This window comes from Nonomuraea sp. NPDC050310 (assembly GCF_040655795.1).
In the GTDB taxonomy this organism is placed as follows: Bacteria; Actinomycetota; Actinomycetes; order Streptosporangiales; family Streptosporangiaceae; genus Nonomuraea.
On the sequence record NZ_JBFAKP010000005.1, the window covers coordinates 1 to 56,284 of the forward strand.

48 protein-coding genes and 1 pseudogene (1 of these 49 cut by a window edge) are annotated in these 56,284 nt (G+C 73.0%); 28 read left to right on the forward strand and 21 right to left on the reverse strand.

The window, feature by feature from the left end; genetic code table 11:
- The 3 genes and pseudogenes from AB0I67_RS15140 to AB0I67_RS15150 all read left to right on the forward strand — a co-directional run.
- Positions 1-868, forward strand: a pseudogene (locus tag AB0I67_RS15140) (hypothetical protein); the annotation flags it as partial.
- Positions 865-1,914, forward strand: coding sequence for a DUF917 domain-containing protein (locus AB0I67_RS15145; RefSeq protein ID WP_357923334.1), 1,050 nt, complete (start codon positions 865-867; stop codon positions 1,912-1,914). The pseudogene AB0I67_RS15140 and the gene AB0I67_RS15145, both read left to right, overlap by 4 nt.
- A complete protein-coding gene (locus tag AB0I67_RS15150) occupies positions 1,911-3,479 on the forward strand; it encodes a helix-turn-helix domain-containing protein (RefSeq protein ID WP_357923336.1) in 1,569 nt (522 codons plus the stop codon). The genes AB0I67_RS15145 and AB0I67_RS15150 overlap by 4 nt, the downstream gene beginning before the upstream one ends.
- 57 nt (positions 3,480-3,536) lie before the next feature.
- On the opposite strand, the gene AB0I67_RS15155 is transcribed toward AB0I67_RS15150, so the two are convergent.
- From AB0I67_RS15155 to AB0I67_RS15165, 3 genes are all read right to left on the reverse strand, one after another.
- The gene (locus tag AB0I67_RS15155) at positions 3,537-5,114 is read right to left on the reverse strand and encodes a hydantoinase B/oxoprolinase family protein (RefSeq protein ID WP_357923338.1); all 1,578 of its coding nucleotides are present in this window, start codon (positions 5,112-5,114) and stop codon (positions 3,537-3,539) included.
- The gene (locus tag AB0I67_RS15160) at positions 5,111-7,135 is read right to left on the reverse strand and encodes a hydantoinase/oxoprolinase family protein (RefSeq protein WP_357923340.1); all 2,025 of its coding nucleotides are present in this window, start codon (positions 7,133-7,135) and stop codon (positions 5,111-5,113) included. Before AB0I67_RS15160 ends, AB0I67_RS15155 begins: the two co-directional genes overlap by 4 nt.
- A 313-nt stretch (positions 7,136-7,448) precedes the next feature.
- Entirely contained in the window at positions 7,449-8,282 is an 834-nt protein-coding gene (locus AB0I67_RS15165; RefSeq protein ID WP_357923342.1) for an AAA family ATPase, read from the reverse strand.
- Positions 8,283-8,425: 143 nt separating this feature from the next.
- Between AB0I67_RS15165 and AB0I67_RS15170 the strand changes: the two genes are divergently transcribed.
- The 4 genes from AB0I67_RS15170 (at position 8,426) to AB0I67_RS15185 (ending at position 12,580) form a co-directional block, all read left to right on the forward strand.
- On the forward strand, positions 8,426-10,690 hold the full coding sequence (locus AB0I67_RS15170) for a LuxR C-terminal-related transcriptional regulator (RefSeq protein ID WP_357923344.1): 2,265 nt from the start codon (positions 8,426-8,428) through the stop codon (positions 10,688-10,690).
- 75 nt (positions 10,691-10,765) lie between these two features.
- Positions 10,766-11,571, forward strand: a protein-coding gene (locus tag AB0I67_RS15175; RefSeq protein WP_357924063.1) for an IS5 family transposase whose coding sequence is annotated in 2 segments (ribosomal slippage) — positions 10,766-11,111 and positions 11,111-11,571 — 807 coding nt in all. Because the reading frame shifts where the segments join, the coding sequence is not laid out codon by codon here.
- 40 nt (positions 11,572-11,611) lie between these two features.
- Complete coding sequence (locus tag AB0I67_RS15180) at positions 11,612-12,232, forward strand: YigZ family protein (RefSeq protein ID WP_357923345.1); 621 nt, start codon at positions 11,612-11,614, stop codon at positions 12,230-12,232.
- A 144-nt stretch (positions 12,233-12,376) separates the two neighbouring features.
- The gene (locus tag AB0I67_RS15185; RefSeq protein WP_357923347.1) at positions 12,377-12,580 is read left to right on the forward strand and encodes a cold-shock protein; all 204 of its coding nucleotides are present in this window, start codon (positions 12,377-12,379) and stop codon (positions 12,578-12,580) included.
- 566 nt (positions 12,581-13,146) lie between these two features.
- Here AB0I67_RS15185 and AB0I67_RS15190 read toward each other — a convergent pair.
- The gene (locus AB0I67_RS15190; RefSeq protein WP_357923348.1) at positions 13,147-14,391 is read right to left on the reverse strand and encodes an isochorismate synthase; all 1,245 of its coding nucleotides are present in this window, start codon (positions 14,389-14,391) and stop codon (positions 13,147-13,149) included.
- A 163-nt stretch (positions 14,392-14,554) separates the two neighbouring features.
- Between AB0I67_RS15190 and AB0I67_RS15195 the strand changes: the two genes are divergently transcribed.
- Positions 14,555-15,376 carry a GDSL-type esterase/lipase family protein gene (locus AB0I67_RS15195; protein WP_357923350.1) on the forward strand — a complete coding sequence of 274 codons (822 nt, stop codon included), beginning with the start codon at positions 14,555-14,557 and terminating at the stop codon, positions 15,374-15,376.
- Here AB0I67_RS15195 and AB0I67_RS15200 read toward each other — a convergent pair.
- Together AB0I67_RS15200 and AB0I67_RS15205 are read right to left on the reverse strand one after the other, a co-directional pair.
- Complete coding sequence (locus tag AB0I67_RS15200; RefSeq protein WP_357923352.1) at positions 15,350-16,045, reverse strand: HNH endonuclease family protein; 696 nt, start codon at positions 16,043-16,045, stop codon at positions 15,350-15,352. The genes AB0I67_RS15195 and AB0I67_RS15200 overlap by 27 nt on opposite strands.
- Positions 16,042-16,953 carry a TetR/AcrR family transcriptional regulator C-terminal domain-containing protein gene (locus AB0I67_RS15205; RefSeq protein ID WP_357923354.1) on the reverse strand — a complete coding sequence of 304 codons (912 nt, stop codon included), beginning with the start codon at positions 16,951-16,953 and terminating at the stop codon, positions 16,042-16,044. The genes AB0I67_RS15200 and AB0I67_RS15205 overlap by 4 nt, the downstream gene beginning before the upstream one ends.
- A gap of 73 nt (positions 16,954-17,026) precedes the next feature.
- Here AB0I67_RS15205 and AB0I67_RS15210 point away from each other — a divergent pair, with 73 nt between their 5' ends.
- Entirely contained in the window at positions 17,027-18,253 is a 1,227-nt protein-coding gene (locus tag AB0I67_RS15210; protein WP_357923356.1) for an FAD-dependent monooxygenase, read from the forward strand.
- Between the two features lie 264 nt (positions 18,254-18,517).
- Here the strand turns inward: AB0I67_RS15210 and AB0I67_RS15215 are convergent, their stop codons facing one another.
- Both AB0I67_RS15215 and AB0I67_RS15220 read right to left on the reverse strand, forming a co-directional pair.
- Positions 18,518-19,807, reverse strand: coding sequence for a glycosyltransferase family 4 protein (locus AB0I67_RS15215; RefSeq protein ID WP_357923358.1), 1,290 nt, complete (start codon positions 19,805-19,807; stop codon positions 18,518-18,520).
- Positions 19,808-19,958: 151 nt separating this feature from the next.
- Positions 19,959-23,075, reverse strand: a complete 3,117-nt coding sequence (locus AB0I67_RS15220; protein WP_357923360.1) for a S41 family peptidase — start codon at positions 23,073-23,075, stop codon at positions 19,959-19,961.
- 339 nt (positions 23,076-23,414) lie between these two features.
- Here AB0I67_RS15220 and AB0I67_RS15225 point away from each other — a divergent pair, with 339 nt between their 5' ends.
- Entirely contained in the window at positions 23,415-24,587 is a 1,173-nt protein-coding gene (locus AB0I67_RS15225) for an aminotransferase class V-fold PLP-dependent enzyme (protein WP_357923361.1), read from the forward strand.
- Here AB0I67_RS15225 and AB0I67_RS15230 read toward each other — a convergent pair.
- Entirely contained in the window at positions 24,584-25,624 is a 1,041-nt protein-coding gene (locus tag AB0I67_RS15230) for an Rv2578c family radical SAM protein (RefSeq protein ID WP_357923363.1), read from the reverse strand. The two genes, AB0I67_RS15225 and AB0I67_RS15230, sit on opposite strands and share 4 nt — an antisense overlap.
- A 148-nt stretch (positions 25,625-25,772) precedes the next feature.
- On the opposite strand from AB0I67_RS15230, the gene AB0I67_RS15235 reads away from it, so the two are divergent.
- The 3 genes from AB0I67_RS15235 (at position 25,773) to AB0I67_RS15245 (ending at position 27,633) form a co-directional block, all read left to right on the forward strand.
- Complete coding sequence (locus tag AB0I67_RS15235; RefSeq protein WP_357923365.1) at positions 25,773-26,039, forward strand: DUF3040 domain-containing protein; 267 nt, start codon at positions 25,773-25,775, stop codon at positions 26,037-26,039.
- 175 nt (positions 26,040-26,214) lie between these two features.
- On the forward strand, positions 26,215-27,051 hold the full coding sequence (locus AB0I67_RS15240) for an alpha/beta fold hydrolase (RefSeq protein ID WP_357923367.1): 837 nt from the start codon (positions 26,215-26,217) through the stop codon (positions 27,049-27,051).
- A 9-nt stretch (positions 27,052-27,060) separates the two neighbouring features.
- A complete protein-coding gene (locus AB0I67_RS15245) occupies positions 27,061-27,633 on the forward strand; it encodes a TetR/AcrR family transcriptional regulator (protein WP_357923369.1) in 573 nt (190 codons plus the stop codon).
- Positions 27,634-27,652: 19 nt separating this feature from the next.
- Here AB0I67_RS15245 and AB0I67_RS15250 read toward each other — a convergent pair whose 3' ends face one another.
- The 7 genes from AB0I67_RS15250 to AB0I67_RS15280 form a co-directional block, all read right to left on the reverse strand.
- A complete protein-coding gene (locus AB0I67_RS15250; protein WP_357923371.1) occupies positions 27,653-29,251 on the reverse strand; it encodes a penicillin-binding transpeptidase domain-containing protein in 1,599 nt (532 codons plus the stop codon).
- A 151-nt stretch (positions 29,252-29,402) separates the two neighbouring features.
- Positions 29,403-30,059, reverse strand: coding sequence for a lysophospholipid acyltransferase family protein (locus AB0I67_RS15255; protein ID WP_357923373.1), 657 nt, complete (start codon positions 30,057-30,059; stop codon positions 29,403-29,405).
- Between the two features lie 408 nt (positions 30,060-30,467).
- Positions 30,468-32,009 (reverse strand): sigma-70 family RNA polymerase sigma factor, encoded by a 1,542-nt coding sequence (locus tag AB0I67_RS15260; protein ID WP_357923375.1) that lies wholly within the window; start codon positions 32,007-32,009, stop codon positions 30,468-30,470.
- A gap of 18 nt (positions 32,010-32,027) precedes the next feature.
- The gene (locus AB0I67_RS15265) at positions 32,028-32,738 is read right to left on the reverse strand and encodes a YciI family protein (protein ID WP_357923377.1); all 711 of its coding nucleotides are present in this window, start codon (positions 32,736-32,738) and stop codon (positions 32,028-32,030) included.
- On the reverse strand, positions 32,735-33,586 hold the full coding sequence (locus AB0I67_RS15270; protein ID WP_357923379.1) for a hypothetical protein: 852 nt from the start codon (positions 33,584-33,586) through the stop codon (positions 32,735-32,737). The genes AB0I67_RS15265 and AB0I67_RS15270 overlap by 4 nt, the downstream gene beginning before the upstream one ends.
- Before the next feature lie 294 nt (positions 33,587-33,880).
- A complete protein-coding gene (locus AB0I67_RS15275) occupies positions 33,881-34,627 on the reverse strand; it encodes a MerR family transcriptional regulator (protein WP_357923381.1) in 747 nt (248 codons plus the stop codon).
- Between the two features lie 151 nt (positions 34,628-34,778).
- Positions 34,779-35,378, reverse strand: coding sequence for a helix-turn-helix domain-containing protein (locus AB0I67_RS15280; RefSeq protein ID WP_357923383.1), 600 nt, complete (start codon positions 35,376-35,378; stop codon positions 34,779-34,781).
- A gap of 66 nt (positions 35,379-35,444) precedes the next feature.
- On the opposite strand from AB0I67_RS15280, the gene AB0I67_RS15285 reads away from it, so the two are divergent.
- Positions 35,445-36,416 (forward strand): SDR family NAD(P)-dependent oxidoreductase, encoded by a 972-nt coding sequence (locus tag AB0I67_RS15285; RefSeq protein WP_357923385.1) that lies wholly within the window; start codon positions 35,445-35,447, stop codon positions 36,414-36,416.
- Positions 36,417-36,421: 5 nt separating this feature from the next.
- Here AB0I67_RS15285 and AB0I67_RS15290 read toward each other — a convergent pair whose 3' ends face one another.
- Entirely contained in the window at positions 36,422-37,363 is a 942-nt protein-coding gene (locus tag AB0I67_RS15290; RefSeq protein WP_357923387.1) for a tyrosine-type recombinase/integrase, read from the reverse strand.
- 63 nt (positions 37,364-37,426) lie between these two features.
- Here AB0I67_RS15290 and AB0I67_RS15295 point away from each other — a divergent pair, with 63 nt between their 5' ends.
- The 6 genes from AB0I67_RS15295 (at position 37,427) to ligD (ending at position 43,575) form a co-directional block, all read left to right on the forward strand.
- Entirely contained in the window at positions 37,427-38,119 is a 693-nt protein-coding gene (locus tag AB0I67_RS15295; RefSeq protein ID WP_357923389.1) for an alpha/beta hydrolase, read from the forward strand.
- 147 nt (positions 38,120-38,266) lie between these two features.
- On the forward strand, positions 38,267-38,806 hold the full coding sequence (locus AB0I67_RS15300) for a hypothetical protein (RefSeq protein ID WP_357923391.1): 540 nt from the start codon (positions 38,267-38,269) through the stop codon (positions 38,804-38,806).
- Positions 38,807-38,856: 50 nt separating this feature from the next.
- Positions 38,857-40,287, forward strand: a complete 1,431-nt coding sequence (locus AB0I67_RS15305; RefSeq protein ID WP_357923393.1) for a wax ester/triacylglycerol synthase family O-acyltransferase — start codon at positions 38,857-38,859, stop codon at positions 40,285-40,287.
- A gap of 10 nt (positions 40,288-40,297) precedes the next feature.
- Complete coding sequence (locus AB0I67_RS15310) at positions 40,298-41,395, forward strand: winged helix DNA-binding domain-containing protein (RefSeq protein ID WP_357923395.1); 1,098 nt, start codon at positions 40,298-40,300, stop codon at positions 41,393-41,395.
- 50 nt (positions 41,396-41,445) lie between these two features.
- Positions 41,446-42,384: an adenosine deaminase gene (gene add, locus AB0I67_RS15315; RefSeq protein ID WP_357923397.1), complete on the forward strand. Its 939-nt coding sequence runs from the start codon at positions 41,446-41,448 to the stop codon at positions 42,382-42,384.
- 171 nt (positions 42,385-42,555) lie between these two features.
- Positions 42,556-43,575 (forward strand): non-homologous end-joining DNA ligase, encoded by a 1,020-nt coding sequence (gene ligD / locus AB0I67_RS15320; RefSeq protein ID WP_357923399.1) that lies wholly within the window; start codon positions 42,556-42,558, stop codon positions 43,573-43,575.
- 59 nt (positions 43,576-43,634) lie between these two features.
- Here the strand turns inward: ligD and AB0I67_RS15325 are convergent, their stop codons facing one another.
- Entirely contained in the window at positions 43,635-45,029 is a 1,395-nt protein-coding gene (locus tag AB0I67_RS15325; protein WP_357923401.1) for a PLP-dependent aminotransferase family protein, read from the reverse strand.
- Between the two features lie 37 nt (positions 45,030-45,066).
- On the opposite strand from AB0I67_RS15325, the gene AB0I67_RS15330 reads away from it, so the two are divergent.
- The 7 genes from AB0I67_RS15330 (at position 45,067) to AB0I67_RS15360 (ending at position 53,620) form a co-directional block, all read left to right on the forward strand.
- Positions 45,067-46,266, forward strand: a complete 1,200-nt coding sequence (locus AB0I67_RS15330; protein ID WP_357923403.1) for an aminotransferase class V-fold PLP-dependent enzyme — start codon at positions 45,067-45,069, stop codon at positions 46,264-46,266.
- A gap of 5 nt (positions 46,267-46,271) precedes the next feature.
- Complete coding sequence (locus tag AB0I67_RS15335; protein WP_357924065.1) at positions 46,272-46,604, forward strand: YciI family protein; 333 nt, start codon at positions 46,272-46,274, stop codon at positions 46,602-46,604.
- Positions 46,601-47,791 carry a sigma-70 family RNA polymerase sigma factor gene (locus AB0I67_RS15340; protein WP_357923405.1) on the forward strand — a complete coding sequence of 397 codons (1,191 nt, stop codon included), beginning with the start codon at positions 46,601-46,603 and terminating at the stop codon, positions 47,789-47,791. The genes AB0I67_RS15335 and AB0I67_RS15340 overlap by 4 nt, the downstream gene beginning before the upstream one ends.
- 81 nt (positions 47,792-47,872) lie before the next feature.
- Complete coding sequence (locus AB0I67_RS15345) at positions 47,873-48,706, forward strand: universal stress protein (protein WP_357923407.1); 834 nt, start codon at positions 47,873-47,875, stop codon at positions 48,704-48,706.
- Positions 48,707-48,781: 75 nt separating this feature from the next.
- Positions 48,782-49,336 carry a MarR family transcriptional regulator gene (locus tag AB0I67_RS15350; protein WP_357923408.1) on the forward strand — a complete coding sequence of 185 codons (555 nt, stop codon included), beginning with the start codon at positions 48,782-48,784 and terminating at the stop codon, positions 49,334-49,336.
- 126 nt (positions 49,337-49,462) lie between these two features.
- Positions 49,463-52,774 (forward strand): PDZ domain-containing protein, encoded by a 3,312-nt coding sequence (locus AB0I67_RS15355; protein WP_357923410.1) that lies wholly within the window; start codon positions 49,463-49,465, stop codon positions 52,772-52,774.
- Positions 52,775-52,837: 63 nt separating this feature from the next.
- Positions 52,838-53,620 (forward strand): NAD(P)H-binding protein, encoded by a 783-nt coding sequence (locus AB0I67_RS15360; protein ID WP_357923412.1) that lies wholly within the window; start codon positions 52,838-52,840, stop codon positions 53,618-53,620.
- 54 nt (positions 53,621-53,674) lie between these two features.
- Here AB0I67_RS15360 and AB0I67_RS15365 read toward each other — a convergent pair whose 3' ends face one another.
- Both AB0I67_RS15365 and AB0I67_RS15370 read right to left on the reverse strand, forming a co-directional pair.
- A complete protein-coding gene (locus AB0I67_RS15365; protein WP_357923414.1) occupies positions 53,675-53,977 on the reverse strand; it encodes a hypothetical protein in 303 nt (100 codons plus the stop codon).
- Between the two features lie 83 nt (positions 53,978-54,060).
- Positions 54,061-54,891, reverse strand: coding sequence for an NmrA family NAD(P)-binding protein (locus AB0I67_RS15370; protein WP_357923416.1), 831 nt, complete (start codon positions 54,889-54,891; stop codon positions 54,061-54,063).
- 140 nt (positions 54,892-55,031) lie between these two features.
- Between AB0I67_RS15370 and AB0I67_RS15375 the strand changes: the two genes are divergently transcribed.
- Positions 55,032-55,892, forward strand: coding sequence for an AraC family transcriptional regulator (locus AB0I67_RS15375; RefSeq protein ID WP_357924067.1), 861 nt, complete (start codon positions 55,032-55,034; stop codon positions 55,890-55,892).
- Positions 55,893-55,895: 3 nt separating this feature from the next.
- On the opposite strand, the gene AB0I67_RS15380 is transcribed toward AB0I67_RS15375, so the two are convergent.
- On the reverse strand, positions 55,896-56,284 hold the 3' portion of the coding sequence (locus AB0I67_RS15380; RefSeq protein ID WP_357923418.1) for a hypothetical protein. Its footprint extends 145 nt past the window's final position; the window shows 389 of its 534 coding nt (coding positions 146-534); the start codon falls outside the window, past its right edge; its stop codon occupies positions 55,896-55,898.

Below are 56,284 nucleotides of genomic sequence, written 5' to 3' on the forward strand. Positions count from 1 at the left end.
GCCGGTGGCCGCGCTCCGGGTGGCCGGGCCCTGCCCCGACTCCCTGCGGCCCCGGGTCGGGCCGGGCGGCGCGGCGGCCATCGTGCGCGGCGGGCACACGCTCACCGGGCGGGCGCTGGCTCCGCTGGACACCTCCGCCGTCCGGCGCTTCGCCGTCGAGTGCGGGCTGCGCGACTTCGCCATCACCGCGACCGGCTCGCCCGCCCTGGCCGACCACGAGCTGGAGGCCGCCGCGGTGGTGGCCGACGCGGTGCCGGGAGCGCGGATCACGCTGTCGTACGAGTTCGGCCGGCCGGGGTTGCGGGAGCGGGAGGCCGAGACGATCCGGAACGCCGCCCTCGGGCCCGCGGCGGAGGAGCTCGCCGACGAGGTGACCCGGCAGTGGCCCGGCCTGCCGGTGTACTTCGCCCGCAGCGGGGAGGGGCTGGTGTCGGCGCACTACTTCCACCGCTACCCGCTGGCCTGCCGGCTGGGCTGGACCACCAGCCGCGACCGCGGCCTCACCGCCCTCACCCCCGGCCACGAGCAGGGGACGCCCCTCCTCCCAACCGTTGAGCAGGACACGCCGGGCCTCGGGCGGAGCGGGCTCGATGGCGGGCCGGGCGTGCCGGAGCCCGAGGTGGCCGCCGCGTACGGGGCGGTGCTGGCCTGGCCGCGGGCCGGGGTGGAGCGGATCGTGCGCGCCCGCGGCAAGGCCGAGCTCGACCGCGCCCTGCAGGACGCCCGCGACGAGGCCCTCACCCGCGTGGTCAGCGCCGGCGCCGCCCCCGGCTCGGCCCGCGTGGTGGTGACCGGCGTCAACCCGCTGTCCTACCTGCCCGACGGGCTCTACCGGCTGCACGTCGTCGCCGAAGGAGCCACCCCGTGACGCGCGTGGACCGCGCCTCGCTGCCGGCTCTGGCCGCCGGGTCGCGGGTGTTCGCCACCGGAGCGGCCGAGGCGTCGTTCGCGCTGGTCACCGACTGGTGCGCCGACGTGCTCGGCGAGGGCGGGGTGGAGCTGGTCCAGGCCGCCGACCTGCCGGGGGAGACGCTGTGCGTGGTGGTCAGCCTGGTCGGCTCCACGACCGCGCTGGGGGAGCAACTGCCCTCGGGGGATGAGGCGGCGCGGGCCGTACGGGCGCTGGAGCGGTGGCTGGGCACCCGCGCGGGCGCGGTCGTGCCGCTGAACGTGGCGGCCGAGAACGCTTTCCTGCCGGTGATCGCCGCCGCCGGGCTGGGCCTGCCGCTGGTCGACGGGGACGGCAGCGGCCGGGTCTTCCCGCTGGTGGAGCAGACGACCTACACCCTCGGCGGGGTGGCCGCCGCCCCGCTGGCGCTGGCCGGTCCGGCGGGGGAGCTGGTGCTCCTGGGCAGCGCCCCGGACGAGGTGGAGAACCTGGTCCGGCCGGTGGTGCTGGCCGTGGGCGGCTGGGTGGTGGCCGCGTGCTACTCGATGAGCGCGCGCACGCTGGCCGAGGTGGTGGTGCCCGGCACGGTCAGCCGGCTCCTGGAGGCCGGCGTGCCGGGCGCGCCGCGTTCGCTGGCCGCGCCGTACGGCGTGCGGAGGTTGTGCCGGGGGACGATCGCGGCGGTCGAGGGCAGCAGCGGCCACGGCGAGGAGCTGGCCCTGCCCTCGCTGCCCTCCAGCATCGTGGTGCACGAGTCGGAGGGGCTGCGCCGGCTGGTGCGGCTGGAGGCGCACAACGAGATCGTGCTGGCGCTGGCCGACGGCGCGGTGGTGGCGACCGCGCCCGACCAGATCTGCCTGATCGGCGCGGCGGACGGGCTGGTGGTGGACGTGGACAAGGCGGAACCGGGCATGGAGGTCGAGGTCATGGTGGTGCGGGCGGCGCCGGTGTGGCACACCGAGCGGGGCAGGGCCCTCGGCGGGCTGCGCGCCTTCGGCGTGCCCGGCGTGGAGGGCACGCCGTGAAGGCGGCCGGGTGGGAGTCGCCGGTCACGGTGGCCGAGCTGGTCGACGCGGGGCCGCTGGCCGGGGCGACGATGTACGGCACCGGCGAGAACCCGGTGCACCAGGTGCGCATCGTGGACGAGCTGCCGGTGCTGTCCACCGTGGTGCCGCACACGGCGGTGGTGCTCATCGGCTCGGCGGCCAGCGGCGGCTGGGCGGTGGAGATGGCCATGCGGCGGGCTTGGGAGCAGGCGGCGGCCTGCGTGATCGCCCCCGCCAGCGCGGTGAGCGCCGGGTCGGGGGAGCTGCTGGCCGAACGGCTCGGCGTGACGCTGGTCTTCGTCGAGGAGGATCCCCTGGTGACCGCGGTACGGGTGGCTTCGGCGGCGGCCCGGCCCGAAGCGGCGCGCACCCAGCTCGTCGCCCGCTGTGCCACCCGGCTCGCCGAGGCGGGCCTGTCGGCCCGGCGGGTGCTCGGCGTGCTCAACGCCGAACTGCCGGGCACCTCGGTCGCCTTCGTCGACGGGTACGGCAGGCGCCTGGCCGGCCGGGTCGCCCCCGACCGGGCGAACCTCCTGGCCGAAGTACCGGTGCCCGGCCCCGAACTCGCCCGGACGGGGCTGAACCGCCCGGCCGGGCGCGCCGAACTGGACTCGGGGGGACGCGCCGCCATCCTTGGCACGCTGGTCGCGGCCGGGTCGGCCCGTTCGGCGGGCTGGCCGTCGGTGGTGGCCACCGTGCTCGGCCTCGCGGTGGCCCCCCTCACGGCCTGGGCGGCCACCGAACGGCTGGCCGCGGCCCAGGACTTCGACCTCCAGGCCGCCCTGGGCGAACGCCTCCTCGCCGCCCTGGACCCAGCTCCGCCGTCCACCCCCGAATCGGCCGCTTCCCCTGCGGGGGAGGAGCCCTGGGCCCGGGCTGTGGCGCTCGGCTGGCCGGTCCAGGGACCGGTGACCGCCTTCTGGATCCGCCAGGCCGAGCCTGCCACCCCCACCGGCGAGCCGAGCGCCGGACCCGAGCCGGACGCCGGTCCACAGGTCAGGGCCGTCCTCGCCGCCACAGTGGGGGAGGTCCCGGTGCTGCCCAGAGGCAGGAGCTGGGCCGGCTGGTCCGCCCGCCCGCCGGCGGACCTGGCCGCGGCGTTGCAGCGGGCGGTCGGCAGTCTGCCGTGGCCCGCCGCGGCAGGAGCCGGCACCCAGGTGACAGACCCGGCCGCCCTGGCCGAGTCGTTGCCGGGCGCCCGAGCGGCGGCCTTCGTGGCCGGGCCTGGCACGGTGGCCAGGGCCGACCGCATGGGACCGGCCGAGCTGCTGGCGGCCCTGCCCGCCGGGGTGCTGAGCGCGCCGGCGGAGGTGGTGCTCGGCCCGCTGCTCGCGGTCGACAAGGACGGGACGCTGGTCGAGACGGTCCGCGCGGTGCTGGAGGAGGGCGGGGCGCTCAAGGCGGCCGAACGCCTGGGCGTGCACCGCAACACGGTGACCACGCGGCTGGACCGGGTGCGGGCGGCGGGGTTCGACGTGGACGACCCGCCGACCCGGCTGGCGCTGCTGCTGGCCACCCACCTGCACAAGAAATCTACAATGTAAAGGCGGTGGGTTGTGGCGCACCAGCACCTGAGGGAGCCGCCGGTGCGCCACAACCGATCACCGAGGGGGAGCCCCGTAGCCGCCGCCCCCGCCGGACTCGCAGCGGAGCACGTCACCGGCGTGCACGGGCAGGGCGTTGACCTTGAGCATCTCCCGGGCCTGCGGAGTCCCGGGGTTGAGGGTGACCCGCGGCGGCGCGCCGTCGGCCCCGCCGGCCAGGCCCCAGGCCGGGGTGACCGAGCGCTCGAACCACAACGACAACGAGGTGTCGCCGAGGAACTCGTACTCGCGCAGCACCCCGTCACCGCCCTTCCACCGCCCGGCGCCGCCGGTGCCCTCGCGGATCTCGTAGCGGTGCACGCGCACCGGGAAGAGCGTCTCCAGCACCTCGATGGGCATGTCGCGCAGGTTGCCATTGACGCTGTTGACCAGCGCGCTCTCGCCGTCGCCGCCCTCCCAGGCGCCCCAGCCGCCGACGGTGGCCTCCTGGGAGACGTACAGCTTGCCGGTGCGCGGGTCGAGGCCGCTGAACTGCACGATCATCGAGTCGCCGAAGGAGGCGGCGGCGGTGCTGCCGGGCAGGACGGGGGCGAGTGCCTTGATCACCAGGTCGATGAGCAGCCCGAGGTGGGAGTAGTAGTACTGGCAGGCGGCCGGGACCTCGGCGGCGAGCATGGAGCCCGGCCGGGTGGCGACGGCCAGCGGGCGGAAGGAGCCGCCGTTGAGCGGCACCTCGCCGGAGACCAGCAGCTTGTAGGCGACGCGGACGGCGGCCACGGCCTGGGCGGCGCCGCAGTTGACCGGCCCGGTGGCCTGGTCGGCGCAGTCGGTGAGGTCGACCTCGATCCGGTCGCCGGAGACGGTCACGGTGACGTTGACCGGCAGGGGAGTGGCCAGGTCGATGCCGTCGTTGTCGAGCAAGCCGCCGGCGGTGTAGACGCCGTCGGGGATGGCGGCGATGGCCTCGCGTTCCAGGCGCTCGGTCTGGGTGAAGATCTCGTCGCGGGCGGCCATGACGGTGTCCAGGCCCCACCGGGAGACGATCTCGGCCAGCCGGCGCTGGCCGGTCATCGCGCAGGCGACCTGGGCGCGCAGGTCGCCGAGGGTGGCGTGCGGGAAGCGCACGTTGCGGGAGATGACCTCGTGCAGGTCGCGGCAGGGCTCGCCGCCGGCGTAGACCTTGACCGGGCCCAGGCGCAGGCCCTCCTGGAAGATGGAGGTGGAGTCCATGGAGCCGCCGGGGTCCTTGGAGCCGACGTCGAGCCAGTGGGCGCGGGAGGCGGCGAAGCCGGCCAGTTCGCCGCCGACGAAGATGGGGCCGTAGACGGTGACGTCGTTGAGGTGGGTGCCGCCGACGTAGGAGTCGTTCAGCACCCAGACGTCGCCTTCCTGCCAGACCTGCTCGCCGTACAGCTCCTCGGTGTGGCGGGTGCAGACCTCCAGGTTGCCGAGGAAGATCGGCAGGCCGCTGGACTGGCCGAGCACGTTGTGCTCGCGGTCGAGCAGGGCGACCGCGCAGTCCTTGGCCTCGTAGATGACGGGGGTGTAGGAGGAGCGGATGAGGGTGGTGTTCATGTCTTCCGCGGCCTGGAGGAGGGCGCAGCGGATGATCTCTGTGGTCACCGGGTCGATCATGGGGTCACCTTGATGATCAGGAATCCGTTGGCGTCGGTCGAGGCCACGCAGCCCGGGGGCACGACGGTGGTGGCGGTCTCCTCGACGATGATGGCGGGTCCGGTCAGCTCGCCGGTGAGGGCGGAGCGGCGCAGGACGGGGGTGGCGTGGCGGCGGCCGTCGAAGATCACTTCTCGTACGGCAGGCGGCACGGCCTCGGGGGAGGGGGCGGCGGCGGGGGCGCTCTTGGGGAAGGTGCCGAAGCCGGTGGTGCGGAGCATGACGACCTCGATGGGCGCCTCGGGGGTGGCGTGGCCGTAGCGCGCGGTGTGCGCGGCGGCGTAGCGGTCGGCGAGAACGCCGAGGAAGCCGGGTTCGCCGGGCTCGGCGGCGTCGCGCAGGGGGATGGTGAGGGTGTAGTCCTGGCCTTCGTAGCGCAGGTCGGCCGCGTGCTCGACCCGGCGCCGGTCGCCGGGCACGCCCTGGGCGGCCAGGGCGTCGAGCGCGTCGGTCTCCAGGCGGCGCAGCTCGGCGGCCATGGCGGGGCCGTCGAGGTCGTCCTGGGCGCGGAAGTGCGGGTGGGTGAGGTCGCGGCGGACGTCGGCCTCGAGCATGCCCCAGGCGGAGAAGGCGCCGGGGAAGCGGGGGACGACGACCTCGGAGATGCCGAGCTCGCGGGCGATGAAGGCGGCGTGCATGGCGCCGGCGCCGCCGAAGGCGACCAGGGCGAACTCGCGCGGTTCGATGCCGTGCTCGACGGTGATGGTGCGGATGGCCTGGGCCATCTTGGCGTTGGCGACGTCGCAGATGCCTTCGGCGAGCTGGATCGGGTCCATGCCGAGGGTGCTGGCCAGGCCGGCGACGGCGGTGCGGGCGGCTTCGGTGTCGAGGCTCATGAGGCCGCCGGCGAACCAGTCGGGGTCGACGCGGCCGAGGACGAGGTTGGCGTCGGTGACGGTGGGCTGGGTGCCGCCGCGGCCGTAGCAGGCGGGTCCGGGGACGGCGCCGGCCGATTCGGGTCCGACGCGGAGCGCGCCGGCTTCGGCGTAGGCCAGGGAGCCGCCGCCGGCGCCGATGGTGTGCAGGTTGACGATGGGCATCAGGACGGGGAAGCCCTCGATGGCGGCCTCGGCGCTGATGTCGGGCCGGCCGCCGACGACGAGGGAGACGTCGAAGGAGGTGCCGCCCATGTCGACGCAGATGGCGTTGTCGCGGCCGAGCAGGCGGGCCGCGGCGACGCCGCCCATGGTGCCGCCGACCGGGCCGGACAGCAGGGTCTGCAGGGGGCGGCGGCGGGCGTGGGCGGCGTTGACCAGGCCGCCGGAGGACTGCATGACGTGCACGGGGACGGTCAGGCCGCGGGCGGCGAAGCGCTGTTCGATCTCGGTGAGGTAGCGGCGGGTGACGGGGCCGGTGTAGGCCTCCAGGACGGCGCTGGAGGTGCGCTCGTACTCGCGCCATTCGCGGGCGACCTCGTGGCTGAGGACGACGAGGGTGTCCTGGCCGAGTTCCTCGCTGAGGATCTCGCCGGCGCGCTGCTCGTGGGCGGGGTTGGCGTAGGCGAACAGCAGGCAGACGGCGACGGCGTCGAAGCCTTCCGCGCGGGCCCGGCGGGCGGCTCGCCGTACGGCCTGCTCGTCGAGGGGGAGCAGCTCGGCGCCGCGCCAGTCGAGGCGGCCGGCGGCTTCCATGACGTGCTCGCGGGGGACCAGGGGGAGGGTCTTGCGGTAGCGCAGCTCGAACATGCGCTCGCGGTTGCCCCGGGCGATCTGGTAGACGTCCCGGGCGCCGGCGCTGGTGAGCAGGAGGACCTTGGCGCCTTTGCGTTCGAGCAGGGCGTTGAGGCCCTGGGTGGTGCCGTGCACGAAGAAGGAGATCTCCGCGGGGTCCTCGACGACGCGGTCGAGGGCGGCGAAGACGCCGGCCGCGAGGTCGCCGGGGGTGCTGGGGGCCTTCGACGCGATCACCGTGCCGGTGCGGCCGTCGTAGCGGACGACGTCGGTGAAGGTACCGCCGATGTCCATGGCGACGCGATAAGTCATGCCGGTCACGGTAGGCCGTGCCCGGCCGGAACGGCTGTGCGCGTGGCACAGCCGGCGATGGCCGGCCGGGCATGGTGCCCCCCATGAGCCTCCGGGGGGCCGCATACTGGACCCCTCCACCAGCGTGCGGTCCCGCCCGGAGGCCTTGGCGGCGGGTGAGGCCGCCAAGGGCCCCTGAGGGCCGTCGCCCCCGTCCGGATACCCTCCAGAATCCTTTCGGGGTCCGTCTCAGGAGCCCGCCCAAAGCTTGGCGCGCGGGCCGGGGGTGCGGCATCGGGTGAGATACCGATCTTCCATACCTAGCTGTTGTGATCTACAACGTAAAGGCGAGCGGTTGGGGCAGAACATAGGCCCGTAGGTACTGCGGCATGCGATACCAGCGCGCGTCCCGCGCGAGCACATCGACGACGAGGACCGACTTCTCCACCAGGCGGGCCACGGGCTCGCGGGCGTCGCGGTCGAGCACGGCCTGGGCCTCGTCGAGGCTGAAGGCGCCGGGCAGCGTCGCCAGCAGCGCCCACGTCATGCGGTCGGCCGAGGAGCAGAGCGCGTGGCTCCACGCGGCCGAGGCGCGCAGCGTGGTGTGGCGTTCGGGGTGGTGGGGCGCGGCGGGCAGGTCGTAGAAGGTGCCGTCGTCGAGGCGGGCGGCCAGGGTGCGGGTGTCGAGCAGGTGCTCGGCGGCGATGTGCACGGCCAGGGGCAGGCCGTCGAGGCGGGCCAGGACGAGCGGGTCGACGGCCAGGCCGCCGGAGACCTGGTGGTAGAGGCGGGCGGCGTCGTCGGGGCCGAGGGGGGCGGGGCTGAGCGTGCGTTCGCCGGCGCCGATGCTCTCGCGGCCGGTGAGCAGGATGCGCTGGCCGGTGCCGGCGGCCAGGCGGTCCTCGACGAGCTGGGCGCAGCGGTCGAGGACGTGCTCGCAGGTCTCCAGGACGAGCAGGCCGGTGCGGGGCAGGTCGGTGAGGTCGCTCTCGCGGGCTCGGGCGAGGTCGACGACGAGGCTGTCGGGGTGGTCGTCGGCGGCGGTGCGGGCCAGGACGCTCTTGCCGCTGCCGCCGGGACCGGTGACGGCGACGAGGCGGTGGCCGTCGAGCGCGTCGAGGAGCCGGGCGCGCTGGTGGTCTTGGCCGACGGGCAGGCGAATCGTCACCTATCGAGTGTGACCGAGCGTAGCGGGGTGGGGCAGCGGGTTGCGTACCTAAAGGCGATACCTAAGCGGGTTGTAGGTATGCCCTCACGAGGAGTGTTCGGGCGCGTACGCTAAGGCGATCCCCGGACATCTCGGAGGTTCTCATGTCGCTCGCCACGCATTCGCGTCAGCCGTCGTTGCCGGTGCAGGTGACCGGTTTCGTGGGCCGGCGGCGTGAGCTGGAGCTGCTGGAGGAGTTGTTGTCGCGGGCGCGGCTGGTGACGTTGTCGGGTCCGGGCGGGGTGGGCAAGACGCGGCTGGCGTTGCGGGCGGCGGAGGCGGCTCGTGACCGGTTTCCCGACGGGGTGCATCTGGTGGAGTTGTCGGCGTTGAGCGATGCGGCGTTGCTGGCTCGCACGGTGGCGGGGGCTCTGGGGTTGCCGGAGCAGGAGTCGCGTTCGGCGCTGGAGCAGTTGGTGGAGTTCCTGTCGGTACGGCAGGCGCTGGTGATCCTGGACACCTGCGAGCACCTGGTGGAGGAGTGCGCGCTGCTGGTGGAGCGGTTGCTGCGCGAGACGGTGGGGTTGTGCCTGCTGGTGACGTCGCGGCAGCCGCTGGATGTGGCGGGTGAGCACATGGTGCCGGTGCCGCCGTTGCCGGTGGAGGACGGTGAGGGCGGGGCGCTGGCGTTGTTCGAGCAGCGGGCGGCGGCGGTGGTGCCGGGGTTCGCGGTGACGGAGGAGAACCGGGCGGCGGTGCGGGCGTTGTGCGCGCGGCTGGACGGGATGCCGTTGGCGATCGAGCTGGCGTCGGTGCGGTTGCGGGCGATCCCGTTGCAGGGGTTGCTGGCGCGGCTGGAGGACCGGTTCTCGTTGCTGACGGTGCGGCGTGGGGTGCCGCGGCATCAGACGCTGCGGACGACGATCATGTGGAGTCATGATCTGTGCCTGCCGGAGGAGCGGGTGTTGTGGGGGCGGTTGTCGGTCTTCGCGGGGTCGTTCGATCTGGCGGCGGTGGAGGCGGTCTGTTCGGGGGGTGTGCTGGCGGCGGGGGAGATCGTCGAGCATCTGGTGGGCCTGGTGGACAAGTCGATGGTGATGCGGACGGAGGAGGAGGGGCGTTACCGGCTGCTGGACACGATGCGGGAGCTGGCCGGGGAGCAGGTGGACGCGGCTGAGCTGGTGGAGTTGCGGCAGCGGCATCTGGAGTACTTCACGGGGCTGGCGGGCCGGTGGTATGACCGGGCGTTCGGTGACGAGCAGGTGGCGATGGTCTCGGGGCTGGGCCGGGAGCGGGCGAATCTGCGGGCGGCGCTGGAGTTCGCGTTCTCGGCGGAGGGGGATGCGGCGGCGGGTGCGCGGCTGGCGTACGTGTTGTGGCCGTACTGGTTGTGTGCGGGGGCGTTGTCGGAGGCGTGTTACTGGTACGACCGGGTGCTGGTGGCGGTGCCGGCTCCGGTGGTGGAGCGGGCGATGGCGGTGTGCCATCTGGGGTGGTTCCGTTCGGTGCAGGGGGAGCGGGAGGGTGCGCTGGGCTGCCTGGAGGCGGCGGGGGCGCTGGCGGCGGAGCTGGGGGATGCGGGGTGGCAGGCTCGGGCGCTGATGGGGTTGGGGATGCAGCGCATGATGGCGGGGGATGCGGCGGGGTCGGTGCGGTCGCTGGAGGAGGCGGCGGGGTCGCTGGCCGAGCGTGATCCGCACATGCATCTGTTGTGCCTGGTGACGTTGTGTGCGGCGCATGTGCTGGCGGGGGATCTGAAGCGGGGGCTGGCGTCGGCCGGTCGGGTGCTGCAGGTGCTGGGTCCGGATTCGCGGGAGGCGTATGCGCAGGGGCTGGCGCTGTATCTGATGAGTTTGTGCCGGGGGCTGCTGGGTGAGGGGGCCGAGGCGTTGCGGCTGGCTCGGCAGGGGTTGCGGTTGACGCAGGGGTTGCGTGATCAGTTCTCGGCGGCGCTGGGGCTGGATCTGCTGGGGTTGCTGGCCGTCGGTGAGGGCCGGATGGTGCGGGCGGCGCGGTTGCACGGGGCGGCGGAGGCGGTGTGGGCGCGGTTCACCCGGCCGTTGTACGGGCTGGAGGGGCTGCTGGTGTTGCGTGATCAGACGTTGGTGTCGGTCGAGCAGGCGCTGGGCGCGGAGCGGTTCGAGCTGGGGTTCGCGCAGGGGCGGGCGATGGGGCTGGAGGCGGCGATCCGGCTGGGTGAGCAGGACGGGGACGCGGTGGCCGCGGCGGTGGAGCGGGCGGATCTGGGGGTGTTGTCGGCCCGGGAGCGTGAGGTGGCGGGTTTGCTGGCGGAGGGGTTGACCAACCGGCAGATCGCGGAGCGGCTGGTGATCTCGAAGCGGACGGCGGACGCGCATGTGGAGCACATCTTCGCGAAGCTGGGGGTGTCGTCGCGGGCGCAGGTGGCGGCGCTGGTGGTGGAGGGTTAGAGCGCCTAACAGAATGATCTCTGCTGTGTTTGGATCTCTCGCTGTGACCGGGTGAGAGGAACGCGGGTGCCAAAGCTGAAGCCGTGGGAGGTTAGCGACGAGCTGTGGGCGGTGATCGAACCCTTGTTGCCGCATCGTCAGAGGCGGTTCCGGCATCCGGGGCGTAAGCGGCTGGATGACCGGCTGGCGCTGCAGGGCATCTTGTTCGTGCTGCACACCGGGATCGCCTGGGAGCACCTGCCGCAAGAGCTCGGCTACGGCTCGGGCATGACGTGCTGGCGGCGGCTGGCCGAGTGGAATAAGGCCGGCGTGTGGCAGCGGCTGCACGAGGTGCTACTCGATCGGCTACGCGCCGCCGACGCGCTCGACTTCTCCCGCGCCGCGGTGGACTCCTCCCAGATCAGAGCGCTAAAAGGGGGACGCAGACCGGCCCGTCCCCGGTCGATCGAGGGCGGGCCGGCAGCAAGCACCACCTGATCACCGACGCCACCGGTATCCCCCTGGCCACCATCTTGACCGGTGCTAACCGCAACGACGTCACCCAGCTGCGCCCGCTGCTGGACGCCATCCCGAAGGTGCGTGGTAAGCGCGGCCGGCCGCGCCAGCGTCCCGACGTGGTACTCGCCGACCGCGGCTACGACCACGACAAGTACCGTCACCTGGTCCGCGAGCTGCGGGTCCGCCCGCTGATCGCCCGCCGCGGCACCGGACACGGCTCCGGCCTGGGCAAACAACGCTGGGTCGTCGAGCAGACCTTCGCCCTGCTGCACGCCTTCCGCCGCCTGCGCATCCGCTGGGAGATCCGCGCCGACATCCACGAGGCCTTCCTCAAGCTGGCCTGCGCGCTCATCTGCTGGCGACGCCTCACTTCATTGCGTTAGACGCTCTTAGCGGGGTGGGCGGGGTCCCTACGATGGGTGGGTGGGCAAGCCGTATCTGACGTTGTCGTCCGTGGTGGAGCATGAGGTCGAGGTGCGCCGGTCGCGGTTCGTGTGTGCGATCGCGCCGGCGGGTGAGGTGGGGGCGGCGCAGGCGTTCATCGCGGAGCGGCGGGCGTTGCACTCGGGGGCGACGCACAACTGTTCGGCGTATGTCATCGGTGAGCGGGTGGCCAAGGGTGACGATGACGGGGAGCCGGGCGGGACGGCGGGGACGCCGATGGTGCAGGCGTTGCTGGGGCGGGGTTTCGCCGATGTGGTGGCGGTGGTGACGCGGTATTTCGGTGGGGTGTTGCTGGGTGCGGGTGGTTTGGTGCGGGCGTACGGCGGGGCGGTGACCGAGACGCTGGATCGGGTGGTGCCGGTGCGGATGGTGCCGGCTCGGCTGCTGCGGGTGTCGGTGGCGCACGATCAGGCGGGTCGGGTGGAGAACGATCTGCGGGCTTCGGCGTTCGAGGTGCTGGAGGTGGCCTATGGCGCGGAGGTGGTGTTCGGGGTGGCGGTGGAGGAAGCGCAGGTGGGAGCGTTCTCGGAGTGGGTCGCATCTTTGACCGCCGGTCGTGCTCGGGTTTGGCCGGAGCAGGAGGTCCACGTGCTAAGGTAGGGGCTGATGCTGTGTGGTACCCATGAACGTGTAGCGCCTGGTGGACTGGATAGACCCCCGGGCGTCTTTTTGTTTGCCGGGGGCGCATTGCTTCGCCGGGGTTCGCAAAGAGCGGAACCTCTCGCGTATCTAAGGAGATAGAGAATGGCTACCGGCACTGTGAAGTGGTTCAACAGCGAGAAGGGCTTCGGCTTCATCGCTCAGGATGGTGGAGGTGCGGACGTGTTCGCGCACTACTCCAACATCGCCTCTTCCGGGTACCGCGAGCTGCACGAAGGTCAGCGCGTGTCGTTCGACGTCGCCCAGGGCCAGAAGGGCCCGCAGGCGGAGAACATCGTCCCCGAGTAAGGGTTGACGAGCAACTAGAGAGGCCCGCGGCAGCGCCGCGGGCCTTTTCTGTTGGGCTGGGTTTGGGGTGCGCTTTGTCCTGCCTGGGTTCGGCCCGTTGGTTTCTCTGACCTTTCCTCGGTTATCCGGCGTTTCCCCCGCGTGTCCAGCCGTACCTCGTTAGGAGGAAAGGCGGCCGTAAAGGGACGGCCCGGCCGCGCGGAGGGCCGCTCGGGAGGAACGGACCGGGTGTCCCGAGAAAGGGCCCGGGGCGTGTCCCGGCGAAAGTCCCGGGTGTGATCCAGGAAGAGAGCTCGGCACCCCGGGAGCGGACCGGGTACCTCGGGAGCGGACCGGGTACCTCGGGAGCGGACCGGGTACCTCGGGAGAGGGCTCGGCACCCGGGAGTGGGCTCGGTGCCCCGAGAGAGGACTGGGGTACCAGGAGGACCCTGGGTTCCCGGGAAGAACCCCTGGCGGCGCACAGATCCACCCACCTCGGCCTCCGCGGCCCCCCTCCAACCAATGCGGCGAGCCCCCGGGCGGTGGGTGGTGATCCTGTGCGACGGCGAGCCGGGGTCGGCGAACTCACCCTTCCAACGCGTACTGCATGACCCGGAACTTGGTCTGCGCCTCAGCCAGCTCAGCGGCCGGATCAGAGTCCCCCATGATCCCGCACCCGGCGAAGAGCCGAGCTCGCCGCCCATGGATGTGCCCGGACCGAAGGGCGATCCCCCATTCCCCGTCCCCCCGGGCGTCGATCCACCCGACGGGCCCGGCGTAACCGGCCCGGTTCATCCCTTCGATGTGCCGGATGAGGTCGACAGCGGTCCGCGTGGGCGTCCCTCCCACCGCGGCGGTGGGGTGCATGGCCTGGACGACGTCGAGCACGCTGGCCCCGTCGGCCAGCCGTCCGGTGACGTGGCTGGCCAGGTGTTGAAGGTTGGGCAGTACCAGCAGCTCAGGCTCGTCGGGCGTGGTGAGGCTCGCGCACAGGGGTGTGAGGGTCCGCCGGACCGATTCGATGGCGCATTCGTGTTCGTGCCGGTCCTTGGCCGAGGCCATGAGGGCCTGGCCGCGGGCGTGGTCGTCGGCGGGGTCGGTGCCGCGGGTGGTGGTGCCGGCCAGGACGAGGGATTCGATTTCGGGCCCGGTGCGGCGGATGAGGAGTTCGGGGGTGGCGCCGATGAGGGTGCCGGTGGTGGGGGTGCCGACGGCGAAGGTGTAGCACTCGGGGTAGCGCTGGGCCAGGCGGCTGAGGATGAGGCGCAGGTCGATGGGGTGTTCGGCGGTGGCGAGGAGGTCGCGGGCGAGGACGACTTTTTCGAGGTCGCCGTTGCGGATGCGGCGGCTGGCCTGGGCGACGACGGCTTGCCAGGCGGGGGCGGACATGCTGCCGTCGCCGTAGCTGATGGTTCCGGGGTGGGTGAGGGGGCGGGCGGTGGTGAGGGGGGCGTCGCCGATGGTGGTGAGCCAGGCCTGTCCGTCGCGGCGGGCGAGGATGGTGTGGGGCACGATGAGGACGGATCCGGGGGTGTTCTCGTCGAAGGTGAAGCTGCCGAAGGCGACGGGGCCGGATCCGGGGGTGTTGAGCGGGTCGTCGATGTGGGTGTCGGCGAAGGTTTCGTTGAGCCAGCGGCGGGCCCAGTCGAAGCGGCCGGGGCCGGGCGGGATGTCGGCGCGGGCGGCTTCGCCCCAGCCGACGAGGCCTTGGCCGTGTCTGATCCAGGCGTAGGGCGCTGCGTGGGGCAGCGCCTGGATCAGGTCGCCGGGGTCGCGGACCGTGGTGGTGCGAACCGGCAATGGGTGGGTTGTTCCCAGTGCGACACTCACCCAAGACACTCTATGCCGAATCTGAACGTGTTCGACTTTGGCCCCCTGGGTTGGCGGGATGGGGGCTGGTGTTGGCCTGGTGGCTGTCAAGGGCCGATATGAACTCGGTCGGGTGTGGGCGGAGGTGCCGTCGTCGGGGCTCGGGGGTCTCTACCTTCAGATCATGCTCGGTCACGTGGTGGTTGCCGTGTCGTTGTCGGCGTCGTCGCTCATCGCTCCGGAGGTGCCGCCGGTGCCGCGGGTGATGGCGGCGCTGGGGGATTCGATCAGTGCGGGGTTCAACGCGTGCGGGTGGTTCGTGGCGTGCCCGTCGCGGTCGTGGTCGGCGGGGGAGCATGCGGGGATCTCCAGTCACTATGTGCGGCTGGGGATGAAGGGCGGTAACCGGAACTTCGCCGTGCCGGGGGCGACGAGTGCGGATCTGGCCGGGCAGGTACGGCAGGCGGTGGCGGTGCGGGCGGAGTATGTGACGGTGTTGCTCGGGGCGCAGGACGCGTGCAAGGCGAGCGAGCGGGAGATGACGCCGGTGGCGGTGTACCGGGCGCGGATGGCCAAGGCGTTGTGGGCGTTGCGTGATGGTTTGCCGGGGGTGCGGGTGTTCGTGGCGAGCGTGCCGGATCTGCGGCGGTTGTGGGAGACGGGCAAGGACAACGCGATCGCGCGGATGTTCTGGAAGGTGGGGCGGATCTGCCCGTCGATGCTGGCGTCGCCGACGTCGGTGAAGAAGGCCGATGTGGATCGGCGGGCTCGGGTGCGGGCGCGGGTGATGGCCTACAACCGGGTGCTGGCGGAGGTGTGCGCGCAGTTCGGGCCGGCTTGCCGTACGGACTCGGGGGCGGTTTTCGGTTATCCGTTCACGCTGGAGCACATCAGCAAGTGGGATTTCTTCCATCCGAACGAGGCGGGGCAGCGGGCGCTGGCGAAGGCGACGTTCGCGAAGGGGTTCGAGTGGGCGCCGTCACCGGCATTGCGCGAGCATGGTTGATTTGTCGGCCGGGGTGACGGGGAGCCGGTATTTGCGGGCGACCTGGGCGAATCTGACGGCGTAGGCGCAGCGGATGCGGGCGCGGGGCGGCAGCCAGGAGGCGGGGCCCGAGCCGTCCTTGGCCTCGTTGGCGGCGCCGTCGACGGGCAGCAGGTTGAGCGGGTCCTGGGCGAAGTCGAGGCGTTTGCTCATCGGCCAGGAGCGGGCGCCCATGCGCCAGGCGTAGGACAGCGGGACGACGTGGTCGACCTGGATCTGGCCGGGGCGGGTGATGGTGCGGCCGGTGTAGGGGTCTTCCAGGCGCAGTCGTTTGACGGCGCAGCCGTCGCGGGCGAGGTCGTGGCCGTCGCGGGCGAGCAGGTCGTCGCGGGTGCGGCAGCCGTTGTGGGCGTAGGGAACGCCGGGGGCGGTGTCGGCCCAGTTGGCGCCGTAGTTGAGGCGGTCGTAGCCGGCTTTGGATCCCATCGGGCGGGTGCGCAGGCCGCGGATGACGTCGGCGCCTTGGCGGCGTTCGGTGCCGGTGGTGAGGGGGGCCAGGCCGGAGCGGGTCCCGTCGGTGTTGGTGAGGGGGCTGGCGGCGGCTGCTCGGGAGGTGGTGGCGGGTTTGCCGATCAAGGCGAGGATCATGACGGCGCCGGCGATGACGGCGATCGTGTCCCGGGTGCTCAATCGCGCCTCCTTTCTCCAGCAGTGTCGATGAGGAGGGCCAGGCCGTCCAGCAGGCGGGTGAGTCCGAAGGTGAACAGGCTGTCGAGGTCGTAGTCGAGGGCGGGGTCGGTCAGGAGGGCGGTGAGGGTGGGGTAGTCGCCGGAGTGCAGGAGGCGTTGCAGGGGGTCGTGCTGGGCGGCGAGCCATTGATCCTCGTCGAGGCCGGTGTCGGCGCGGGCGGCGGTCTCGGTGGGGAGGTTGACGGCGACGCCGCGGACGTAGGTGGCCAGCGACAGGGCGGCGTGCAGGGTGGCGTTGGCGCCCAGGCCGTGGTGGTGCAGGGCGCGCAGGGCCCATTCGGTCTGCGCCATGCCGTGCGGGGACAGGGCGGGGCGGGTGAAGGAGAGGACCTCGGCCAGCCAGGGGTGGTCGCGGTAGGCCTGCCACTGCAGGCGGGCGAGGGTTTCGAGCTGGGTGCGCCAGCCGGGTGGCGGCGGGTCGGGCAGGTGGCGTTCGCCGAGGACGGCATCCGTCATCAGGGTGATGAGCTCGTCCTTGTCGTGGATCTGCCGGTAGAGGGACATGGTGGGGCGGCCGAGGTCGGCGGCCAGGCGGCGCATGCTGAGGGCGGGCAGGCCCTCGGTGTCGGCGATGCGGATGGCGGCGCGCAGGAGGGGGTCGGGGCCGGCCGCGGGTGTCTTCGGGGTGGGGGGTGGGGCGGGGTCGGCGACGATGGTGCCGATGCCGGGGCTGGCGTAGGCCAGGCCCTGGTGTTGCAGGGCGGTGAGGGCCTTGGTGGCGGTGGCCATGGCGACGCCGTAGTCGCGGGCCAGGCGCCGGGTGGAGGGCAGGCGGTCGCCGGGGCGCAGGCGGCCGGTGTCGATGTCGCGGCGGAGGTCGGCGACGATGCGCAGGTAGGGCGCGGTCACCTAGTGCACTGTAGTGGTGCACTAGTGCGGCTGGCCATTTACCAGGGTGAGAAGCCGTTTGTACGGTGTACGCATGGATGTGTTGATCTCTGGGGCCGGGATCGCCGGCCCGGCGCTGGCGTTCTGGCTGGCGCGAGCGGGCCACCGGGTGACGGTGGTGGAGCGGGCGCCGCGGTTGCGCCAGGGCGGGCAGGCGGTGGATTTCCGGGGCCGGGTCCAGCTCGGGGTGCTGGAGCGGATGGGGTTGCTGGCGGCGGTGCGCGAGCGGGCCACGCACGTGGGCGACACGGTGGTGGAGGATGCGGCGGGGCGGCGGCTGGCGCGGTTGCCGGCGGTGTTCACCAGCGGCGATGTGGAGATCGTGCGGGGTGACCTGGTGGGGCTGTTGCACGAGGTCACGCAGGCGGATGTCGAGTACGTCTTCGGTGACGGCGTCGCCGGGCTGCGCGGGGGCGAGGTGGTGTTCGAGCGGTCGGGGGCTCGGCGGTTCGATCTGGTGGTGGGGGCCGACGGGCTGGGGTCGGTGGTGCGGCGGCTGGCCTTCGGGGTGCGGCGGGCTCGGCATCTGGGGATGTACCAGGCGGTCTTCTCGATGCCGGAGGGGGCGGCGGAGCCCGGTAGCGCGGTGATGTTCAGTCTGCCGGGGGTGTCGGCGAGCGTGCACGGGCATCGGGGGCGGGTGCTGGGCGGGCTCGACTTCGCCTCACCGGAGCTGGAGCCGGAGCTGGGCGCGGATGGGCTGGATCCGCATCGGTTGCTGGCCGAGCGGTTCGCGGGGGTGGGGTGGCGGGTGCCGGAGCTGCTGGCCGCGGCTCGGCGGGCGCCGGACTTCTACTTCGCGCCGGCCGCGCAGCTTGAGCTGGAGCGGTGGTCGGCCGGGCCGGTGGTGTTGCTCGGGGACGCGGCGTGGGCGCCCGGGCCCGGTGGGATGGGGACGGGGCTGGGGCTGGTGGGGGCGTATGTGCTGGCCGGTGAGCTGGCCGGTGAGCTGGCGGGCTCGGATGGTGCGGGCTCGGATGTCGCGGGCTCGGATGTCGCGGGCTCGGATGTGGCGGCCGCGGTGGCGGGGGCGGGGCGGCGGTTCGAGGCGGTGATGCGGCCGTTCGTGGCCGAGGGGCAGCGGCAGGCGCTCGGGGCGGAGGGGTTCCTGGTGCCGGGGACGCGGGGGCGGATCTGGGCGCGTAACCAGTTCTTCCGGATGGCGTCGGTGATGCCGGGCAAGGGGCTGGTGGGGCGGCTGGCCTCGCGGGCGGCCGATCGGGTGCCGCTGCCGGACTACCCGCTCCGGGTCGCCGGCTAGCCCACCGCACCAGGCGGGCCGCCTGCCCGAGCCCGCCGCACCTCGCAGGCGCCCCACCCCGGGCCTCGCCGTACCTCAGGCTTGGCCCGCCCCCGTCCCGCCGCTCAGGCTTGGCCCGCCCCGGCTCCGCCGTACCTCGCGGGTGGCCCGCCCCGGCTCCGCCGTACCTCGCGGGTGGCTCGCCCCGGCTCCGCCGTACCTCGCGGGTGGGCTGCCCGGGCTCCGCCGTACCTCTTTCCCAGGGGTACGGCGGAGCCGGAGGGGTCAGGGCTGGAGGTCGGGCTCGGGCTTGACGGGGCGGACGTAGGTGCCGTTGCGGCGGGCCAGGAGTTCCTCCAGCAGGGCGTCCCACTGGGTGCCGACGGCTTCGACGCTGTAGGTCTTGGCGGTGTCCAGGCCGCCGGCGGCCAGGTCGGCGCGGAGCTGGTCGTCCTCGATGACGCGGTTGATGGCGGCGGCGAGGTTGTCCTCGGTGCGCGGCTTGACCAGCAGCCCGTCGAACTCGTGGGTGATCATTTCCTTGGGGCCGTGCGGGCTGGCGAAGCTGACGACGGCCACGCCCTTGGCCATCGCCTCCAGGACGGTCATGGGGAAGCCCTCGTGGCGGGAGCTGAGGACGAAGATCGAGGCCTGTTCGAGGGCGTCGCCGACGTCGTGGGTGGGGCCCATGAGCTGGACCTTGCCGGTGAGGCCGAGTTCGGTGATCTGGTTGGCGAGGTTCTCCTCCTGGGGGCCGGCGCCGTAGATGCGCAGGGTCCAGTCGGGGTGGCGGGCGGCGACCTGGCGCCAGCAGCTGATCAGGCGGTGGAAGCCCTTGATGCGGGTGAGCCGGCCGACGGCGACGACGACCTTGGCGTCGAGTTTGGCCACGCCGCCGCCCATGGGCGGGACCGCGTTGGGGATGCGGACCAGCTTCTTGGGTTTCTTGGTGAGGGCTTCGCGGTAGTCGCGCAGGTCGGCCTTGGTGAGGGTGACCAGGGCGTCGAAGCGGCGGTAGCGCCACTTGATGAGTTCCTGGATGGGTTCTGCCTGGGTGCGGAAGGCGACGTGTTCCTGGCCGACGGTGATGACGCCGGGCGGGGCGAGCTGGGCCATGGCCAGGTTGAGGCCGGGCCGGGTGGCCATGAGCACGCCGCTTTCGAGGGAGCGGATGTAGCGGGCCAGTTGCAGGTCGGTCCAGAGGTTGAAGCGGTGGAAGGCGGTCTCTTCCTCGGGGATGAGCCGGCTGGGCCGCTTGGAGAGCTGGGCGCGCAGGCCGGTGCGTTCGACGGTGCGGTCGTCCAGGAAGCGGAACTTGACGCGCGGGTCGATGGGGAAGAACGGCTCGTCGGCCTCTTTGAGGATGGAGACGATCTCGACGTCGTGTCCGGTGGCGGCCAGGTAGCTGGCCTGGTTGAACACGGTGCGGATGGTGCCGCCCATGCCGTAGGCGTGCAGGAGCAGGAAGCGCACCTGGTGGATAGAGGGCGGTGGCGCCTTGCGCGCCCGGCGCCGGTTGAGGCCCTGGTAGAGCCGTCTGATCGCTGCCTTGCCCTTGCGTGCCACTCCGCGCACCGGTGGAGGCCCCCTTCTACACACGTGGCCGGTGGCGAGGTCGTTCCGCCACCGGCGCTGGTCGTCGTTCGTCGTTCTCGGCGGGACGGGACCGTCGTTCCCCGTGGTCCCTGCTTCCCCGCTTACGTCCTGTTAGACGCTGTAATGCCGGTCAGGGTTGCATACGGGGGCGAAACTGGCGATCAGGGGTGTGCGGGGGGCGGCTTTCGAGCTGCTCGAGGGCGAGGCGGATGGCGGTGTCGAGCTGGGGGTCGTGGCCTCGGGCGTAGTCCTGGGGGGTGATGTCGACCTCGACGTCGGGGTCGGTGCCGTAGTTCTCCACGCGCCAGCCGACGTCGTCGAAGGCGAAGGAGTATTCGGGCTGGGTGGTGAGGGTGCCGTCGGACAGGCGGTGGCGGGGCTGGATGCCGAAGACGCCGCCCCAGGTGCGTTTGCCGACCAGGGGGCCGAGGCGGAGGAGTTTGAAGGCGTGGCTGAAGACGTCGCCGTCGGAGCCGGCCCATTCGTTGGTGAGGGCGACCATGGGTCCGCGGGGGGATTCGGGCGGGTAGGGCTCGGGGTCGCCCCAGCGGGGGTAGTCGTAGCCGAGGCGGCGGCGGGCGAGTTTTTCCAGCAGGAGGCCGGAGACGTGGCCGCCGCGGTTGTAGCGCACGTCGATGACGAGGGCGGGGCGGTCGTACTCGGTGAGGAAGCCGCGGTGGAACTCGCCGAAGCCGGTGGTGGCCATGTCGGGGATGTGGACGTAGCCGACGCGGCCGCCGGAGGCCTGGTGGCAGCGGGCGCGGTTGTGGTTGACCCAGTCGCGGTAGCGGGCGGGTTGCTCGTCGGCGAGGGCTTTGACGACGGCGGTGAAGGTGGTGCCGTCGCGGGTGAGGGTGAGTTCGACTTCTTGGCCGGCCTGGTTGACGAGGCGCTGGTTGGGGGTGGCGTGTTCGCCGATGGGGGCGCCGTTGATGGCCAGGACGGTGTCGCCTGGCTGGACGACGACGCCGAGGCGGTTGAGGGGTGAGGTGGCGTCGGGGTCCCAGCGGTCGCCGGTGACGATGGCGCCGATGCGGTAGTGGCCGTCGTGGTAGTCCCAGTCGACGCCGAGTTTGCCTTGGGCGTAGTCAGGGCCGGGGCGGTATTCGCCGCCGCTTTCGTAGGCGTGGCTGGTGCCGAGTTCGCCTTGGAGTTCCCACAGCAGGTCGGAGAATTCGCCGCGGGTGGTGACGCGTTCGACGAGGGGCTGGTAGCGGGTGTAGAGGGCGTTCCAGTCGAGGCCGGCCATGTCGCCGCTCCAGAAGTGTTCCAGTTGCAGGCGCCAGGCTTCGCGGAACATCTGCCGCCATTCGGCTTCGGGGCAGAGGGAGACTTTGACGCGGTCGAGGTCGAGCCAGCCGCTGGTGCGGGAGGGCGGGTCGTCGTCGTGTTCGGGGATCTCGCCGGACTTGACGACGCGGATGCGGTCACCGGCCAGGTAGAGGACGGTTTTGTGGTCGCGGGCCAGTTCGAAGGAGGTGACGCCTTCCGCGAAGGTCTCGCCGGAGTTCTTGTCCAGGTCGTAGAGCTGGAGGGTGGATTCTTCGCCTTCGAGGGGGCTGGACTGGATGAGGATCTTGGTGGCGGAGACGCCGGCGATGCGTTCGTAGCGGCCTTCGGGCAGGGGGAAGGCGGTGACGCGGTCGGCGAGGCCGTCGAGGTCGATGTCGAGGTCGCCGGGTTCGTCCTCGTCGTCGTCCTTGGCGTCGAGGGGGCGGGAGACGGGGACGAACGGGTCGGGGATGCCGGGGCGCAGGGCGAGGGCGTAGGGGCGGGAGCCGAGGGGGAAGCCGAGGTCGAACTGGAGGGCGTCGTAGACGGGGTCGAAGGTGCGTTTGCCGATGAAGTACAGGTAGCGGCCGCGGGGGTCGAAGGCGGGGGCGCTGTCGCGCAGGACGGGTTCGGTGGCCTGGACGGTGGTGGCGGGCGCGGTGGCGGTGGCGGGGCGGTGGAGTTTGATGGCGCTGGTCTGGGAGGTGGTGGGGGCGGCGTAGGCGAGCCAGTTGCCGTCGGGTGACCAGGCGAGGTCTTCGGGGCAGCCGTGCGGGTTGGCCTCGACGAGGGTGGATTCGGCGCGGTCGAGGTCGACCAGGTGCAGTTCGTTGCGGTGGGTGGTGACGGCGACGCGGTCGTGGGCGGGGTCGGGGGCCAGTTCGACGATGCGGCCGAGGGTGGCGATGGTGCGCTGGTGGTGGTCGTCGATGAGGACGAGGTGTTCGTCGGGGCGTTCGCCGCTGGCGGCGGCGATGAGGCGGCGGTGGTCGTTGAGCCAGGTGAGCAGGCGGTAGCGGACGCCGTCGGGCTGGCCGTGCTGCAGGACGGGGCCTTCCCAGCAGGCCAGGGTGTAGGCCTTGCCGCGGGTGGTGAGGGCGACGCCGGTGCCGTCGGGGGCCAGGGTGGCGCTGTCGAGGTAGTCGGCGGCTTCGACGAAGCGGCGGTTGCGCTGGGTGCGGGAGCTGGCCAGGCGGACCTCGACGTGGCGGGCGGGGCGGCCGGGTTCGAGCAGGTAGAGGTCGCCGCCGGCGTGGTAGACGAGGGTGCGGCCGTCGCCGGAGAGGTTGCGGGCGTAGAAGTCGTGGTGGTCGGTGAGTTTGCGCAGGTCGCTGCCGTCGGGCAGGCAGGAGTAGACGTTGCCGACGCCGTCGTGGTCGGACAGGAAGCAGATGCGTTCGCCTTGCCAGCAGGGGGAGGCGAGGTTGCCGGGCAGGGTGATGAGGCGGTGGAACTCGCCGGTGCCGGCGGTGTCGATCCACAGGTCGCCGGCGGTGCCGCCGCGGTAGCGCTTCCAGCGGGCGGGGTCGGCGGTGTTGCGGCCGAGGACGATCATGCCGTCGGGGCCGTGGGCGATGGAGGTGGCCGGGCCGTAGGGCAGGCGGTGGGGCTGGCCGCCGGGGGTGACGCGGTGCAGCCAGGTGCGGCCGTCGAAGGGCTGGCATTCGTCGCTGGCGTAGAGGATGGCGCCGTCGGGGTCCCAGCCGGTGACGGTGGAGCGGGCGCCGTGGAAGGTGAGGCGCTGGGCGGCGCCGCCGTCGGCGGGCATGGCGTAGACCTCTTCGGGGCCTTCTTCGCGGCCGGTGAAGGCGAGTTGGTCGCCTTTGGGGGAGAAGCGGGGGTAGGTGGCTTCGGCCAGGCCGGCGGTCAGGCGGAAGGCGCGTCCGCCGGTGGCGGAGACCATCCACAGGTCGTCTTCGGCGGAGAAGACGACGACGTCGCCGAGGATGGCGGGGAAGCGCAGGTAGGCGGACATGGGCTCGCTTTCGGGCTGGTACGGCTCGCGCGGTCGCCGGTGTCGCGCGCGGCGCGGCCCACGGGTGCGTGCGAGCCGTACCGGTTCGGGTGGCCGGGCGTGGTCCGGCCCCCCGGCGGCCGGATCAGGTGGCGGACGAGGTGCTACCTGTCAGGTGATATCAGGCTTCGGGCTCGCGTGCCGTCTGCTTTTTGGCGTTCTTGGCCGCCCTGGATTCCTTGATCGCGGCCTTCTTGGCCTTGCCGGACTTGGCCGCGGGTTTCTTCTTGCTGTCTGCCATGGTTTCCCCCCGTTGGCGATGAAGTGCCCCTTGTGGGGCTAGTGCGGTAAATACCCACTATGAGGATTGATGTAGACAAGGTTCGGGCCGAGACTCCCGCCTGCCGTACCGTCGTGCACCTGAACAACGCCGGCGCCGCGCTGCCGCCGCTGCCGGTGACCGACGCGCTCACCGCGCACCTGGCGCTGGAGGCCGGGATCGGCGGTTACGAGGCCGCCGACCGGCAGGCCGGGGCGGTGGAGGGCTTCTACGACTCGGTCGCCGCGCTCGTCGGGGCCGGGCGTGAGGAGATCGCCTACGTCGAGAACGCGACCCGGGCCTGGGACCTGGCCTTCTACGGGCTGGAGTTCGGGCCGGGCGCGCGGGTGGTGACGACCAGCAGCGAGTACGCCAGCAACGGGATCGCCTTCCTGCAGCGGGGACTGGAGGTGGAGGTGCTGCCGGACGAGCCGTCCGGGGAGCTGTCGCTGGCGGCGCTGGAGGCGTCGCTGCGGCGGGGCGGGGTGGGGCTGGTGGCGATCAACTACATGCCCACGCACAACGGGCTGGTCAACCCGGCGGCCGAGGTGGGGCGGCTGACCCGCGAGCACGGGGTCCCCTACCTGCTGGACGCCTGCCAGGCGGTGGGGCAGGTGCCGGTGGACGTGGCCGAGCTGGGGTGCGACTTCCTGTCGGCGACCGGGCGCAAGTTCATGCGCGGGCCGCGCGGGACCGGGTTCCTGTACGTGCGGCGGGAGGTGCTGGGCTGGCACCGGCCGCCGTTCCTCGACCTGCTGTCGGCCGAGTGGACCTCGCCGGGCGGCTACGAGATGCGCGGTGATGCGCGGCGGTATGAGACGTGGGAGCGGTATGTCGCCGGGCAGATCGCGTTGGGGGTGGCGGCCGAGTACGCGCGGGGTCTGGGGATGGAGGCGGTCTGGGCGCGGGTGCGGGAGCTGGCCGCCGGGCTGCGGGAGCGGCTGGCGGGGATCCCCGGGGTGCAGGTGCTGGACCGTGGGGCGGTGCGGGGGGCGATCGTCTCCTTCACCGTCGCCGGGCGAGACAGCGGGGCGGTCCGGCTGGCGCTGCGGGAGCAGGGGATCAACGTCAGCGCCACCGACATCGCCCACCAGCGGCTCGACCCCTTCGCGGTGCCTTCGGCGGTGCGGGCCTCGGTGCACTACTACAACACCGAGGAGGAGCTCGACCGCCTGGCCGCCGCCCTCGGCGAGCTCGCCTCGTCCGCCCGTTAGAGCAGGGCGAGCTGTTCCGGCTCGGGGTGCCGGGCCGGGGCAGGGGCCGGGGCGGGGTGGCGGAGTCTGGGGCGGAGGCGGGGGCGGTTGCCGCCCTTGCCGATGCCGTAGCGCTCGGCCAGCTCGCGGACCTGCCCGGCGATCCGCTCCTGGTAGCCTCGCGGCGCGTAGGCTCCTCTGCCGTACAGCTCCAGGTAGCGGGGGACCAGCCGCGGGTGCGTGCGGCCCAGCCAGGTCAGGAACCACTCGCGCGCCCCCGGCCGCAGGTGCAGCACGATCGGCGTCAGGTGGGTGGCGCCGGACTCGGCGATGGCCCGCACGGTCTGGTCGAGCTGGCCGGGGGAGTCGGTGAGGTAGGGCAGGATCGGCGCCATCAACACCCCGCAGGGGATCCCGGCCTCGTTGAGCGTACGGCAGGCCTCCAGCCGGCGGTGCGGGTGCGGGGTGCCCGGCTCGACCGCCTGCCAGGCGTCGGCGTCGACGAAGCCGACGGAGAAGGCGGTGCTGACGTCGGTGACCTCGGCCGCCCGGGTGAGCAGGTCGAGGTCGCGCAGGATGAGCGTGCCCTTGGTGAGGATGGAGAAGGGGTTGGCCGCCTCGCTCAGCGCGGTGATGATGCCGGGCATGAGGCGGTAGCGGCCTTCGGCGCGCTGGTAGCAGTCGACGTTGGTGCCCATCGCGATCGGCCGGCCGCGCCAGCGGGGCGAGGCGAGTTCGCGGCGGGTGAGCTCGGGGGCGTTGACCTTCACGATGACCTTGGAGTCGAAGTCGAGGCCGGCGTCGAGGTCGAGGTAGGTGTGGGTGTTGCGGGCGAAGCAGTAGACGCAGCGGTGGGCGCAGCCGCGGTAGGGGTTGATCGTGTGGTCGAAGGGGACGCGGCTGACGGCGGGGACCTTGTTGATGATCGAGCGCGCCCGGACCTCGTAGAAGGTCATCCCGCGGAAGGCGGGGGTGTCGAAGGTGCGCTCGACCGCGCCGAACAGCGGCGAGGCCGCCGCGTCGGGGGAGCCGTCGAGTCGCAGGTTGTCCCAGCGCATAGGCTTGATTAGAACAACTGTTCGGTCTTGATCGCAACTCGGGGGCGCGGGGAAAGCGATCGTAATTCCCAGGCCAAGGAGCGGATAACGATCTTCAAGGGTGGGCAGAACGTCGGCACAGAACGTGCGTTCCGGAGGTGCATCCATCATGGCCTGGTCGCAGGATGAGGAGCGGATGCTGGCCCAGATCGAGCAGCACCTCGTCGAGGAGGACCCGCGACTGGTCGCGCGCCTGGAGTCGTTCAACCGGCGGGCCGGCCGGGGTGAGGCCAGGTCCCGTGACGCCGCCGTGCCCCGTCGCCCGCGCCGCTCCACGGTGATCATCCTGGTGAGCTGGGTGCTGATCGCCACGCTGGTGGCGACGCTGCTCATCATGGTCCTGCGCAACGACACCGCCCTCGCCCTGGCCCTGTAGACCCGCCGGAGGCCTCCGTCCCGGAGCGGGCCGCCGCCGGCCGCCGGCCACGTGACGAGCCGTCCTGCGGGCGGCCGCCCCCTTTTCGTGCGACGCGCGCTTCCCCTTTGCCCGCGGGGTTGACGGGGGGTCGGGGGGTGGCGAGGCTGGCGCGCAGCCGAGCATGGGAGAGACGATGGAGCACGTCACATCCGCCGACGGGACGGTGCTGGCGCTGGAGCGGGCGGGGAGCGGGCCGGCGATCGTGCTGGTGTGCGGGGCGATCAGCGACCGCAGCGCCAACGCGGCGCTGGCCGGGGAGCTGGCCGGGCACTTCACCGTGTACAACTACGACCGGCGCGGGCGGGGCGGGTCGGGCAACGCCACGCCGTACCGGCTGGAGGCTCCGGCGCAGGAGGCGGGCGAGGAGGCGCTGGCGCGCGAGGCGGAGGACCTGGCGGCGGTGGTGGCCGCGGCGGGCGGACGGGCCTACGCCTACGGGATCTCCTCGGGCGGGGCGCTGGTGCTGGAGGCGGCGGCGCGCGGGGTGGAGCTGGCCGGGGTGGCGGTGTACGAGTGCCCCTACAGCCCGGGCAACGGCGAGGAGGGGCGTGCCTACTACGCCGAGCTGACCCGGCTGCTGCGCGAGGGGCGCGGCGGGGAGGCGGCGGCGCTGTTCCTGACGGTGGCCGGCACGCCGGAGGCGCAGGTCGAGCAGATGCGGCGCGAGCCGTACTGGCCGCAGGTGGAGGCGCTGGCTCCGGTGCTGCCCTACGACTCGGCGGCGCTCGGGCACGGCACGTGCGGCGGGGTGTTCCCGGTGGAGCGCATGGCCTCGCTGGCCGTACCGGCGCTGGTGCTGAGCGGCGGCGCCAGCCCGCGTTTCTTCCACGACGCGGCCCGGTTGATCACGGCGACGCTCGCCGGGGCGCGGCACGAGGTGGTGGCCGGGCAGGATCACCAGGTGCGGGCGGCGGCGCTGGCTCCGGTGCTGGTGGCCGGGCTGCTCGGCAAGACGGACCGTTCCGTATAGTTGGGCGGCATGAGTCCCAACCCCGCCCGCCGCAGCGAACGTTCGCGCACGGCGATCCTGACGGCGGCGCTCGAGCTAGTGCAGGAGGTCGGGTACGCGAAGCTGACCGTGGAGGCGATCGCGGCGCGGGCGGGGGTGGGCAAGCAGACGATCTACCGGTGGTGGCCGTCGAAGGCGGCGGTGATGTTCGACGCCTTCCAACGGCACAACGCCGCCGCCCAAGAGCAGGTGGTGCTGCCCGACACCGGGGACCTGGCCGCCGACCTGCGGCTGGTGCTGCACGAGACGGTCGCGGAGTTCAACGACCCCGCCTTCGCCTCGGCCTACCGGGCGCTCAACACCGAGGTGCAGGACGACCCGGTGCTGGCCGAGCAGTTGCTGGAGCGGCTGCTGCGCCCGGCGCTGGAGGCGGTCAAGGCGCGGCTGCGCACCGCGGGCCTGCCGGCCGGCCTCGACCTGGACGTGGCGGTCGAGGCGCTGTACGGGCCGTTCTACTACCGGTGGCTGCTGCGGACCGGCCCGCTGACCACCGGGTACGCCGACCGGCTGCTGGAGCTGTGGCTGCGCGGGGTACGCGCGTAGAGCCGGCCGGGGCGGGCGGTCACAGGCCGTTGAGGAAGCGGGCGGCGATCGGCGCGGCGACCTTGCCGCCGCCTCCGCCGCCCTCGACGATCACCGCGAAGGCGACCTCGTCCTTGAAGCCCATGAACCAGGCGTGCTGGCCGGCCACCGGGTTGCCGTACTCGGCGGTGCCGGTCTTGCCGTAGGTCCCGGCGGGCAGGCCGGCGGCCTTGGCGGTGCCCTTGGTGACCACCGCGGACATCATCTGGTGCAGCGGCTTGAGCACCTGGTCCGGCAGCGGGCGCGGCTCGGCCTTCTGTTTGCGGCCCTCGACCAGGGTGGGCGGGCGCCAGGTGCCGTCGGCGATGGCGGCGCCGACGGAGGCCATGGTGAGTGGGGTGGCGATCAGCCGGGCCTGGCCGAAGGAGGCGGCGGCCAGCTCGGAGTCGGAGGTGGCCTTCGGGAAGCTGGGCTGGCGGGCGGGCACGCCGATCTGCAGCGGCTGGTTGAAGCCGACCAGCTCGGCGGCCTGCTGGAGCTTGTCGGCGCCGAGCTGCTTCTGGGCCATGGGGGCGATCGTGGTGTTGCAGGAGTAGGCGAAGGAGTCGGAGAAGCTGAGCGAGCCGTACTCGGCGTGCTCGGAGTTGCGGATCTTGAGGCCGCCGACGTAGGCGTACTTGGGGCAGCTCACCCGGTCGGCGGGCTTGACGCCTTCGGCCAGCAGGCCGAGGGCGGTGACGGCCTTGAAGGTGGAGCCGGGGGCGTACTGGCCGTCCAGGGCGCGGTTCATGTCGCCGCGGTTGTTGACGACGGCCAGGATGCCGCCGGTGGACGGCTTGATCGCCACGATCGAGGCGGGCTTGTCGACCTCGCGCACGGCTTCGACGGCGGCGGCCTGGATGCGCGGGTCGAGCGTGGTTTCGAGGGGTTTGCCCTTCTGGCCCTTGATGGTGTGCAGGACCTTGCCGCCGAGCATGATCTGCGTGGCGGGGATGCCGGCCAGGCGCGTCTGGAAGGTGGCCTGCAGGCCGCCGCGGCCGATGGCCTGGCCGACCTTGTAGGAGGGGCCGTACTTGGCCACGTCCTCCTTGGTCGCCTTGTCCAGGAAGCCGACGAGCTGCTGGATCGAGCCGCCGGCGCCGCCGTCGTCGATGCGGTCGCCGTTGGCGTCGGTGACGGCCGCGCGGGCCGGCCAGGCGCTCTTGACGGAGAAGGCGGCGCCGGGCGTGAGCTCGGGGTGCAGGGTGGCCGGTGTCCAGTCGACCTTCCAGGCCCGTTCGTGGACTTTCAGGTTGATGGTCCCCTGGTAGGTCCACTCGCCCGCGTTGCGGAGTTTCAGGGTGGCGGTGTACGGCACGGCCGCGCTGCCGTCGCCCTCGACGGGGGCGCCGAGGGTGACCTTGGTCTGCTCGACGTCCAGGCCCTTGCGCTGCTGCTCGTAGGCGACCAGTGAGGCCGGGGCGGTGAGCTCGGCGGTCATCTTGTCGAGCCGGCCGGCCTGCCAGGCGGCGGCGAAGCGCTGGGCGGTCTCGGCGGGGGTGCCGCGGGTGTGCAGGAGGTAGTACGCGCCGCCTCCGGCTGCGGCCAGGGCGAGGACGCTCGCTCCCGAGATGATCGCGATCGTACGGCCACGCGCCACTCTGACCCCCTGCTTCGTGTCCCCTGTCGTGCCCGGTCCGGCCCCTGGTGATGCTTCCCGTAGGGGCCGGCCACCGAGCCTAGCGACGATAAGGCATGACTCATCCCTTTTTGCGGCGCTTGCTTGATCTTTTGGAGGGGGAGACGGGGTGCTACTCGCCCGGCTGGGCCTTCACCGACGAGGCGTACTGCGGCACGTACTCCTGGCCCGACAGCTTCTGGATCGCTTCCATGATCTCGTCGGTCACCCGGCGGCGGTCGCGGGCGTTGGTGTGCTCGCCCTTGAACGTCATCGGCTCGCCGATCTTGATGCCGACGCTGACCAGCCGCGGCAGCTTCGCCCCGGCCGGAAGCGCCTGCTCGGTGCCGGACAGCGCCACCGGCAGCACCGGCGCGCCGGTCTTCAGCGCCAGCCACGCCACGCCGACCTTGCCGCGGTAGAGGCGACCGTCCGGCGAGCGCGTGCCCTCGGGGTGGATGCCGAACAACTGCCCGCTCTCCAGCAGCTCGGCCGCGCCGTCCAGCATGGCCTGCGCGGAGCTGGCGCTCTCGCGGTCGATCGGCAGGCTGCCGCCCAGGCGCATGAACCACTGGGAGATCGGGTTGCCGGAGAAGTACTCGTTCTTCGCCGTGAAGGTCACGTGGCGGGGCAGCAGCGCGGGGATGAGGAAGGAGTCGATGACCGACAGGTGGTTGGCGGCCAGGATTCCCGGGCCGGTGGCCGGAACGTTCGCCGCACCGGAGATGTGCGGACGCCACAGCACGTGCGCGGTGGGGGCGGCGACGAACTTGACCATCTCGTACAGCAACGCATCACTCCAGGCTCGTGGGACGGCGCACCCCACCATAAAGGCAGGGGCCCCGTCATGTGACGGGACCCCTGATGCTTTAAGGCCGCTGTGGCGGTCGCCTCCTCGGCGAGAGGCACAACACGGCTCCAGCCGAACGGTATTCCGTGAAGGCGGTAATTTGCGGCCCGGGGGACACAGACCACAGCGGCCTTACCGATGCTAACGGACATCCGGGGGTCGCTATTCCATCCGGCCCAAAGATTGCCGGCCCGTGACCGTGAACTCGCCTGGGCCGGGCCGGTGACCAGCGCCGCGACCTCGGCTGGAGCAGCCGGAGGGAGGCGTGATCTTCCCCACGCTCCCCGGGTCTGGACGGCGGGGCCGATTCGTGCGCTCCCGCCCGGGGCCGGGGGCGGCTCGCTCGGCTCAGGGGGTGGACTCCTCGTCCAGGGAGCGGCGGCGGGTGATCAGGAACTCCCGCTCCTGGGCCGTCCCCACCAGGGCGATCGCCCTGCCGTACTCCGCCAGGGCCTCCTCCGTGCGGCCGAGGCGGCGCAGCAGTTCGGCCCGGGTGGCGGGCAGCAGGTGGTAGCCGGGCAGGTCCAGACCGTCGAGCAGATCGAGCCCACGGGCGGCGCCGTGCGCCTCGGCGACGGCGACGGCCCGGTTGAGCCGCACCACCGCCGAGCCGGTGAGCGTTTCGAGCAGGCCGTACAGCTCGCAGATCTCGCGCCAGTCGGTCTCCTCGGCCGTGGCGGCGGTGGCGTGCTGGACGGCGATGGCCGCCTGGATCAGGTACGGGCCGGGCGGGCCGGGCCGCAGCACCTCCAGGGCGGCGGCGATCTCGTGGTGGTGCCAGCGCGAGCGGTCCTGGTCGGCGAGGGTGACCAGCGTGCCGTCCGGCTGCACGCGGGCGTCGCGGCGGGCGTGGTGGAGCATCATCAGGGCCTGCAACGCCCGCGCCTCGCTGTCGCCGGGCAGCAGGCCGACGAGCAGGGAGGCCAGCGCGATGGCCTCGCCGGCGAGCTCGTGCGAGATGACCCGCTCGCCCTCGGTCGCGGCGTAGCCCTCGGTGAAGATCAGGTAGATGACCGCCAGCACGCCGTCGCGCCGCCGCGTCAGCTCCTCGCCGTCGGGGACGCGGTAGGGGATGCCGGCCTGGCTGATCTTCTTCTTGGCGCGGGTGAGCCTGGCCGCCATGGTGGCCTCGCTGACCAGGAACAGCCTGGCGATCTGCCGGGTGGTCAGGCCGCCCACGCAGCGCAGCGTGAGCGCCACGCGGGCCTCCATGGACAGGGCCGGGTGGCAGCAGGTGAAGATCAGCCGCAGCCGGTCGTCGGGGACCTCGTGGTGGTCGGGCTCGTCCACGATCAGCAGCGGGAGCTTCCTGGCCGCCACCGCGGTACGGCGCAGCCGATCCACCGCCCGGCGGCGGGCGGTGGTCAGCAGCCAGGCCGGCGGGTTGGCCGGCACGGGTGGCCAGGCGGTGACGGCGGCGGTGTAGGCCTCCTGCAGGGCCTCCTCGGCGAGGTCGAGGTCGCGCAGCTCGGAGGTCAGCATGGCCAGCAGCCGGGCCCAGTGCTCCCGATACGCCCGCTCGACCGCCACCCCGGCCCCGGCATCGACCTCGCCGGAGGTGGCGGGGTCGCCGGAGGTGGCGGGGTCGCCGGAGGTGGCGGGGGTGGCGGGGGTGGCGGCGTTGCCCGGGACGGCGGGGTCGCGGGGGTGGCGGGGATCTCCGAGGTCACCGGGCTCCCCAAGGTCGCGAGGATCTCCGGAATCGTCGAGATCCCCGAGGTCACCGGGCTCCCCAAGGTCGCGAGGATCTCCGGAATCGTCGAGATCCCCGAGGACGACGGGTTCCGCGGGGTCGCGGAGGGAGCCGGGATCGCGGGGGGCGACGGGATCGCGGGGGGCGACGGGATCGCGGGGATCTCCGGCCCTCCTGGCCTCCACCGGGCGGTGCACTTCTTCCTCCACCCTGGGCTACCCGCTGTACTCCACCACAGGGCGGACCTCGACGACCGGCTCCGGGAGGGCCTTGGCCAGTTCGATCGCCTCGTCCAGGTCCTTGGCGACGATCTCGTAGTACCCGCCCAGGTGCTCGACGGTCTCCGCGAACGGCCCGTGCGTGATCAGGACCTCCACGCCCGGCTTCCGGACGAGCGCCGCGGTGTCGAGCCCCTGCAGCGCGACGGTGTCGAGGAAGGCGCCACGGGCAAGGAGCAGCTCGATGTAGGCGTAGTGCTCCTGGGCGGAGGCGGCGGCCTGCTCGGGGGTGGTCTCCTGGCCGCCCGGGCCGTAGACCAGCAGCGTGTAGCGCACCCCCGGCGGCGCTTCGGCCGGGGCCAGGTGGTCCAGGCCGTAGTCGTGGACGGCCCGCAGGAACACCTCCCCCGGCTGGGCCTTGGCGAACTCGACCGCCTGGGCCTGGTCGGCGGCCTCGACGACCATGTAGCCGCTGATCTGCTCGACGGTCTCGGCGAAGGGCCCGTCGGTGATCAGGACCTGGCCGTCCTGCTTGCGGATGGTGGTGGCGGTGGCCGAGGCGGCCAGCTCGTTGCCGCCCCGGCGGGCGCCGTGCTCGGTGAGCAGGGACTCGTAGGCGCCCCACTGGGCGTAGACGGCCTCACGTTCGGCGGCTCCGGCGTCGGCCCAGGGCTTCTCGTCGCCGTAGACGAACAGCACGTACTTCATGGTGTTACCTCCTTGCCCCCATGACGCGCGGCCGGCTCCGGAATCGACAGCGCCCGGACGAATTCTCGCGGATCGTCGGCGTACAGGCGGATCACGCTGGCGGTGCCGGTGCGGCCCAGGGGCCTGACGACGGTGACCGGCTCGCTCAGGTGCACGGTGACGTTGGTCTGAGAGGAGACGATCACGTCGAGGCGGTCGTCGGCCAGCCGGATGAGGCCGCCGTCGTGGATCTTGGCGCCGATGCGGGCGCTGACGACCAGGCCGAGGGGGACGCTCAGGTCGAAGGCGGCGCTGTAGCGGATGCGCAGCACGCCGGCGCCGACGACGTGCGTGCGGACGTGGCCGGCGGCGATCACGCCGAGGACCAGGACGATCGAGTAGACGTGCAGGATGAGCATGATCTTGTGCAGCACGGGCCAGGGGATGATCAGGTAGAAGGCGAAGCCTTCGAGGGTCATCGCGAACAGCCACATCATCAGAGTGGTGGACTGGCCGCGGAAGTAGCCGAAGCCCCGCCGGCCGGGGCCGATGCCGTGCTTGCGGCGGGCGATCCAGTAGCCCAGGCTCGTCAGGCACTTGAGCTCGTGGGCGATCAGCAGGCGGACCCTGGCGGGTACGGCCTGCCGTACCGCTTCGGAGAGGGCGGCCCGGCGGGTGGCGCCCCGGCGGCGGGCGGCGCGGTAGAGGCCGGTCAGGACGGCGGCCTCGAAGAGGACGACGGCCAGCGCCAGGAGCTCGGCGGCCAGGATGACCGGGAGGGGGACGCGGACTCCGGCGAGCACGATGGTCACCAGGGCCAGCTCGAAGGGGATCAGGGTGTAGGCGACCAGGCGGGCCAGGCGGATCATGGTGGGCCTCTCTCGGCGGGCGCGGGGCGTGCGGGCATGACGGCATCGGCCCGGGGCGGCGGGCCTGGCTGAGGTGACGGGTCGGTGGCGGCTCGGGGCGGGCCGGGATCGGGCGGGGCGGCGTAGGGCGGATGCTCGGGACGGGCCATACGGGACCTCGATTCGCAAGCAGACAGGTCAAGCAGACAGGTCAAGGAGGCAGATCCAGCAAGCGGATCCAGCAAGCGGTCCAGGAGACGGGTCCCCAGACGGGTCCAGGAGACGGGTCCAGGAGGCGGTCATCGGGGGTCTCGGCTATTCGGGGCCTCGTTCGCGCAGGAGGGTGAAGGCGTGGCGGATGACGGCGGCCTGGGCCTCGGTGAGGTCGTCGAGGAAGGCCTGCCCGAACGGGCTGCGCAGGACGTCGCCGTCGGTCGGGCCGATGCCGGGCGGGAACAGCTCCAGCAGGCGTTCGGCCAGCTCGGGGATGGCCGGGTCGGCGGGGTCGGTGAGCGCGTCCATCCGGCTGTAGAGGTCGTTGACCCTGGCTATCACCGCGTGGTCGAGCGCCATCGGGCTGAGCACCGCCATGAGCTCGATCTTGACGTCGACCGGTGCGGCGGTGTCGAGGACGGCGAGCCAGTCGCGCTCCTTGGCCAGCAGGCCGCCCTTGGGCGGGTTGGGCAGGGCGGTGAACAGGGAGGCCATCACCGGCGAGATGGGCTCGTCGGCGCTGAGGTAGTCGCGGGAGAGCAGTTCGGCGAGGTGGGCGCGGCGTTCCTTGAGCTCGTCCTCCTGGCGGGCGAGGTCGGCGTCGAGCTCGGCGAGGACCTCGCGCAGTTCGCGGCCGTAGTCGTCGGCCAGGACGTCACGGACCTCCTCCAGGGACAGGCCGAGCTCCGACAGGCGGCGGATGCGGGCGAGTTCGACCGCGTCGCGCAGCGTGTAGTGCCGGTAGCCGTTGGCCCGGCGCTCGGGCTCGGGCAGGAGGCCGAGGTGGTGGTAGTGGCGCACGGCCCGGGTGGTGACCCCGGCGAGTGCAGCCAGTTCGCCGATCCGCATACCTCCATGAAAAACGTTGACGTCGCGTCAAGGTCAAGCCGGGGGCCCCGCGGCCCCCAAAAGTCGGCCGGGCCCGCGTGACCTCCAAAGACTCGGCCGGGGGCCCGCGCGGCCTGGAAAAGTCGGCTGGGGCCACGCGGTCCCCGACGGGTCAGGTGACGGATCGGGCCACCAGGGCCGTGGCCTGCCGCATGGCGTCGCGCACCTCGTCGGGTCCGTCGCCGCGGCGCAGCGCGGTCAGCGCGGCGGCGCCGACCGCGCCGACCATCGCGCCGACCAGGGCGGAGGCGGTGATCGCGTCGAGCCGGCCGGGGAAGGCCCGCAGCAGGGCCTGGGCCAGGTCGGCCTGCGCGGTGAGGTAGCGCTGCAGCAGCCGGGCCTGCAACGCCGGCACCGAGGCCGCCAGCCGGGCGCGCAGGGCGGCGAGCCCGGTGGGCAGGTCGCTGTCCCAGGCGTGGGCGATCATCTGGTCCATCGCCCGCACCAGCACGCCGGCCAGCGGCTCGGCGGGGTCACGCTCGGCGATCGCCCGCAGGGCCAGGTCGACGCGCAGGTCGGCGTCGGCCAGCAGCACGTCCTCCTTGGCCGGGAAGTGCAGGAAGAAGGTGCGAGGCGAGACCTCGGCGGCGTCGGCGATCTCGGCCACCGTCACCTGGTCGTAGCCCTGGTCCTCGAACAGCCGCACCGCCGCCTCGATGAGCGCATGCCGGGTGCGCTGCTTCTTGCGCTCGCGTAGTCCGTGCTTCTCCACACCACTCAGTTTAGTGCAGTCTATGAATCAATACATAGACTGCAGCGAGTGGAAGGGAGCACCATCATGGGAAGTCTGGACGGACGGGTCGTCCTCATCACCGGAGCGGGGCGCGGCATCGGGCGGGAGGAGGCGTTGTTCTTCGCCACCGAGGGGGCCAAGGTCGTGGTCAACGATCCGGGCGTCGCGGTCGACGGCTCGGGCGGCGACGCCGGGGTGGCCGCGAAGGTCGTCGAGGAGATCACAGCCCGCGGCGGGCAGGCGGTGGCCAGCACCGGCAGCGTCGCCGCCTGGGACGACGCCCGCAGCATGGTGCAGACGGCCCTGGAGACCTTCGGCGACCTGCACGCCGTGGTCAACAACGCGGCCATCGAACGCAACCGTGGCCTGAGCGACCTGCCGGAGGCGGACTTCGACGACGTCGTTGCGGTCAAGCTGAAGGGCACCTTCGCGGTGACGCGCTGGGCGGCCCGCCACTGGCGCGAGCAGTACGAGGCGGGGGTCCGCACCGACCGCGCGGTGGTGAACACCTCCTCCGGCTCCGGGCTGCTCAACCCGCTGCCCGCCCAGGCCGCCTACGCGGCGGGCAACGCCGGGGTCGCGGCGCTGACCACGGTGGCCGCCCTGGAGCTCGGCCGGTACGGCGTGCGCGTCAACTGCCTGTCGCCCTCGATGGCCCGCACCCGCCTCACCCTCGCCGTGCCCGGCATGAGCGAGGAGCCGCCCGCGGGCCGGTTCGATCCGCTGCACCCGGCCGCGTGCGCGCCGGTCGCCGCCTACCTGGCGAGCCCGGCCTGCCCGCTCACCGGCCAGGTGCTGTCGGTGCGCGGTGGCACGGTCGCGCTCAACCGCGGCTGGTCCCTCGGTGATCACATGCACAAGGACGGGCTGTGGAGCGTGGAGGAGCTGGCCGAGAAGGTGCGGGAGCTGCCGGCCGACGACCCGTTCGACAAGCTGGCCCAGGCGTTGAGCGGCGCGCTCGGCTCCGTCGGGCGGGCCCGGCTGCAGGAGATGATCAACTCCCTGCTGGACGCCTGAGGCGGTCAGCCGCGCAGCGGGCGGGCCTCGGGGAGCTTGATGCGGTCGACGGCCTCGCGGCGGGTGCGTTCGGGGCGGCGGTCGTAGCGGGCGGTGGTGGCCGGGGAGGAGTGACCGACCAGGGCCTGGGCGGTCGCCAGGTCCACGCCGGCGTCCAGGAGCTCGCCGATGAAGGTGCGGCGGAAGTCGTGCGCGGTACGGCGGGGCGCCCCGGCCTCGCCCAGGCGCCGGGCCAGGATGTCGGCGATGCCCTGCCCGCTGAGCGGCCGCGGCCGCAGGCCCCCGGACTTGGTGAACGGCGAGAACAGGGGACCGGGCGCGTCGCCGCGCACCGCGAGCCAGCGTTCGAGCAGCGCGATGGCCTCGGTGGTGAGGTAGGCCAGGCGCTGCTTGTCGCGCTTGCCGAGCACGCGCAGGCTGCGCGAGGCCGGGTCGTAGTCGGCCAGCGTCAGCCCGGCCACCTCCGAGCGGCGGCAGCCGGTGGAGTAGAGCAGGGCGATGAGCGCGGCGTCCCGCACGCCGGCGGGGGTGGCGTCGCAGCTCGCCAGGGCGGCGCCGACCACTTCGGGCGGCACGTGGTGGCCGGTGGGCAGGCGGCTCTGCCGTACCGGGGACAGGTCCGAGGCGCGGGCGTAGTCCTCGGCGGTGAGCTGGCCCAGGCGCCAGGCCTCCTTCAGGACGCGGCGCAGCGCGACCAGGTGCTTGTTGACGTAGGCGGCCGACCAGCCCTGCTCGGTGAGGATCGTGCGGATGCGGACGGTGTGCTCGTAGCGCAGGCGGTGCCAGGGCAGTCCGGCGCCGGAGACGGTGTCGTCGCCGGTCAGGATGCGGGCCAGGCGGTCGAGGCAGCCGCGCATGGTGCGGCGGGATTCGGGGCTGGTGAGCGAGTCCAGGTAGACGTGGTAGGGGTCACGGACCGGTTCGGCGGGCAGGACGGGCAGGCTCACCCTGCCGATCATGCCAGAATGCCGCTAGGTTATACGTATCAGCATCCAGTGAGGAGCCCCCCGATGAAGCTGAACCTGCACGAGCGTGGCGAAGGCGACCGGCTCGCCCTGCTCATCCACGGCGGCATGAGCGACCACCGCACCTGGCACGCGGTGACCGACGAGCTGGTCGCGCGCGGCTACCGCGTGATCGCGCCCGACCTGCGCGGGCACGGGCTGAGCCCGCGCGGCGAGTACGCGCCCGGCCTGCTCGGCGACGACCTGGCCGAGAACCTGCCCGCCGGGGCGGACGTGGCGATCGGGCACTCACTCGGCGGACTGTCGCTCGCGCTGGCCGTCGAGCGGTTGCGGCCCCAGCGGGCGATCTACTCCGATCCCGGGTTCAAGCTGGGCAACGTGCCGGCCGGCGCGACGGAGTACATGCGGCAGATGGTGCTCACCGCCACCGCCGCGTCGGTGCGGCAGATGAACCCGCGCTGGTCGGAGGCGGACGTCGAGGCGGAACTGGCCGGGTTCGCCCTGTTCGACGTGGACTTCCTCGCCACCGTGCGGGCCTCGGCGGATGCCGACCACACGCCGCCGCCGGTGGTGCCGTCGCTGGTGCAACTGGCCGACCCCAGCTTCACCGTGACCCCCGAGGACGCCGAGCGGCTGCGCGCGGCCGGGTTCGAGGTGCGCACGGTCAAGGGCGCCGGGCACTGCATCCACCGCGACGACCTGCCCGCCTTCCTGGCCTCGCTGGAGGGCTGGATCTGACCCCGCGCGGCTCGGCCGCGAGCGCGCGACACGTGCACCCGAGCCACAAGCGGGCGCGCCACAAGAGCGTCGCAGCCGAGCCACCAACGGGCGCGCCACAAGAGCGTTGCAGCCGAGCCACAAGCGGCCCGCCCTAGCCTCCAGATCATGCTGACCACTCTGGCCGTGACCGCCTCCCTCCTGCTCACCGGCGCCCCCGCGCACGGCACGGCGACCAAGCCGCTGACCTTCCGCGGCATGACGCTGCAGATCCCCAAGACCTGGAAGGTCGCCAAGGACGTCTGGGGCCTGCACGTCAAGACCGGCCGCTGCGACCGGCGCGCGGCCGAGTGCCGCGGCTTCCACCTGGTCGGGCCGGAAGGCATCTCCTACGGGCGGCACGGCAACCCCTACCGCCCCGACGCGCAGTACCACCCGGGCAACGGGCTGTCGGCCTGCCTGCCCGACAAGCGGTACGTGGAGGACTTCCCGGGCAAGCTGCTGGAGAGCGGGCTGCGCCCGGCCGGCGCGGGACGCAAGGCGGCCTACAGCGTGTGGCGCGTCGGCTGCTCGACGCAGACGGGCAAGTGGACGAGCCTGTCCTACCGGGAGCGGGTCTGGTACCTGCCCACGTCGAAGATCCTCGTCTTCGACCAGTGGAGCACCGCCGGCCTCGGCTCGATCCTCGGCCGGGCGAGCTGGAGCTGAGCCGCGGGGGCCCCCTTGAAGTGCCCGGGGAAGTCTGGTTGGTTCGTGACATGGCGCAGCTGACGGCTCTGGACGCGCAGTTCCTCCACTTCGAGACCGCCACCAACCACGCCAACATCGCGGGGCTGGCCATCCTCGACGGCGACGTCAACCGCAGCGACCTGCAGGATCTGCTCCAGCAACGCCTGCCGTACGTGCCGGCCCTGCGGCGCAAGCTGGCGCCGGTGCCGCTCGGGCTGGACCACCCGTACTGGGTGCGGGAGGACGACCTCGACCTCGACTACCACGTGCGCGAGATCGGGCTGCCGCCGCGCGGGGACGACCGCCAGCTCGCCGAGCAGGTCTCGCGGCTGCACGCGCGGCGGCTGGACCGCAGCCGGCCGCTGTGGGAGATCTACCTGATCCACGGCCTGTCCGGCGGGCGGATGGGGCTGTACACGAAGATCCATCACGCGGCCGTGGACGGGATCGGCGGGGCCGACGTGCTGGCCGCGCTGCTCGACCTGACGCCCGAGCCGGCGCCTCCGCCTGCCGTACCGCCGGAGGAGGACGAGGAGCCGCCGACGCCGCTGGCGATGGTGGGGCACGCGCTGACCAGGCTGGCGGCCAACCCGGCGCAGGCGGTGCGGTTCGCCGCCGCGGCGGTGCCGCACCTGGACGAGATCCCGGTGGTCTCCTGGCTGCCCGGGGCGGGGCTGGTGTCGCGGCTGGCGCGGCGCGCGGCCGGCGCCGGGCAGGCCCCGCGCCTGCCGCAACTGCCCGCGCCGCGCACGCCGTTCAGCGGCCCGCTGTCGGCGCACCGCCGCTTCGCCTTCGTCAGCCTGCCGCTGGAGGAGGTCAAGGAGGTACGGCGGGCCTTCGGGGTGACCGTCAACGACGTGGTGATGGCCGTGTGCGCCGGGGCGTTACGGCGCTGGCTGGAGGCGCACGGCGGGGTGCCGGACCGGCCGCTGGTGGCCGGGGTGCCGTTCTCGCTGCGTGAGGCGGGGAGGACCGAGCCGGGCAACCAGGTGACCATCATGACCGCCCCGCTGGCGGTGCACCTGGAGGACCCGGTGGAGCGGCTGCGGCACGTGCAGCAGGCGATGCGGCGGATCAAGGACCGGTTCTCGCTGGCGCCGGCGCGCTGGCTGCGGGAGTTCTCCGAGTCGATGCCCGCGGCGTTGATGGGGCTGGCGGCGCGCTCGGCCTTCGGGCTGGTGGGGCAGACGATGCCACCGATCAACGTGGCGATCTCCAACGTGCCGGGCCCGCAGTTCCCGCTGTACGTGTGCGGGGCGCGGCTGCTGACCCACTACCCGGTCTCGGTGATCACCGACGTGAGCGGCGGGGTCAACATCACCGCCTTCTCCTACAACGGCTCCGTCGACGTCGGCGTGGTCACCGACCGGCGCATGGTGCCCGACCCGTGGGAGCTCACCCACGACCTGCGCAAATCCCTCGACGAATTGCGGAACGAAGCTTGCCGCGATACTCCGTAGCGTTGGGGTCATGGACGACAGGACGTTGAACCGCACCACCCTCGAACGCCAGCTCCTGCTGCGCCGCGCCCCCCTCACCCCGCTGGAGGCCGTCCGGCACCTGGTCGCCCTGCAGGGGCAGGAGCCCAACCCGCCCTACCTCGGGCTGTGGTCGCGGCTGTCGGCCTTCGCCCTGGAAGACCTGACCAGCCTGCTGTACGGCAAGCAGGTCGTGCGCTCGTCGCTGCTGCGCGGCACCCAGCACCTGACCGCGGCCGAGGACTACCTGTGGTTGCGCCCGCTGATGCAGGCCCCCATGTCGCGCTCCCGCCAGGCCGCCTTCGGCCGCGACACCCGGGGCCTGGACCTGGAGGAGTTCGCCGGGCACGCCCGCGAGCTGCTGACCGGCCGGACCCTGACCCGCCCGCAGCTCGGCGCGCTGCTGACCGAGCGGTGGCCGCAGTACGACAAGCTGGCGCTCGGCTGGTCGGCCCAGGCGCTGCTGCCCCTGGTGCACACCCCGCCCAACGGCACCTGGAACCGCAAGGGCGCCACGCCCTTCACCCTGGCCGAGGAGTGGCTCGGCCGGCCCGTCGAGGAGCTACCGCAAGTGGAGCGGCTGGTGACGCGCTACCTGGCCGCCTTCGGACCGGCGACGATCATGGACGTGCAGGCGTGGTCGGGGCTGACGCGGCTGCGTGAGGTGATCGAGGCGATGCCGCTCAAGCGGCTGCCCGGCGGGCTGTTCGACCTGCCGGACGCCCCGCTGGCCGACCCGGACACCCCGGCTCCGGCGCGGTTCCTGCCGTGGTTCGACAACCTCATGGTCGCCCACCACGACCGCTCCCGGATCATGACCGCGCAGGCCCGGCGGCGGATCTGCGTGGGCGCGATCGTCTACCCGACCTTCCTGGTGGACGGGACCGTCGGGGGGATCTGGGACATGGTGAACGGCTCGCTGGTCATCCTGCCGTTCGAGCCGCTCGGCGAGGACGCGCGGGAGGAGCTGGCCGCGGAGGGCGCCCGGCTGCTGGCCTTCGCCGGGCACGACGGCGGGGAGATCCGCTGGCTCGCCGATGCGAGCTCCGCGACAAGCTGGCCGCCGAGCGAGTGGCCCGGCTCACGCTGAAGCCCGGGCCTGGGGGACAGGCTCGGGAGGGCCGGCTCTAGGCTGGCCGGGTGATCCCCAAGGCGCACCTGCACACCCACCTGGAAAGCACCATCCGGCCCCGGACGATCGCCGAGTTGAGCGGCGGCGCGATCGCCGAGCCCGCCGGGCCCGCCGAGACGCGGTTCGCCGACTTCCGCGACTTCGCCGACCAGCGGGCCAAGGTGCGCGAACTGCTCACGGAGCCGGCGCACTTCCGGCGGATCGCGGTGGAGTTCTGCCAGGACGAGGCCGCCCAGGGGGTGCGCTACGCCGAGGTGACCTTCACCGCCGCCTCGCACGGCGAACGGGTGGGGGCGCTGGAGATGCCGCTGGAGTCGGTGCTGGAAGGGCTGGAGGAGGGGCGGCAGCGGTACGGCCTGGAGACGCGGGTCATCCTCGACCACTCGCGGCGGCGGCCCGTGGAGCGGCTGCGCCGTACCGTCGAGCTGGCCGCGCGCTACGAGCAGGTGGTCGCGGTCGGGCTGGCCGGGGACGAGCGGCACTCGCTGAAGCCGTTCGCCGGGGTGCTGCGGGAGGCTCGGGATCTCGGGCTGCACCTGGTGCATCACGCGGGGGAGAGCGCGGGGGCCGAGAGCGTGCGGGAGGCGCTCGAGGTGGGGATGGCTGAGCGGATCGGGCACGGGATCCGGGTGCTGGACGATCCCGCGCTGGTGGCGGAGGTGCGGGAGCGGGGGGTGCCGCTGGAGGTGTGCCCCACGTCCAACGTGATGTTGTCGCTGGTGGGATCCATGGCGGAGCATCCGCTGGCTCGGCTGGTGGAGGCTGGGCTGGTGGTGACGCTCAACACCGACGGGGAGACCTCGTTGGGTGGGGAGTATCGGGTGGCTGCGGAGGTTTTCGGGCTGGATGTGGGGGAGTTGGCTCGGGCTTCGGTGCGGGCCAGCTTTGCGCCTGCGGCGGTTAAGGAGCGGGTGTTGGCGGAGATTGCGGGTTATCGCTCTTCGTAGGGGGCTGGGGGTCGTACTGGGGCAGTTCCGTCTGTCGGGGTGCTCGCCGCATCGGGAGGGCCCGGGGGGTTGGTGGGCTGTGTTGGGACGCCCCGCGGGGTGGGTGGGGTTTGACTGGTTGTTTGCGTGGCGGGGGCGCTGGGGGCTGGGTGGTCCGGGTATGCCCGGCTCATGCCTCTGCCCGCCTACCAGCCCATGCTGGCGCAGCTAGGGTCGCTGCCGACTGCTGCGGAAGAGGCCGGCGTCGCGGTCGAGATGAAGTGGGACGGGATCCGCTGCCTCGGCTACGTCGAGGGGCGCGGGCTGCGGCTGGCCTCCCGGACCGGCAAGGACATCACACTGGCCTACCCGGAGCTGTATCCGCTGGCGGGGGCGGTGGGCGGGCATGACGTGGTCCTGGACGGGGAGATCATCGCGTTCAACGACGAGGGGGTGCCGTCGTTCGGGGCGCTGCAAGGGCGGATGCAGCAGAACGCGGCCAGGGCCGGGCAACTGGCCCGCACGGTGCCGGTGACGTACATGGTCTTCGACATCCTGCACGTGGACGCCTCGACGACCATCCACCTTCCCTACCGAGAGCGGCGGGAGGTGCTCAAAAGCATCGTGACGCCCGGCTTTCGGTGGCAGGTGCCGGTCGAGTTCCTCGGGCACGCGCAGGAGGCGCTGGACGCCAGTTCCCGCCTCGGGCTGGAGGGGGTGGTCGTCAAGCGGCTGTCCAGCCCGTACCGTCCGGGGCGGCGCAGTGCCGAGTGGACGAAGGTGAAGAACTGGGCCGGCATGGACGTGGTCATCGGCGGCTGGACGCAGGGCACCGGGCGACGCCAGACGACCATCGGCTCGTTGCTGCTCGGGGCCTATGACGCCGACCGCCGCTTGCAGTACGTGGGGAACGTGGGCACCGGGTTCACGCAGGCGATGCTGGCCGATCTGCTCGGGCGGCTCACCCGGCTGGAGCGCTCGCACAGCCCGTTCGCCTCGCCGGTGCCGGCTCCGCATGCCCGCACCGCGCGCTGGGCCGAGCCGGTGCTGGTGGGTGAGGTGCGTTACGCCGAGCTGACCGGGGACCGGCGGCTGCGGCACCCGTCGTGGCGCGGACTGCGACCGGACATCCCGGCCGAACGGGTCACCACCGACCAGATCCGCCCCACCCCGGGCCACGGCCACGGAACCGGCACAGCCGCCGCAGGCTAGCCGACACCCTCCAAACGGGCGCGCGCAGGCTAGCCGACGCCCCCGAACGGGCGCGCAGGCTAGCTCGGCTCTCCCAAGGGGGCGAGGCGGTGGGCGGCCTCGAGGAGGTCGGCCGGGTCGGCGGTGGCGGCGAAGGCCAGGCGCAGGTGGGCGGCCGGAACCTCGGTCGCGAAGAACCGGTGACCCGCGCTGACCGCCACCCCGGCCCCCCGGGCCGCCTCGGCGGCGGCCACGTCCCCGACCCCGTCCGGCAGCCGGACCCACAGGTGCAACCCGCCCCCGGGCACCCGCGCCACCTCCCACCCCGGCACCTGCCGGGCCAGCGCCGCCACGAGCGAGGCGCACCGCTCCCGCAACGCCGCCCCCAGCCCGCGCACATGCCGCTCCCAGGTCGGCGAGCTGAGCAGTTCGACCGCCGCCTCCTGCAGAGGCCGGGCGATGAAGAAGTCGTCCACCAGCCGGATGGCCCGCAACCGCTCCAGCACCGGCCCCCGAGCGACCAGAGCCCCGATGCGCAGGCTCGGCGCCGCCGGCTTGGTGAGGGAGGTCAGCCACACCACCACCCCGTGCCGGTCGTCGGCCAGCAGCGGCGGCGGCACCGGCCCACCGTGCCCGAGGTGCCGGGCGAAGTCGTCCTCGACGACGAACGCGCCCGCCGCCCGCGCCACGTCGAGGACCTGCCGCCGCCGGTGCGGCGCCAGCACCGCCCCGGTCGGGTTGTGGAAGGTCGGCTGGCAGTACAGCACCCGGGCCCGCGTCAGTGCGAAGGCGTCGGCCAGCAAGTCCGGCAGCAGTCCGTCGCCGTCCATGGGCACCGGCACCGGCCGCAGGCCGGCCGCCTTGGCGGCGGCGATCGCGCCCGGATAGGTCGGTGACTCCATCAGCACCGGGTCGCCCGGCGCGGCGATCGCCCGGAAGGCCATCGACAGCCCGCTCTGCCCGCCCGCGGTGACCAGCACGTCCTCGGCGCGCACGCCGTCACCGGCCAGGGCGGCGAACAGGCTCCGCAGCCCCGCCAGCCCGGCGGCCGGTGCCCGGTCCCAGGCGCCGGGCCGGCGCGCGGCCCTGGCCAGCGCCGCGCTCAGGAGCTGCGCCGGCTGGAGCGAGGGGTGCAGGTAGCCGCCGTCCAGCAGGATCGTGCCGGGCGCGGGCTCCTGGAAGGTGAGCAGGCGCGTCTCGACGCTGCGGTCGGCCAGGGTCACGCTCTGCCAGGCGGTGTCGGCCGGTTCGGCGCGCCGCCGGGGACGTTCGGCGACGTAGGTGCCGCTGCCCGGCCTGCTGATCACCACGCCTTCGGCGGCCAGGGCGGCGATGGCCTGGGAGACGGTGCCGGGGCCGACCCGGTAGCGCTGGATGAGCTCCCGGCTGGTCGGCAGCCGCTCGCCCGGGGCCATCCGGCCGATCATCGCCCGCATCGTGGCGGCCAGCTCCGCAGAACTGCTACTGTCCGACATGAGAGATGATAATAGCGCTTCCGGCATCAATGCAGAATTGCTTCTGGACGTGGTGGCCTTGCGCGCCGACACCCCCGGCACCGGCAACGTCGTGCACTTCAACAACGCCGGCTGCGGCCTGCCGGCCACCCCGGTGCTGGCCGCGATGACCGATCACCTGCGCCTGGAGGCGCAGATCGGCGGCTACGAGGCCGCCGCCGCCCGCGCCGAGCAGGTGCGCGGCTTCTACGCCGAGACCGCCGCCCTGCTCAACTGCGCCCCGGAGAACATCGCCTTCGCCTCCAGCGCCACCCACGCCTACTCCACCGCCCTGTCGGCGATCCCCTTCGAGGCCGGCGACGTCATCCTGACCACCCGCAACGACTTCATCTCCAACCAGATCGCCTTCCTGTCGCTGCGCCGGCGCTTCGGCGTCGAGGTCGTGCACGCGCCCGACCTGCCCGAGGGCGGGGTGGACGTGGCGGCGATGGCCGCGCTGATGCGCCGGCACCGGCCCCGGCTGGTGGCCGCCACGCACATCCCCACCAACTCCGGCCTGGTCCAGCCGGTCGCCGAGATCGGCCGGCACTGCCGCGAGCTGGACCTGCTGTACCTGGTCGACGCCTGCCAGTCGGTCGGGCAGTACCCGCTCGACGTCGCCGAGATCGGCTGCGACCTGCTCACCGCCACCTGCCGCAAGTTCCTGCGCGGGCCGCGCGGGTCCGGCTTCCTGTACGTCTCCGACCGGGTGCTGCGGGCGGGGTACGAGCCGCTGTTCATCGACATGTACGGCGCGCGCTGGGTGGAGCCGGGCCGCTACCAGCCGGTCGGCAACGCGGCCCGGTTCGAGGACTGGGAGTTCCCCTACGCCGTCCTGCTCGGCTGCGCCGAGGCCGCCCGGTACGCCCGCCGGGTGGGCATGGACGCCATCGCCCGCCGTACCCCCGCCCTGGCGGCGAGCCTGCGCGACGGCCTGGCCGCCCTGCCCGGCGTCCGCGTGCTGGACCACGGACGGCAGCTCGGCGCGCTGGTGACCTTCGCCGTCGAGGGCTGGGCCGCCGAGCCGTTCAAGGCGGCGATGGACGCCCGCCGGATCAACTCCGCGCTCAGCTTCCGGCACTTCGCCCAGTTCGACTTCGGCGACAAGGACGTCGAGTGGTGCCTGCGGCTGTCGCCGCACTACTACAACACCGAACAGGAGGTCGCCGAGGTCGTCGCCGCCGTCGCCGAGCTCGCCGCCTCTAGCATGGGCGGGTGAAGTACATGCTGATGATCTACACCAACGCCGCCGCCCGCCAGGCCATGGAGCCGGACATCGACCGGATCATGGCCGAGGTAGAGGCGCTGATGAAGGAGCTGGAGTCGACCGGCGAGTGGGTCGGCGGCATGGCCCTGGACGACGTGGCCCGCACGGTGCGGGTCAGCGGCGGGCTGCCCGCGGTGACCGACGGGCCGTTCCTGGAGACCAAGGAGGTGCTCGCCGGGGTCAGCATCGTCGACTGCGCCAGCCTGGAGCGCGCCACCGAGATCGCCGCCCGCTGGCCGGACGCGCGCTACTGCGCGATGGAAGTGCGCCCGGTGGTGGGCGAGGCGTGATCGACGGGCTGCTGCGCGAGCTGGCGCCGCAGGTGCTGGGCTCGCTGGTGCGCCGCCACGGCGACTTCGACACCTGCGAGGACGCGGTGCAGGAGGCGCTGCTGGAGGCGGCCACGCAGTGGCCCGTCCGCGGCCTGCCGGACAACCCGCGCGGCTGGCTGGTGACGGTGGCCTCGCGGCGGCTGATCGACCAGGTGCGCAGCGAGGCCGCCCGCCGGCGGCGCGAGGAGAGCGCGGCGCTGCGGGAGGAACCGCTGCGCCGGGAGGACTCCGAACCCGGCGAGCCCGGCGGGCCGGTCCGCGACGACACCCTGGACCTGCTGTTCCTGTGCTGCCATCCGTCGCTGCCGGAAGCCTCGCAGGTGGCGCTGACGCTGCGCGCGGTCGGCGGGCTCAGCACGGCGGAGATCGCCCGCGCCTTCCTGGTGCCGGAGGCGACGATGGCCCAGCGCATCAGCCGGGCCAAGGCCAGGCTCAAGGGGGTGCGCTTCGGCGAGCCCGGGTCGGTGCCCGTCGTGCTGCACGTCCTGTACCTGATCTTCAACGAGGGCTACACCGCCTTCCGCGGCGACCTGGCCGAGGAGGCGATCCGGCTGGCGCGGGCGGTGCACCGGCTGCTGCCCGGCGACGGCGAGGCGGGCGGGCTGCTGGCGCTGATGTTGTTGTCGCAGGCCCGGCGGGCCGCGCGCACCGGGCCGGACGGGGCGCTGATCCCGCTGGAGCGCCAGGACCGCTCGCGCTGGGACCGGGCGCTGATCGCCGAGGGGGTGGAGCTGGTCAGCCGGGCGCTGAGCGGCTCGCCGCTCGGCCCCTACCAGGTGCAGGCGGCCATCGCGGCCGTGCACGACGAGGCGCGCGGCTGGGCCGAGACCGACTGGCCGCAGGTGCTGGCGCTGTACGGCCTGCTGGAGGACACGCCGGTGGTACGGCTCAACCGGGCGGTCGCGGTCGCGATGGTGCACGGGCCGGAGGCCGGGCTGGCGTTGCTGGAGCCGCTGGAGGCGGAGCTGGCCGGGTTCCACCGGCTGGCCGCCGTCCGCGCGCACCTGCTGGAGCGGGCCGGGCGGGTGCGGGAGGCCCACCAGGCGTACGGCGAAGCCGCCCGGTCCACGCCCAGCGAGCCCGAACGCCGCTACCTGCTCGACCGCGCCGACCGGCTCCACCCCACCTCACACGAGGCGCCCTGAACGGCCCTCGTCCGGCGTCCCCCGTCCCGCGTGCCGTACGTTGGGCAGAGGACCTGCACGGATGACTGACCGGGGGGCGTCATGATCGTGGTCGGGGTGGACGGCTCGCGGGCGGGCCTGGAGGCGGTCGCCTGGGCGGCCCGCGAGGCGAGCCTGCGCGAGGAGCCGCTGCGGGTGGCGCACGCCATGCCCGCCTGGGCGATCGAGGAACGCACCGGCCGCCTGTCGGAGGTGTCGGAGTGGATGCGCGAGGGCGCCAAGGTCGTCCTGGACGCCGGGCTGGAGCGCGCCCGGCGTGAGGCGCCCGGCGTCGAGGCCGACTCCCAGCTCCTGCCCGGCGACGCCCGCGAGGCGCTGATCGCCGCCTCCGGCCACGCCGGGCTGCTGGTGGTCGGCAATCACGGGCTCGGCGGCGTGCGCGGGCTGCTGGTCGGCTCGGTCGCCTACGGCGTGGCCGCCCGGGCCGCCTGCGACGTGGTCGTGGTGCGCGAGGGGCCCCGGCGGGGCGAGATCGTCGTCGGCGTGGACGGCTCACCGGCCGGCGAGCACGTGCTCGACTTCGCCTTCGCCGAGGCGCGGCTGCACGGCGCCCGGCTCCGCGCGGTGCACGCCTGGACCATGCTGGAGGCGGGCGGCGGCTTCTACCCGGTCCCCGACGACCTGGGACTGCGCGAGACGCTCGGCGGGCGGCGCGAAAGCCACCCGGACGTGGAGCTGATCGAGGAGATCGTCCGCGGCCACGCCGTGGAGGTGCTGCGCCAGGCGGCCGAGGGCGCCGACCTGCTGGTGGTCGGCACGCGCGGGCAGGGGCAGGTGGCGGGGCTGGTGTTCGGCTCGGTCAGCCAGGCGATGCTGCAGCAGGCGCCGTGCTCGCTGGCCGTGGTCCGCACCGGCGCCGAACGGTTCGGCTCGTGACCGGTTCGCCGCGCCACCGGTTTGGTCCGTAGCTGGTTTGGTTCGTAGGGCGAACCTTTCTGCTAGGCTGGGCCGATGGCCAAGGCTGAGCACAGTTTGGGAGTGGTGGCCGCGCTGGTGCGGGCGACCTTCCTGGTGGACGCGGTGTACGTGACCTCCGCGCGCGAGTACGGGCTGACCCAGCAGCAGGGGCAGTTGTTGTGCGTGCTGATGGCCAAGCCGTACCGGATGGGCGAGCTCGGCGCGGTGCTGGGGCTGGCCAAATCGAGCCTGACCGAGCTGGTCGACCGCAGCGCCCAGCGCGGGCTGGTGCGGCGCGAGCCGCACCCCGACGACCGGCGCGCGGTGCAGGTGCGGCTGACCGAGCGCGGCTCCGAGCTGGCCGAGGCGTTCTACACCGCCACCTGCGAGCGCATCGACCTGCTGCCCTCCGGCCTGGACGAGGCCGAGCGCGCCACGCTGGCCGGCCTGCTGAGCCGGGTGGTCGCCGACAACGACGTCCCGGCCGTCTTCAGCGAGCCGGAGCACGCCGAACCAGGCCGAGAGGCGAGCGAGCACACCGAACCGCGCCCGGAGGCGAGCGAGCACGCCGAAGCGAGCCTCGAGACATCCGATCTCCAGACCCGCTAGAAGCGCTCCAGCGCCCCTCTGGCCAACCATCCCGGTCTATAGATCGGATGAAACGTGACCTTGGCGTGATCGTCTTCACCATGCCGCGACCCCCAGAATGAGCGCAATTCGCTCTCTGGAGGCACCGTGCACCTCGGCACCCCCTGGCGGCTGCTCCTGGCCGCCGCCCTAGCCGCCGGCGGTCTCACCGTCGCCGGCGCCACCCCCGCACTGGCCGCTGATCCGACCTTTCACGTCTCACCCGACGGCGACGACGCCGCCGCCGGCACCGAGGCCGCGCCGTACAAGACGATCGCCCGCGCGCAGCGCGCCGTCCGCGAGGCGCTGCCCGGCGCGAGCGGCCCGGTCCGGGTGCGGCTGCGCGGCGGCACCTACTACCTGGCCGAGCCGCTGACCTTCACCCCCGCCGACTCCGGCGCCGTCTACGAGGCGGCGCCGGGCGAGCGGGTCGTGCTCAGCGGCGGACGGCGGCTGACCCCGGCCTGGACCCCCTACCAGGGCGCGACCCTGGTCGCCGAGGTCGGCAAGGGCCTCGACTTCGACGAGCTGTTCCTGGACGGCCGCCGCCAGGTGCTGGCCCGCTACCCCAACGCCGACCCCGCCCAGCCGGTCCTGGACGGCTACGCCGCCGACGCGATCTCGCCCGAGCGGGTGGCCCGCTGGAAGCAGCCGACCACCGCGCTGGTGCGCGGCCTGCACCAGGGCGAGTGGGGCGGCAACTCCTTCAAGGTCACCGGCGTCGACGCCGACGGCGCCCCCGTGCTGCAGTGGGTCGGCGACAACAACCGCGGCAGCGGCCTGCACCCGGTCAAGCGCATGGTCGAGAACGTGCTGGAGGAACTGGACGCGCCCGGCGAGTGGTTCTACGACCGCGCCGAGGGCAAGCTGTACCTCCAGCCGCCGCCGGGCGCCGACCCGGCCACCGCCCGGATCGAGACCGCCGAGCGCGAGGAGCTCATCCGGGTCGTCGGCGACTCGCCGGCCGCGCCGGTGCACGACCTGACCTTCACCGGCCTGACCTTCACCCAGACGCACCGCACGCTGTTCTCCCGGCCCTTCGACAAGCTGCAGCTCGGCGACTGGGCCATCGCCCGCGCCGGCGCGCTCTACCTGAAGAACACCAAGAACGTCACCGTCACCGGCGCCCGCTTCGACCAGGTCGGCGGCAACGCGATCTTCATGGACGGCTACGCCGAGGGCAACCAGGTCACCGGCGGCGAGTTCCGCGACTCCGGCGCCAGCGACGTGACCGTCATCGGCTCGCCCGCGGCCGTGCGCGAGCCGTCCACCTGGGACGACATGCGCCGCACCATCACCGACACCACGCCGGGCCCGAAGACCGAAGACTACCCGCGCGACATCACCATCAGCGGCAACCACATGACGCGCAACGGCCGCTTCGAGAAGCAGACCTCCGGGGTGCAGATCTCGATGAGCCGCCGCGTGACCGTGTCCGGCAACACCATCCACGACGGCCCGCGCGCCTGCGTCGACGTCAACGACGGCACCTGGGGCGGCCACCTCATCGAGGACAACGACATCTTCGACTGCGTCAAGGAGACCTCGGACCACGGCCCGTTCAACTCCTGGGGCCGCGACCGCTTCTGGCCGCTGAACGCGGGCGACGAGGTCAAGAAGGGCTACGCCAAGCTCGACGCGCTGGAGACCACGCGGGTGCGGCACAACCGCATCTGGCACTCCTCGCACTGGGACATCGACCTCGACGACGGCTCCTCCAACTACGAGGTGACCGACAACCTGCTGCTCAACGGCGGGGTCAAGCTGCGCGAAGGCTTCTTCCGCACGGTGCGCAACAACATCTTCGTCAACGGCGGCGGCCACTTCCACGTCTCCTACGCCGACAACGGCGACGTGATCGAGAAGAACATCTTCGTCACCGCCGACCCCTACGACTTCATCCAGAGCGACCCGGCCACCTCCAGGACCGTCTACAACGACAACCTGTTCTGGAACAACGGCCGCGCCGTCGCCGACATCACCGACGCGTGGCGGGCCCGCGGCCTGGACACCCGCTCGGTCATCGCCGACCCGCGCTTCGAGGGCGCCAGCCCCTTCGCCGACCCGGCCAAGCTCGACTACACCCTCAAGAGCGACTCCCCGGCGCTGGCGCTGGGCTTCAAGCCCTTCCCGATGACCTTCGGCAAGCAGGGCGCGCCCACCCCGCCGCCGCTGACCTGGCACTCGGCCCCGGCCGGGATGACGCAGGCCAACCTCGCCGAACCGCTGATGGGCGCGACCGTCACCGAGATCCACAGCGACGAGATCAAGTCGAGCGTCGGCCTGACCGACTACGACGGCCTGTTCTTCGCCTCGGTGCCGGCCCAGTCCTACGCCGCGGCCAAGGGGCTGCGCACCGGCGACGTCATCCGGCAGCTCGGCGACACCAAGGTCACCGATCGCGGCAGCTTCTGGCGGGCCTACACGCTGGTCCCGGCCGGCGCCCCGCTCGTCCTGAAGGTCTGGCGCAACCAGGCCCTGACCGACCTGACCCTGCCGCGCACCGGCGGCGTCGAGACCGTCGACAACGTCTCCGGCGTCACCTACGCCGGCTCCGGCTGGGACTGGAAGAACAACCAGCGCGGCGGCGGCAGCTCCAGCCTGGACAACCTGCACGCCACCCAGGCCGACGGCGACTCCTTCGAGATCTCCTTTTACGGCACCGGCATCGAGTACATCGCCCAGGTCAACTCCGACGAGGGCAAGGTGGACCTCTACCTCGACGGGCAGCTCGACACCACCATCGACAACTACAGCGACACCCGCGTCCACCAGAAGGTCGTCTACACCAAGACCGGCCTGGCCCCCGGCAGGCACACGCTGCGCGGGGTCAAGAAGGGCGGCGACTACTTCATCGTCGACGGCTTCAAACTGCACAACGCCCCCGCCGGCGGCGACACCAAGCCCCCGGTGACCACCGTGACCGGCGTGCCCGCCGGGTGGAGTGCCGAGCCGGTGCGCGTCACCCTGGCCGCCGACGAGCCCGCCACCACCCGCTACCGGCTGGGCGAGGGGCCCTGGCAGGTGTACGGCGAGCCGTTCACCGTCGACCGCGAGGTGGCGCTGACCTTCCAGAGCACCGACACCGCCGGCAACGCCGAGGCCGAGCGCACCGTCGAGGTCAAGGTCGACACCACCGCGCCGGAGCTCACCGTCCAGGCGGCTCCCGGCCGGATCTGGCCGCCCAACCACAAGCTGGTCCCGGTCGAGCTGACCGTGCGCGCGAGCGACGCCGGGCCGGTGCAGGTCACCCTCGTCTCGGTCAGCGGCGGCTCGGAGGGCGACGTGGTCCGCGTCTCCGACACCGTCGTCAAGCTGCGGGCCGAGCGGGGCAACCGCTACGTCGTCACCTATCGGGCCGTGGACCGCGCCGGCCACACGGTGACCGCGAGCGCCGAGGTGGTGGTCGGCAAGCGCTGACCTGAGGGGAGGAGGCGGCGGCCGGGAGTGTCACATTCCCGGCCGCCGTCTCGTCCAGCCCGCATGACGACAGTTCTGGTGACAGGGGCGAGCGGCCGGCTGGGCCGCGTCCTGGTGGAACGGCTGGCCGCGGACGGCCACCAGGTGCGGGCGGCCAGCCGTACCGCCAGAAGCGGGCAGGGGCCCGTGCGGTGGGTCGTGGCCGACGTGGCCACCGGCGAGGGACTCGCCGAGGCGGTGGCCGGCGCGGAGGTGATCGTGCACGCGGCCTCGGCGCCCTACAAGGGCCGCTACACCGCGAAGGTCGAGGTCGAGGGCACCGCCAACCTGCTGGAGGCGGCCGGAAGAGCCGGCGTCGGGCATCTGGTCTACGTCTCGATCGTCGGCGCCGACCGGGTACCGATGGGCTACTACCGGTCCAAGGTGCGCGCCGAGGACCTCGTGCGCGGCGGGCCGGTGCCGTGGACGATCCTGCGGGCCACGCAGTTCCACGAGTTCGTCGCCGATGGCTTCCGCCTGCTGTCCAGGCTCGGCTTCCTGCCCGTCGACCCGGACGTGCGCGCCCAGCCGGTCGCGCTGGCCGACGTCGCCGGCCGCCTGGCCGAGCTGATCGCCGCCGGGCCCGCGAGGGCGATCGTGGAGTACGGCGGGCCGCGCGTGCTCGGCATGGCCGAGGCGGGCGAGGGCTGGTTGCGCGCCCAGGGCCTGCGGCGGCCGATCGTGCGGGTGCGGCTGCCCGGCGCGATGGGCCGCGCCTTCCGGGCCGGGCACCTGGTCACCGCCGCCGAACCGGCCGGGAGCGGCACGTGGGAGGACTACCTGCGGCAGGTCGCCGCGAAACGGTGAGGGTCCGGTCTCGCCGCGGGGGTTCCGTCCGCCCCCGCGGCGAGCGGCCTGGGGTTAGCCCAGCTTGTTGGTCCAGACGCGCTGGACGGGCCACGGGGTGATCTGGGTCGAGGAGATCGTCCCCGGCGGCTGCCAGGGGCCGGTGACCAGGATCGGGCCGGCGTAGGGGTGCCACTGCTGGACGGCCACGCTGTGCTGGCCGGTCCCGCCGGTGCACTGGCTGTAGGCCATGTTGCCCGACACCCAGGCGGTGCAGCCGGTGGGCGCGGCCAGGGCGGGGGAGGGGAGGAGGGCTGCGGTGCCGAGGGCCAGGGCGGCCGAACCGGCGAGGGCGGCGACGCGACGACGAAGGCTCATACGAGTCTCCTGCGGGGGGTGGGGGTGAGCTTTCTTTTAGGAAAGTTTCCTAAAGGAAAAGCTAGATCGCGTCCCGGTTCACGTCAATAGGCGATCAAGCCGTTCTCGGCCAGCCAGGCGGCGGCCGGGGTCGGCTCGACGCCCAGCCGCTCGGCCGCGGCCGGGTCGGCCCGGAAGAAGCCGGGATGTGCGGCGCCCCAGTGGTAGGTCGCGGCCACCGGCGGACCGGCCGGGCCGAGCGCCGCGGTGAAGGCGTCCGGGTCGGCGGCCTCGTAACGGGCGCCGGCCAGCGCCGCCAGTTCGGGGCCGGTGAGTTCCTGCGGGCCGCCCAGGTCGAGCCGCGCGCCCTCCAGCCCGTCGCGGGTCAGCGCGGCCTCGGTCGCCACGGCCAGGTCGTGGTGGCTCAACCACGCCACCGGCTGCTCGGCCGGCAGCGGATAGCGCAGCACCCGCTCGGCCCCCTGCCCCGCCCAGACCCAGGGGGCGTGCAGGTTGTCCAGGTAGACCGGCGGGCACAGCACCACCAGCGGCACCCCGGCCGCCTCCAGTTCGGCGACCGCGGCTCGCCTGGTGTCGAACGCGGCCACCCCCGACGGCCCGGCCGGCAGCCGGTTGGCGGTGTTGAGCACCATCCGCTCGACCCCGGCCGCCTTCGCCGCCGAGACGAGGTTGGCGGTGTAGCGGGCGACCGTCTCGGCCTCGAACACCAGCGGCAGCGTCACCGACACCCGCCGCACGCCGGCGAAGGCCGCCCGAACCGCCCGCTCGTCGCCGAGGTCGCCGGCGAAGCCCTCCACCCCGGACGGCACGCGCCCCGAACGCCCGAACCCGCGCACGGCCAGCCCCCTGCTCGCCAGCCGCGCCGCCACCGCTCCACCCTGGGCGCCCGAGGCGCCGATCACCAGAATCGTCATGCCGCCCAGCCTGCCCGCCCGGCGGGATACGCTCTATTAAGAACTCAACTGCTGTCTTTAAGGATCGTCCCCTGCCCGGTGACCTGCTGAGCGAGCTGCTCGCGCCGCTCCGGCTGGAAGGCGTCTTCCACAGCCGCTGGCTGGCCCGCGCGCCGTGGGCGATCGAGGGCGAGCGGGAGAGTTGCGCGCTGCTGCACTACGTCGCCGAAGGCGCGGTCACCGTCGAGGCGCCGGGGTGTGCGCCGGTCCGCCTGGAGGCCGGCGACCTGGCCGTCTTCCCGCACGGGAGCGTGCACAAGCTGGCCGACCGGCCGGGGCGCGCCGCCGTACCGCTGTCGGCGGTCCTGCCCGAGCGCTCGCCCGGCACCACCCGCTCGATCGAGCTCGGCGGGCCGGGACCGGCGGCGGTGCTGCTGTGCGGCGGGCTGCACTACCAGCGCGACGCCGCCTCGCCGCTGTATCGCGCCCTGCCGCCGGTGATCGTGCTCACCGCGCCGGCGCTGGCCGCCCACCCGCTGCTCGGCGACACCCTCGACCGGCTGGCCGGGGCATGGGACCCGGCCGAGCCTGGCGCGGAACTGGTCGCGCTGCGCGCCTTCGAGCTGGTCTTCGTGCTGGCCTTGCGGGCCGCGATGGCCGGCAGGACCGGCGGACCGGTCCTGGCCGCGCTGCGCGACCCCGCCATCGCGGCCGCGCTGCACGCGGTGCAGACCCGCTTCGCCGAGCCGTGGACGGTCGCCGCCCTGGCCGCCGAAGCGGGCCTGTCCCGCTCGGCCTTCGCCGCCGCCTTCCGCGCGCTGGTGGGCGAGGCGCCCATGCGGCACCTGACCGCCCGCCGCATGCAGGAGGCCGCGCGGCTGCTGACCGAGACCGGACTGGCGCACGAGCGCATCGGGCAGCGCGTCGGCTACCAGTCCGGCGTCGGGTTCCATCTGGCGTTCCGGCAGTGGTTCGGCGTCACCCCCGGCGACTACCGGCGCACCCGCCGGGAAGGCCCGTAGCGCTCAGTTGAGCTCGCAGGCCACCTCGGACTCGGCGACGCAGACGTCGGTGCCGCTGCCGCCGTCGGCCGAGTCGACCCCCGGGCCGCCGTCCATGATGTCGTTGCCGCCGTTGCCGACCATCGTGTCCCGGCCGAAGTCGCCCGAGACGCGGTCCTGGTTGGAACCGCCGAAGTACTGGTCGCTCCCGATGCCCAGGAAGGCCTGCAGCGGCAGCGCGGTGTTGTTCCGCACGATGTCGCTGCCGTCCTTGACGTTGGCCACGATCCTGGAGACCGAGGCGCTCGGGCAGCGGACGGTGTTGGGGTTCACCTGCGCGCAGGCGAAGTTGGTGATCAGCGTGTCGTTGGTGTTGACCACCTCGATCGTGGTGCCGACCACCTTGATGGTGA

Excerpts from the sequence above, each read along its gene's own strand:
- AB0I67_RS15155 (WP_357923338.1), bottom strand. The coding sequence starts at position 5,114 with ATGATCGACCCGGTGACCACAGAGATCATCCGCTGCGCCCTCCTCCAG.
- AB0I67_RS15160 (WP_357923340.1), bottom strand. The coding sequence starts at position 7,135 with ATGACTTATCGCGTCGCCATGGACATCGGCGGTACCTTCACCGACGTC.
- AB0I67_RS15170 (WP_357923344.1), top strand. The coding sequence starts at position 8,426 with ATGTCGCTCGCCACGCATTCGCGTCAGCCGTCGTTGCCGGTGCAGGTG.
- AB0I67_RS15185 (WP_357923347.1), top strand. The coding sequence starts at position 12,377 with ATGGCTACCGGCACTGTGAAGTGGTTCAACAGCGAGAAGGGCTTCGGC.
- AB0I67_RS15195 (WP_357923350.1), top strand. The coding sequence starts at position 14,555 with ATGCTCGGTCACGTGGTGGTTGCCGTGTCGTTGTCGGCGTCGTCGCTC.
- AB0I67_RS15210 (WP_357923356.1), top strand. The coding sequence starts at position 17,027 with ATGGATGTGTTGATCTCTGGGGCCGGGATCGCCGGCCCGGCGCTGGCG.
- AB0I67_RS15220 (WP_357923360.1), bottom strand. The coding sequence starts at position 23,075 with ATGTCCGCCTACCTGCGCTTCCCCGCCATCCTCGGCGACGTCGTCGTC.
- AB0I67_RS15225 (WP_357923361.1), top strand. The coding sequence starts at position 23,415 with ATGAGGATTGATGTAGACAAGGTTCGGGCCGAGACTCCCGCCTGCCGT.
- AB0I67_RS15230 (WP_357923363.1), bottom strand. The coding sequence starts at position 25,624 with ATGCGCTGGGACAACCTGCGACTCGACGGCTCCCCCGACGCGGCGGCC.
- AB0I67_RS15235 (WP_357923365.1), top strand. The coding sequence starts at position 25,773 with ATGGCCTGGTCGCAGGATGAGGAGCGGATGCTGGCCCAGATCGAGCAG.
- AB0I67_RS15240 (WP_357923367.1), top strand. The coding sequence starts at position 26,215 with ATGGAGCACGTCACATCCGCCGACGGGACGGTGCTGGCGCTGGAGCGG.
- AB0I67_RS15245 (WP_357923369.1), top strand. The coding sequence starts at position 27,061 with ATGAGTCCCAACCCCGCCCGCCGCAGCGAACGTTCGCGCACGGCGATC.
- AB0I67_RS15265 (WP_357923377.1), bottom strand. The coding sequence starts at position 32,738 with ATGAAGTACGTGCTGTTCGTCTACGGCGACGAGAAGCCCTGGGCCGAC.
- AB0I67_RS15270 (WP_357923379.1), bottom strand. The coding sequence starts at position 33,586 with ATGATCCGCCTGGCCCGCCTGGTCGCCTACACCCTGATCCCCTTCGAG.
- AB0I67_RS15275 (WP_357923381.1), bottom strand. The coding sequence starts at position 34,627 with ATGCGGATCGGCGAACTGGCTGCACTCGCCGGGGTCACCACCCGGGCC.
- AB0I67_RS15285 (WP_357923385.1), top strand. The coding sequence starts at position 35,445 with ATGGGAAGTCTGGACGGACGGGTCGTCCTCATCACCGGAGCGGGGCGC.
- AB0I67_RS15295 (WP_357923389.1), top strand. The coding sequence starts at position 37,427 with ATGAAGCTGAACCTGCACGAGCGTGGCGAAGGCGACCGGCTCGCCCTG.
- AB0I67_RS15300 (WP_357923391.1), top strand. The coding sequence starts at position 38,267 with ATGCTGACCACTCTGGCCGTGACCGCCTCCCTCCTGCTCACCGGCGCC.
- AB0I67_RS15305 (WP_357923393.1), top strand. The coding sequence starts at position 38,857 with ATGGCGCAGCTGACGGCTCTGGACGCGCAGTTCCTCCACTTCGAGACC.
- AB0I67_RS15310 (WP_357923395.1), top strand. The coding sequence starts at position 40,298 with ATGGACGACAGGACGTTGAACCGCACCACCCTCGAACGCCAGCTCCTG.
- ligD (WP_357923399.1), top strand. The coding sequence starts at position 42,556 with ATGCCTCTGCCCGCCTACCAGCCCATGCTGGCGCAGCTAGGGTCGCTG.
- AB0I67_RS15325 (WP_357923401.1), bottom strand. The coding sequence starts at position 45,029 with ATGTCGGACAGTAGCAGTTCTGCGGAGCTGGCCGCCACGATGCGGGCG.
- AB0I67_RS15335 (WP_357924065.1), top strand. The coding sequence starts at position 46,272 with ATGCTGATGATCTACACCAACGCCGCCGCCCGCCAGGCCATGGAGCCG.
- AB0I67_RS15345 (WP_357923407.1), top strand. The coding sequence starts at position 47,873 with ATGATCGTGGTCGGGGTGGACGGCTCGCGGGCGGGCCTGGAGGCGGTC.
- AB0I67_RS15350 (WP_357923408.1), top strand. The coding sequence starts at position 48,782 with ATGGCCAAGGCTGAGCACAGTTTGGGAGTGGTGGCCGCGCTGGTGCGG.
- AB0I67_RS15360 (WP_357923412.1), top strand. The coding sequence starts at position 52,838 with ATGACGACAGTTCTGGTGACAGGGGCGAGCGGCCGGCTGGGCCGCGTC.
- AB0I67_RS15365 (WP_357923414.1), bottom strand. The coding sequence starts at position 53,977 with ATGAGCCTTCGTCGTCGCGTCGCCGCCCTCGCCGGTTCGGCCGCCCTG.
- AB0I67_RS15370 (WP_357923416.1), bottom strand. The coding sequence starts at position 54,891 with ATGACGATTCTGGTGATCGGCGCCTCGGGCGCCCAGGGTGGAGCGGTG.